This is a genomic window from Microbacterium wangchenii (assembly GCF_004564355.1).
In the GTDB taxonomy this organism is placed as follows: domain Bacteria; phylum Actinomycetota; class Actinomycetes; order Actinomycetales; family Microbacteriaceae; genus Microbacterium; species Microbacterium wangchenii.
In genome coordinates this window covers 3,203,163-3,259,960 of the sequence record NZ_CP038266.1, presented here as the reverse complement: position 1 = coordinate 3,259,960, position 56,798 = coordinate 3,203,163, and the positions used below count along the sequence as shown (strand labels likewise).

53 protein-coding genes (1 of these 53 only partly in view) are annotated in these 56,798 nt (G+C 70.7%); 32 read left to right on the top strand and 21 right to left on the bottom strand.

Annotation, left to right across the window (positions count from 1 at the left end):
* Positions 1-321: 321 nt before the first annotated feature.
* Positions 322-936 (bottom strand): TetR/AcrR family transcriptional regulator C-terminal domain-containing protein, encoded by a 615-nt coding sequence (locus tag E4K62_RS15845; protein WP_167747819.1) that lies wholly within the window; start codon positions 934-936, stop codon positions 322-324.
* A gap of 231 nt (positions 937-1,167) precedes the next feature.
* Between E4K62_RS15845 and E4K62_RS15840 the strand changes: the two genes are divergently transcribed.
* The 3 genes from E4K62_RS15840 to E4K62_RS15830 all read left to right on the top strand — a co-directional run bounded on the left by E4K62_RS15840 (position 1,168) and on the right by E4K62_RS15830 (position 3,869).
* Complete coding sequence (locus E4K62_RS15840; RefSeq protein WP_240742723.1) at positions 1,168-2,262, top strand: fatty acid desaturase family protein; 1,095 nt, start codon at positions 1,168-1,170, stop codon at positions 2,260-2,262.
* Between the two features lie 141 nt (positions 2,263-2,403).
* Positions 2,404-2,925, top strand: a complete 522-nt coding sequence (locus tag E4K62_RS15835; RefSeq protein ID WP_167747818.1) for a DUF1877 family protein — start codon at positions 2,404-2,406, stop codon at positions 2,923-2,925.
* A gap of 35 nt (positions 2,926-2,960) precedes the next feature.
* A complete protein-coding gene (locus E4K62_RS15830) occupies positions 2,961-3,869 on the top strand; it encodes an alpha/beta fold hydrolase (protein ID WP_135071474.1) in 909 nt (302 codons plus the stop codon).
* Between the two features lie 36 nt (positions 3,870-3,905).
* Here the strand turns inward: E4K62_RS15830 and E4K62_RS15825 are convergent, their stop codons facing one another.
* Both E4K62_RS15825 and E4K62_RS15820 read right to left on the bottom strand, forming a co-directional pair.
* Entirely contained in the window at positions 3,906-4,709 is an 804-nt protein-coding gene (locus tag E4K62_RS15825) for an alpha/beta hydrolase (protein WP_240742722.1), read from the bottom strand.
* A gap of 27 nt (positions 4,710-4,736) precedes the next feature.
* Entirely contained in the window at positions 4,737-4,916 is a 180-nt protein-coding gene (locus E4K62_RS15820; RefSeq protein ID WP_135069178.1) for a hypothetical protein, read from the bottom strand.
* Between E4K62_RS15820 and E4K62_RS15815 the strand changes: the two genes are divergently transcribed.
* Positions 4,915-6,006 carry a hypothetical protein gene (locus E4K62_RS15815; RefSeq protein ID WP_205805798.1) on the top strand — a complete coding sequence of 364 codons (1,092 nt, stop codon included), beginning with the start codon at positions 4,915-4,917 and terminating at the stop codon, positions 6,004-6,006. The two genes, E4K62_RS15820 and E4K62_RS15815, sit on opposite strands and share 2 nt — an antisense overlap.
* Here the strand turns inward: E4K62_RS15815 and E4K62_RS15810 are convergent.
* Positions 5,957-6,322 (bottom strand): DUF2255 family protein, encoded by a 366-nt coding sequence (locus tag E4K62_RS15810; RefSeq protein WP_135069175.1) that lies wholly within the window; start codon positions 6,320-6,322, stop codon positions 5,957-5,959. The genes E4K62_RS15815 and E4K62_RS15810 overlap by 50 nt on opposite strands.
* 142 nt (positions 6,323-6,464) lie before the next feature.
* Here E4K62_RS15810 and E4K62_RS15805 point away from each other — a divergent pair, with 142 nt between their 5' ends.
* The 3 genes from E4K62_RS15805 (at position 6,465) to E4K62_RS18755 (ending at position 8,622) form a co-directional block, all read left to right on the top strand.
* Positions 6,465-6,896 (top strand): hypothetical protein, encoded by a 432-nt coding sequence (locus E4K62_RS15805; RefSeq protein WP_240742721.1) that lies wholly within the window; start codon positions 6,465-6,467, stop codon positions 6,894-6,896.
* A 544-nt stretch (positions 6,897-7,440) separates the two neighbouring features.
* Complete coding sequence (locus E4K62_RS15800; protein WP_135069172.1) at positions 7,441-8,400, top strand: capsular polysaccharide synthesis protein; 960 nt, start codon at positions 7,441-7,443, stop codon at positions 8,398-8,400.
* 51 nt (positions 8,401-8,451) lie between these two features.
* On the top strand, positions 8,452-8,622 hold the full coding sequence (locus tag E4K62_RS18755) for a hypothetical protein (RefSeq protein WP_167747817.1): 171 nt from the start codon (positions 8,452-8,454) through the stop codon (positions 8,620-8,622).
* 12 nt (positions 8,623-8,634) lie between these two features.
* Here E4K62_RS18755 and E4K62_RS15795 read toward each other — a convergent pair whose 3' ends face one another.
* Positions 8,635-9,252: a TetR family transcriptional regulator gene (locus tag E4K62_RS15795; RefSeq protein WP_135069169.1), complete on the bottom strand. Its 618-nt coding sequence runs from the start codon at positions 9,250-9,252 to the stop codon at positions 8,635-8,637.
* Between the two features lie 86 nt (positions 9,253-9,338).
* Here E4K62_RS15795 and E4K62_RS15790 point away from each other — a divergent pair, with 86 nt between their 5' ends.
* Entirely contained in the window at positions 9,339-10,739 is a 1,401-nt protein-coding gene (locus E4K62_RS15790) for a serine hydrolase domain-containing protein (protein ID WP_167747816.1), read from the top strand.
* A 58-nt stretch (positions 10,740-10,797) separates the two neighbouring features.
* Here E4K62_RS15790 and E4K62_RS15785 read toward each other — a convergent pair whose 3' ends face one another.
* Positions 10,798-11,520, bottom strand: coding sequence for an alpha/beta fold hydrolase (locus tag E4K62_RS15785; RefSeq protein WP_135069163.1), 723 nt, complete (start codon positions 11,518-11,520; stop codon positions 10,798-10,800).
* Between the two features lie 93 nt (positions 11,521-11,613).
* On the opposite strand from E4K62_RS15785, the gene E4K62_RS15780 reads away from it, so the two are divergent.
* The 5 genes from E4K62_RS15780 (at position 11,614) to E4K62_RS15760 (ending at position 15,474) form a co-directional block, all read left to right on the top strand.
* Positions 11,614-12,582, top strand: coding sequence for a LysR family transcriptional regulator (locus E4K62_RS15780; protein WP_205805796.1), 969 nt, complete (start codon positions 11,614-11,616; stop codon positions 12,580-12,582).
* 106 nt (positions 12,583-12,688) lie between these two features.
* Positions 12,689-13,387: an NADPH-dependent F420 reductase gene (locus E4K62_RS15775; protein ID WP_135069159.1), complete on the top strand. Its 699-nt coding sequence runs from the start codon at positions 12,689-12,691 to the stop codon at positions 13,385-13,387.
* 95 nt (positions 13,388-13,482) lie between these two features.
* Positions 13,483-13,896 (top strand): hypothetical protein, encoded by a 414-nt coding sequence (locus E4K62_RS15770; RefSeq protein ID WP_135069155.1) that lies wholly within the window; start codon positions 13,483-13,485, stop codon positions 13,894-13,896.
* Positions 13,893-14,864: a hypothetical protein gene (locus tag E4K62_RS15765; protein ID WP_135069152.1), complete on the top strand. Its 972-nt coding sequence runs from the start codon at positions 13,893-13,895 to the stop codon at positions 14,862-14,864. Before E4K62_RS15770 ends, E4K62_RS15765 begins: the two co-directional genes overlap by 4 nt.
* A gap of 52 nt (positions 14,865-14,916) precedes the next feature.
* Positions 14,917-15,474 (top strand): TetR/AcrR family transcriptional regulator, encoded by a 558-nt coding sequence (locus tag E4K62_RS15760; RefSeq protein ID WP_240742720.1) that lies wholly within the window; start codon positions 14,917-14,919, stop codon positions 15,472-15,474.
* Between the two features lie 19 nt (positions 15,475-15,493).
* Here E4K62_RS15760 and E4K62_RS15755 read toward each other — a convergent pair whose 3' ends face one another.
* The 5 genes from E4K62_RS15755 to E4K62_RS15735 are packed head-to-tail and all read right to left on the bottom strand — an operon-like array spanning position 15,494 to position 20,981.
* On the bottom strand, positions 15,494-16,864 hold the full coding sequence (locus E4K62_RS15755) for an FAD-dependent oxidoreductase (protein WP_135069147.1): 1,371 nt from the start codon (positions 16,862-16,864) through the stop codon (positions 15,494-15,496).
* Positions 16,864-17,553 carry an isochorismatase family protein gene (locus E4K62_RS15750; protein WP_135069144.1) on the bottom strand — a complete coding sequence of 230 codons (690 nt, stop codon included), beginning with the start codon at positions 17,551-17,553 and terminating at the stop codon, positions 16,864-16,866. Before E4K62_RS15750 ends, E4K62_RS15755 begins: the two co-directional genes overlap by 1 nt.
* 4 nt (positions 17,554-17,557) lie before the next feature.
* Positions 17,558-18,946 carry a dihydroorotase gene (locus E4K62_RS15745; protein ID WP_135069141.1) on the bottom strand — a complete coding sequence of 463 codons (1,389 nt, stop codon included), beginning with the start codon at positions 18,944-18,946 and terminating at the stop codon, positions 17,558-17,560.
* Positions 18,943-19,662, bottom strand: a complete 720-nt coding sequence (locus E4K62_RS15740; RefSeq protein ID WP_135069138.1) for a GntR family transcriptional regulator — start codon at positions 19,660-19,662, stop codon at positions 18,943-18,945. The genes E4K62_RS15745 and E4K62_RS15740 overlap by 4 nt, the downstream gene beginning before the upstream one ends.
* 2 nt (positions 19,663-19,664) lie before the next feature.
* The gene (locus E4K62_RS15735) at positions 19,665-20,981 is read right to left on the bottom strand and encodes an MFS transporter (protein ID WP_205805794.1); all 1,317 of its coding nucleotides are present in this window, start codon (positions 20,979-20,981) and stop codon (positions 19,665-19,667) included.
* A 294-nt stretch (positions 20,982-21,275) separates the two neighbouring features.
* Between E4K62_RS15735 and E4K62_RS15730 the strand changes: the two genes are divergently transcribed.
* The 8 genes from E4K62_RS15730 (at position 21,276) to E4K62_RS15695 (ending at position 33,149) form a co-directional block, all read left to right on the top strand.
* Positions 21,276-22,589: an ABC transporter substrate-binding protein gene (locus E4K62_RS15730; RefSeq protein ID WP_135069135.1), complete on the top strand. Its 1,314-nt coding sequence runs from the start codon at positions 21,276-21,278 to the stop codon at positions 22,587-22,589.
* A 69-nt stretch (positions 22,590-22,658) separates the two neighbouring features.
* On the top strand, positions 22,659-23,570 hold the full coding sequence (locus tag E4K62_RS15725) for a carbohydrate ABC transporter permease (RefSeq protein ID WP_167747815.1): 912 nt from the start codon (positions 22,659-22,661) through the stop codon (positions 23,568-23,570).
* Positions 23,567-24,427: a carbohydrate ABC transporter permease gene (locus tag E4K62_RS15720; protein WP_135069129.1), complete on the top strand. Its 861-nt coding sequence runs from the start codon at positions 23,567-23,569 to the stop codon at positions 24,425-24,427. The genes E4K62_RS15725 and E4K62_RS15720 overlap by 4 nt, the downstream gene beginning before the upstream one ends.
* Positions 24,424-27,273: a hypothetical protein gene (locus E4K62_RS18910; RefSeq protein ID WP_135069126.1), complete on the top strand. Its 2,850-nt coding sequence runs from the start codon at positions 24,424-24,426 to the stop codon at positions 27,271-27,273. Before E4K62_RS15720 ends, E4K62_RS18910 begins: the two co-directional genes overlap by 4 nt.
* 35 nt (positions 27,274-27,308) lie before the next feature.
* Positions 27,309-28,610 carry an aspartate aminotransferase family protein gene (locus E4K62_RS15710; RefSeq protein WP_222707571.1) on the top strand — a complete coding sequence of 434 codons (1,302 nt, stop codon included), beginning with the start codon at positions 27,309-27,311 and terminating at the stop codon, positions 28,608-28,610.
* Positions 28,607-30,118: a M81 family metallopeptidase gene (locus E4K62_RS15705; protein ID WP_135069120.1), complete on the top strand. Its 1,512-nt coding sequence runs from the start codon at positions 28,607-28,609 to the stop codon at positions 30,116-30,118. The genes E4K62_RS15710 and E4K62_RS15705 overlap by 4 nt, the downstream gene beginning before the upstream one ends.
* Positions 30,115-31,323 carry a mandelate racemase/muconate lactonizing enzyme family protein gene (locus tag E4K62_RS15700; protein WP_135069117.1) on the top strand — a complete coding sequence of 403 codons (1,209 nt, stop codon included), beginning with the start codon at positions 30,115-30,117 and terminating at the stop codon, positions 31,321-31,323. Before E4K62_RS15705 ends, E4K62_RS15700 begins: the two co-directional genes overlap by 4 nt.
* 11 nt (positions 31,324-31,334) lie before the next feature.
* Positions 31,335-33,149 carry a bifunctional metallophosphatase/5'-nucleotidase gene (locus E4K62_RS15695; protein ID WP_135069114.1) on the top strand — a complete coding sequence of 605 codons (1,815 nt, stop codon included), beginning with the start codon at positions 31,335-31,337 and terminating at the stop codon, positions 33,147-33,149.
* Positions 33,150-33,153: 4 nt separating this feature from the next.
* On the opposite strand, the gene E4K62_RS15690 is transcribed toward E4K62_RS15695, so the two are convergent.
* The gene (locus E4K62_RS15690) at positions 33,154-33,903 is read right to left on the bottom strand and encodes an IclR family transcriptional regulator (protein WP_167747814.1); all 750 of its coding nucleotides are present in this window, start codon (positions 33,901-33,903) and stop codon (positions 33,154-33,156) included.
* A 92-nt stretch (positions 33,904-33,995) separates the two neighbouring features.
* Here E4K62_RS15690 and E4K62_RS15685 point away from each other — a divergent pair, with 92 nt between their 5' ends.
* The 7 genes from E4K62_RS15685 (at position 33,996) to E4K62_RS15655 (ending at position 41,978) form a co-directional block, all read left to right on the top strand.
* Positions 33,996-34,856 (top strand): fumarylacetoacetate hydrolase family protein, encoded by an 861-nt coding sequence (locus E4K62_RS15685; protein ID WP_135069108.1) that lies wholly within the window; start codon positions 33,996-33,998, stop codon positions 34,854-34,856.
* A complete protein-coding gene (locus E4K62_RS15680; RefSeq protein WP_135069106.1) occupies positions 34,849-35,835 on the top strand; it encodes a glycerophosphodiester phosphodiesterase family protein in 987 nt (328 codons plus the stop codon). Before E4K62_RS15685 ends, E4K62_RS15680 begins: the two co-directional genes overlap by 8 nt.
* Before the next feature lie 18 nt (positions 35,836-35,853).
* Positions 35,854-36,711, top strand: coding sequence for an SMP-30/gluconolactonase/LRE family protein (locus E4K62_RS15675; protein WP_135069103.1), 858 nt, complete (start codon positions 35,854-35,856; stop codon positions 36,709-36,711).
* Positions 36,704-37,447, top strand: coding sequence for an SDR family NAD(P)-dependent oxidoreductase (locus E4K62_RS15670; RefSeq protein WP_167747813.1), 744 nt, complete (start codon positions 36,704-36,706; stop codon positions 37,445-37,447). Before E4K62_RS15675 ends, E4K62_RS15670 begins: the two co-directional genes overlap by 8 nt.
* Before the next feature lie 53 nt (positions 37,448-37,500).
* Complete coding sequence (locus tag E4K62_RS15665) at positions 37,501-40,332, top strand: FAD-binding and (Fe-S)-binding domain-containing protein (protein WP_135071459.1); 2,832 nt, start codon at positions 37,501-37,503, stop codon at positions 40,330-40,332.
* A 207-nt stretch (positions 40,333-40,539) separates the two neighbouring features.
* A complete protein-coding gene (gene deoD / locus E4K62_RS15660; RefSeq protein ID WP_135069097.1) occupies positions 40,540-41,253 on the top strand; it encodes a purine-nucleoside phosphorylase in 714 nt (237 codons plus the stop codon).
* Positions 41,254-41,315: 62 nt separating this feature from the next.
* Positions 41,316-41,978, top strand: a complete 663-nt coding sequence (locus E4K62_RS15655; RefSeq protein WP_167747812.1) for a pentapeptide repeat-containing protein — start codon at positions 41,316-41,318, stop codon at positions 41,976-41,978.
* Between the two features lie 12 nt (positions 41,979-41,990).
* On the opposite strand, the gene E4K62_RS15650 is transcribed toward E4K62_RS15655, so the two are convergent.
* Positions 41,991-43,004 carry an NADPH:quinone reductase gene (locus tag E4K62_RS15650; RefSeq protein WP_135069091.1) on the bottom strand — a complete coding sequence of 338 codons (1,014 nt, stop codon included), beginning with the start codon at positions 43,002-43,004 and terminating at the stop codon, positions 41,991-41,993.
* A 170-nt stretch (positions 43,005-43,174) separates the two neighbouring features.
* Here E4K62_RS15650 and E4K62_RS15645 point away from each other — a divergent pair, with 170 nt between their 5' ends.
* From E4K62_RS15645 to E4K62_RS15635, 3 genes are all read left to right on the top strand, one after another.
* Entirely contained in the window at positions 43,175-43,687 is a 513-nt protein-coding gene (locus E4K62_RS15645; RefSeq protein WP_135069088.1) for a hypothetical protein, read from the top strand.
* A 99-nt stretch (positions 43,688-43,786) separates the two neighbouring features.
* Positions 43,787-44,524 carry an ABC transporter ATP-binding protein gene (locus E4K62_RS15640; RefSeq protein ID WP_135069085.1) on the top strand — a complete coding sequence of 246 codons (738 nt, stop codon included), beginning with the start codon at positions 43,787-43,789 and terminating at the stop codon, positions 44,522-44,524.
* The gene (locus tag E4K62_RS15635; RefSeq protein ID WP_135069082.1) at positions 44,524-45,345 is read left to right on the top strand and encodes a hypothetical protein; all 822 of its coding nucleotides are present in this window, start codon (positions 44,524-44,526) and stop codon (positions 45,343-45,345) included. The genes E4K62_RS15640 and E4K62_RS15635 overlap by 1 nt, the downstream gene beginning before the upstream one ends.
* Positions 45,346-45,473: 128 nt before the next feature.
* Here E4K62_RS15635 and E4K62_RS15630 read toward each other — a convergent pair whose 3' ends face one another.
* From E4K62_RS15630 to E4K62_RS15615, 4 genes are all read right to left on the bottom strand, one after another.
* Positions 45,474-46,268 carry an SDR family NAD(P)-dependent oxidoreductase gene (locus tag E4K62_RS15630; RefSeq protein WP_135069079.1) on the bottom strand — a complete coding sequence of 265 codons (795 nt, stop codon included), beginning with the start codon at positions 46,266-46,268 and terminating at the stop codon, positions 45,474-45,476.
* A 178-nt stretch (positions 46,269-46,446) separates the two neighbouring features.
* Complete coding sequence (locus E4K62_RS15625) at positions 46,447-47,415, bottom strand: NAD-dependent epimerase/dehydratase family protein (RefSeq protein WP_135069076.1); 969 nt, start codon at positions 47,413-47,415, stop codon at positions 46,447-46,449.
* Entirely contained in the window at positions 47,412-50,090 is a 2,679-nt protein-coding gene (locus tag E4K62_RS15620) for an alpha/beta fold hydrolase (protein ID WP_282445002.1), read from the bottom strand. The genes E4K62_RS15625 and E4K62_RS15620 overlap by 4 nt, the downstream gene beginning before the upstream one ends.
* Complete coding sequence (locus E4K62_RS15615; protein ID WP_135069070.1) at positions 50,084-51,130, bottom strand: 3-oxoacyl-ACP synthase III; 1,047 nt, start codon at positions 51,128-51,130, stop codon at positions 50,084-50,086. Before E4K62_RS15615 ends, E4K62_RS15620 begins: the two co-directional genes overlap by 7 nt.
* 186 nt (positions 51,131-51,316) lie before the next feature.
* On the opposite strand from E4K62_RS15615, the gene E4K62_RS15610 reads away from it, so the two are divergent.
* Entirely contained in the window at positions 51,317-52,969 is a 1,653-nt protein-coding gene (locus E4K62_RS15610) for an ABC1 kinase family protein (RefSeq protein WP_135069067.1), read from the top strand.
* A 46-nt stretch (positions 52,970-53,015) separates the two neighbouring features.
* On the opposite strand, the gene E4K62_RS15605 is transcribed toward E4K62_RS15610, so the two are convergent.
* From E4K62_RS15605 to E4K62_RS15590, 4 genes are all read right to left on the bottom strand, one after another.
* Positions 53,016-54,332 carry an FtsX-like permease family protein gene (locus tag E4K62_RS15605; RefSeq protein WP_135069063.1) on the bottom strand — a complete coding sequence of 439 codons (1,317 nt, stop codon included), beginning with the start codon at positions 54,330-54,332 and terminating at the stop codon, positions 53,016-53,018.
* Positions 54,329-55,024, bottom strand: coding sequence for an ABC transporter ATP-binding protein (locus E4K62_RS15600; protein WP_135069060.1), 696 nt, complete (start codon positions 55,022-55,024; stop codon positions 54,329-54,331). Before E4K62_RS15600 ends, E4K62_RS15605 begins: the two co-directional genes overlap by 4 nt.
* Before the next feature lie 114 nt (positions 55,025-55,138).
* Positions 55,139-56,374 (bottom strand): FAD-dependent monooxygenase, encoded by a 1,236-nt coding sequence (locus tag E4K62_RS15595; RefSeq protein WP_167747811.1) that lies wholly within the window; start codon positions 56,372-56,374, stop codon positions 55,139-55,141.
* Positions 56,375-56,416: 42 nt separating this feature from the next.
* Positions 56,417-56,798: the 3' portion of an FAD-dependent oxidoreductase gene (locus tag E4K62_RS15590; RefSeq protein WP_135069054.1), read on the bottom strand. Its footprint extends 1,136 nt past the window's final position; 382 of the gene's 1,518 nt are visible here — the last part of the coding sequence; its start codon lies beyond the right edge, outside the window; the stop codon is at positions 56,417-56,419.

The window sequence follows — 56,798 nt, the reverse complement described above, 5'->3', positions numbered from 1 at the left end:
GACGGTGCAAGCGCGGATGCCTGTGAACCGAAACCGTTTCGCCGGTCCCGGGGGAGGGGCATGGATCGTCACACCTGACGCGCGCTCGTCATCCTCGGCGAGCGCGCCCCTGATCTCATCGCACTCTCCGGGGCGGTTGACATCGCAGGAGCCTGTGCCGGTCTCCCGGACGGTTCTTGTGCGTCGATTGTGGCGCGATGTCGGCTGCAGGGTGAGGGCTTGTTGCGCGCCGGTCTATGTGCACGGCAAGTGCCCGGTATCCGCTGGCTCGTCTTCAGTTGACCCACGGCGGCAGGCGCGGCCCGTTCGTGATCGGGCCGGTTACGCCGCGAGCCCGAGCAGGATCCGCTCGAGTCCGTAGTCGAACTCTCGCTCGTGCGTTTCGGCGGTGGGCTGCTGGTACCGACCAGAACGGAACATCGTCGCGACGCGGCCATATCCGCGCGCGTCCAATAAGGGTGCCACTCGCTCGACGAGGTCTTCTTCCGAGAGCGGGTGCGCCGCCCATGCGGCGACATCCCGCTGTGAGATGAAGTGAGCCCGAACGAATCCGTCGAGGAGTGCCGCCGCCCGGAGGATGTCGTGTCGGGGTAGCGGGCTCGACTCGAGGGCGGCGAGAAGTGCCTCCAGCCAGCCCAGCGCGTTCGGGGTGACGGGGACGGTCAAGCGCAGATCCGCCAGCCATGGGTGCGCGAGGTAGCGGCTGCGCAAACGGTGCGCCCAGTCACGCGCGTCGACTTGCCAGTCCGTGCCTGACGCCGGGGTAGGGGGAAGCGCGAGCGCATGCTCACGAAGAAGCACGTCGAGTTCGTCGCGCGAATCGAGATAGCGGTACAGGGCGTTCGCGGACACGTGGAGCAGCTCAGCCAGTCGAACCAGGGACAGAGAAGCGATCCCGTCGGAGTCGGCGAACTCGGCCGCCGTGGTGACGATCATCTCCAGGTCGAGCGAGGGACGCCTTCCGCGTTTCGTCCCGTGCTCGCCGGTACCCCACACGCGTCCTAGCTGCGGAGGAAGCAGCGGTGGAGCATCCCCGTCAACGGGCCCGGTCATCTCCCGATGTAAGCACACCCGGCGGCCAACGCGCCCGAAGATGTCACCGCCCCGTCAGCCGCATCAGTCGCTATTGTGTGTGGGTCACGCAATTCAAGGAAGGTTGAACGGCCCGTGAGGAAACACGAGAGCGCTGACGAGCACGCCCCGCCGCCCGCCCCCGCGCGCACCGGACACCGCAACAGCGACTTCACCGAGCTCGCGAGAACGATCCAGGCCAGCGGCCTGATGCGCCGTCGCTACGCCTACTACTGGGCGAAGCTGATCGGGCTTCCACTGCTGGTGATCGCCGCGCTCGCCGTGTTCGTCCTGATCGGCGACACCTGGTGGCAGCTGATCACGGCCGTCGTGCTGGGCGTGCTGTTCACGCAGGTCGCCTTCCTCGGTCACGACGCCGCCCACCGGCAGATCTTCGCCTCCGGCAAGTGGAACGACTGGACGAGCCTCGTCATCGGGGATCTCTTCGTCGGCATGAGCTACGGCTGGTGGCGACACAGGCACAGCCGGCACCACGCCAACCCGAACAAGCTGGGGACGGATCCCGACACCGAGCTCCCGGTCATCCCTTTGACACCGGAGCGGGTGCAGCGCCGGAACCGAGTGCTGCGCTGGCTGGCCGCGCATCAGGGGCTGTTCTTCTTCCCCATCCTTCCGCTGCAGGGCGTGGCGCTGCACGCGGCGAGTGTGCAGCGGGTCCTGTCGCGTGATCCCGTGGACCGCCGCTGGGTCGAGATCCTTCTGATCGGCTTTCGCCTCATCGGGTACGGCGTGCTCGTCTTCCTCGTGCTCTCTCCCGCTCTCGCCCTAGCATTCCTCGCGGTGCAGCTCGGGGTGTTCGGGTTCTACATGGGCGCGTCGTTCGCCCCGAACCACAAGGGCATGATGATGGCCCCGGCGGACGGGAAGATCGGCTTCCTGCAGCGCCAGGTGCTCACCAGCCGCAACATCCGCGGCAACCGTCTCCTCGACATCGCCATGGGCGGACTGAACTATCAGATCGAACACCACCTGTTCCCCTCGATGCCGCGACCGCACCTGCGAAAGGCTGCGCCGATCGTGGCGGAGTACTGCCGCGCGCGCGGGATCCCGTACACGGAGACCACGCTGCTCCAGTCGTACGCCATCGTCATCCGATACATCAACCGGGTCGGGCTCGGCGAACGCGACCCGTTCGACTGCCCCTTGGTGGCGCAGCGCCGCGCCGTGTGACGGTGCATCCACGTGCAGCGGCCGGCCTAACAGCAGCGGGCACCGCACTGCCGTTCCACCACAGCGCGGGATACGAGCGCGTTCTCCCCAGAGTGTCAGATGCCAGGATCGGGGCGGCACCTCGGTCGGGATGATGACCGCATGGGAATCCGCTACTACGCATACGCCTTTGACACCGCCCTCGCTCAGCAGGCGGTCGATGATCCACACAGCATCCTCTCCAGCGATCCGCTCGCCGACGCGTGGGGCTTGGAGCCTCACGCGTCCCTGAGCGTCGCAACGTTCGAGCAGGTCCCGCCGAAGCGCGACATGCTCTACCTCGACAAGGCCTGGTCTGCTCTGCAGTCACTCACGCGCCCAGCTCCCGGTGACCCCGCCGGGGGCTCGTGCCACCGCATGTTCGAGGGACATGTCACGATGCACGACCTGGGGCGGGACCCGTGGGTCCGGACGATCCTCCCGGAGGAGGTGCCCTCGATCCGTGACCAGCTCAGTGCCATCGACGAGTCTCGGGTGCGAGCGTGGGCCGGTACATGGAGCAGCCACGACGGAGCGGACGATGAGGACGAGCTTCGCTACGTCCTCGACTATCTCCGACGGGCGCAGGAGTTCGTCGAGTCGCTCGCGGCGGACGGTCGCGGAATGGTCTATCTCATCGGGTGACCCCCGAGGCGCCCGGCGTGCGGCAGGCTGGAGCGGTGTTCGATGGATTCACGATCGGCGATGTGCCTGTGGGCGACACCACCCTCCGCGTACGTCGTGCGGGGGAGGGCCCTGCCGTGCTGCTTCTGCACGGGCATCCGCGTACGGGGGCCACGTGGCACAGGGTGGCACCACTCCTCGTTCGGGCCGGGTACAGCGTGATCGTCCCGGATCTGCGCGGCTACGGCCGCTCCATCGGCCCGCGACCCCGCGCGGACCATTCCGCTCACTCCAAACGCGCGGTCGCGAACGACATGGCGCGGCTGATGAGCCGGCTGGGTCACGAGAAGTTCATCGCGATCGGGCATGACCGAGGGAGCTACGTCGCCCTTCGCCTGGCGCTGGACCACGAGGCGCGCGTGCAGGGGCTGGTCGTGCTGGACGGACTGCCGATCAGCGAGCATCTGCGCAGAGCGGACGCGCGGTTCGCAACCGAATGGTGGCACTGGTTCTTCTTCGCCCAGCCGGAGATCCCGGAGCGCGTCATCAACGCCGACCCCGACGCCTGGTATGTCGGCGATGAGGAGACGATGGGCGCTGCAAACCATGCCGAGTGGAAGGAAGCGATCCGGGATCCCGAGGTCGTCCGCGCCATGCTCGAGGACTATCGCGCCGGCCTCACCGTCGATCGTGCGGACGAGGAAGCCGACCGAGCGGCCGGCAGGCGCCTCGCGATGCCCGTTCACGTGCTGTGGTCGCTGCGAGACGACCTGGAGCAGCTTTACGGCGATCCGCGGGTCATCTGGCGCGCGTGGGCCGACGAGGTCACCGGTCACGGCATCGACTCCGGCCACCACATGGCCGAGGAAGCACCGGATGACCTCGCTGACGCGCTCATCCGATTCCTGGTGCCCTTCCGGACGGCCGTCGCCGCGGACAACCTCGGCTCGTCCGCGGAGAGGTAGTTCTGCGTCCGGGGGCGACTTCGACGTCGCCACGCTCTATCGTCGTCGGGTCGTACTCCGCAGCCACTCCTGCGCGCGGCCGAGAAGGGCGCGGGCTGTGGGCGTGTCCTTCGCCCAGTTCTCGAAGCCGTGCGGTGCACCCTTGACGACGTCGGTCGTCACCGGCACGCCTGCCAGGCGGAGGGCCTCGGCGTAGGCCCGGTCTTCATCGGCGAACAGCTCGATGTCCCCCCACGTGATGAAGGTCGGCGGCAGCCCCCCAAGGTCGGTGCGACGGGCAGGAACCGCGTGCGGTGGCACCGTCTCTTCACCTGGCGCAGTGCCGAGGTACCCCGCCCAGCCCTCGCGGTTGGCTTCGTCGTCGTGGATGCGGTGCGCCAGGGCCGCCGCGAGCCCTGCCCCGGCGCTCTCGCCCCCGACGACGATGCGGTCAGGATCGACGCCGAGCTCTTCCGCGTGCTCGAGGAACCAGTCCCATGCCGCCAGGACGTCCTCGTGCGCGGCGGGGAAAGGGTGCTCGGGAGCGAACCGGTAGTTCGCTGACACGATCACGATCCCCAGCCGCTCCGCCGTGGACAGGCACAGAGACTCGTCCTGCTTCGCGTCGCCGAAGAGCAGGCCGCCGCCGTGCACCCATAGCAACCCCACGCCGCTCCGCTCGCCCCCAGGAATGTACACACGGAGCCGGACGCGTCCGGTGCGGGCTTTCGTCACGCGCACGGCATCCGACTTCGGCACCGGCATCAGTCTCACGGCCGTCCGCACCAGCCAGCGCGGCGCTGAGACCTGCGCGCGCTTCATCGGCTGTCGCAGCTCGGGGAGAACCCGGTGCAGGTCCACTCGGCCTTCTTCCCTGGCAGTCAGCGATCAGCTCAGGATAACGACGCCATCATCGAGCACGCCGTCGGCTGGGAGGATCACGTCGCTGAACGCGAGGTCGGTGGTTCGCTGCTCCAGGATGAACAGCACCCCGTCCGGAATGCCTCCGCCGCGAAAGCCCGGCGGGCTCGCGCGTGCGTGCGCAGTGGACCAAGCTGGCTTCGACATGGACATCTCCGAGGAACTGTTGCGCGGGCCACGGGGGCGCCGACTGTGCCTCGGCTACCTGTGCCGGACCAATGAGGCGGTGGGCACCGCGGTGTTCCGGCTCGGGCATGAACTGGACCCCCATCCCGGGACACTCCTCCTCCGTGCCGGGGGCGCCGAGGATGTCGAAGTCCGCCCTTCCGCGGATGCCGAAGTCGCTGACCTCATCCGGCATGCAGATATGGACTCCGTGTCGGAAGCCACTGTCCGAGAGGCGATGTGCGAAACGGTGGACTTCGCTCTCTACTGGCAGGAGCCCGATGGTGCGGACAGGGTCGCCTCCCTGCCGGTCGTGCGGCAGTCGCTGTCACGGGTCGCCGCCCGCCTGGTCGCGGTGATGCCAGACATGACGGCGCCGTCCGCGAGGGCGCAGTGGGCGGTGGACTGGCGCGTCGCCTCGGACAGAATGCCGATCGAAGGCGATCCGTCCGCAGTTCTCTCCCGGTGGACGAGAGAGCAGGGCGAGGAGGAGGAGAGGTCGGCACGAGAGCGCCCGTCAGACCCGCACGCCAACTGGTCCGGGACGTGGTGGTCGATCCCGCAGCAGCTTCTGCAAACTCGCGCACAGGTACGGGATGCACTCGAACTGGTGGAGGACTCCCTCGGGTGGGAGGTCGCGACCGTCATCCCGGTACGCGGAGCAGGACGGGTGCTCGAAATCGGCTCCGCCGACGACTGGGCGGATCTGTGCCGCGACTATCCGATGGAGGTGACCGCGTCCCGTCGCCACGACTGGTTCCGCGTCACCGGGCGTGACGGCAGGTGGCTCATCCCTGACTGGGAGCGGGTGGCGCAGCAATGGGACGCCGCCCACCTCACGACCCTGGGGTACCTTTCCTCGGCGACGAAGCTCATTGAAATCGACAGTGAATACGCCACGGTCATCGCCGGGTGGGGTCCTGACTCCACCATCTGGCTCACCGACGTCGCACGCGAATGGAGCCAGCCCCGTCAGCAGTGGATCCGACTCGACGGTGGTGGTGGATGGGGGCCGGCCCGCGTCAACGGGGGTTCACGCGCAGGGTGGTCTGCTTCGCAAGTGCCGTGGTGATCGCCCGGGTCGCAGACCCGTTGCCGTACTTGGCGGCGTACGCGGCATCGATCGCGACGTCGTGCGAGGAGTCGAGTGTGAAGGCCACCGGCCGTGTGTGACCATCCCAGCTGAGGAATCCGTCGAAGTACTTCGTGGCGCCCTGGAACCACTGGCCCCGCGGACCTTTCACCGAGCGCAGATACAGCTGGCCGTCCACCACCACGTGCCAGACGATCACGGGAGTCCGCGACGTGCCATCGGCGTGGCGGCCGGCGACGCGCACTTCGCCGATCCTGTCGAGCCGGCGAAGCTCCTCGGCGGTCCACTCGTTCATCGGATCTTCTCTCCTCGCCGCCGCCGCCGCCGCCGGCGGCGTCGCCGCTCTGATCCATGTCCTTGACGGTAGGCGGCGTTCCACGATCGCGGCAGGGTCCGTTCCCACCTCACGTTTCCCGGCGCTGCGTCGTCTGGTGGATGTGAACACACCTTTCCGCCGCGTTCTGCTGGCCTTCACCGTGGTCCTCGGGCTGTACGCCGGAATCTGGGCGCAGTTCTTCCCGACCGAGTTCTATGCGTCGTTCCCCGGCTTCGGCCTGCACTGGATCGACGTCGACGGCCCCTACAACGAGCACCTCATCCGCGACGTGGGGAGCTTCTACCTCGCCCTGACAGCAGTGAGCGTGCTCGCGATCGTCCATCGCAGTGCCCTTCCGGGCCGGGTTGCCGGCGTCGCGTGGGCGGTGTTCGGGATCCTGCACTTCGGCTATCACCTGGTGCACCTGGAGGGCTCCGCGCTGGACGTCATCGGGAACATCATCAGCCTCGGACTCAGCGCCGTCCTCGGGCTCCTCCTGGTCCTGCCGCCGCGGCGCCCCGAGGCTCGCATCACCCCGGATCAGCTCCTTTGAATCACCCGACTCAGCACGGTGCTGTGTGCCGGTGGTGGGGAGTCGGTGCCGGCTTCGCGCGGGCAGGCAGCGCCGGCAGGAACAGCGCCGGAAGGTTCGCGGCGTCTGCTGCCTGGTCCGGGCGCGGCCCCGCCCGAACTCCGCAAAACCGCCCCCGCGAACCTGTTGTACACGGCGTTCGGGCGATTCTGCGGCCGACTTGAGGAGTTCGGGTCAGGCGGAGGCGGCAACCCGACCCTCGGGCGGCACCGGCGGGCCCGGGCGGGATGCCCGCGTCCGCCAGCTCTGCGGAACCGCGACCGGGCGCGCCCCCGCCCGAACTCCGCAAAACCAGCCCCGGGAACCGGTTGCAGCCGGTGTTGACGCCATTTCCGTGCCCGTCTTGAGGAGTTCGGGCGCGGGCGAACGCGGAAGCGGCGGCGGACAAGCGGTCGGCGGGCCGGTGCGCCTGGGATGGGAGATCCACTGCACCGTCAGGGCGATCGGCAGAGCGACGCACCTGCCGTCGCCGTCGCGCGGCACCGATCACGTGGAACACTGAACCATGGCCCACCTCGTCCGCCCCGGTGCGGCGGAGGACGGCGCCCCGTCCTTCCTCGCAGGCCTCGCGGCACAGCTCGCACGCGTCGAGAAGTTCAAGGACGCCGTGGACCCCGCCGCGGCCCGGCGGGGGAGCCGCGCCGTCACCGAGTTCTTCCGCGAGCGCACGGATGAACTCCGCCGTACCGCGCGCCTGCCGGCCGGACGCGGAAGCTCGGCCCTCGGGAGACGACTGGCCGCCGAAGAAGGCGCCCGTGCCCGCGACGTGCCGCTTCCGGTGTACTCGTACTGGAACACCGGCGTGGACGACGCTCCCGACCTCGTCCGCGCATGCGTCGCCCAACTCCAGCGTGTGCATGCCGACGTTCGCCTGCTGGATGCGGGGAGTGTGCGCGAGCTGATCGATATTCCGCCGCGCGTCCAGTCGGTGCTCGAGCACGACCGCCCCGCCCACTTCGCCGATTACGTCAGGGCTGCCCTCCTCGAGCGTCACGGCGGGATCTGGGTGGATGCGACGTGCTGGGTGCCCCGCCCGCTGGGCGAGGTCATCCGGCCGTTCCTGGACGCGGGCGTGCTGTATCCGCGCTGGACCACAGGACAGATCGGCAACTGGTTCATCGCGGCCACTCCCGGTTCCCTCGTCATCCGGCTGCAGCGCGCGGCGCTGGAGATGTGGTGGGCGGAGCGGGACGATCTGCCCGACTACTTCCTCTACCACCGGATCTTCGAAGCCCTGCGGGCGCTGATCCCCGAGTTCCGCGGGCAGTGGTCCGAAGCCGGCCATCTCTCGAGCGCCGCCAGTCACGTGCTGCAGCTGAGCATGATGCAGCCCTGGTCGCCGGAGGTGGCAGGCGTGATCGACGAGATCTCGATCGTGCAGAAGCTGAGCTACAAGTACGATCCGGCATCCGTTCCGACCGAGTCCATCCTCCAGCACCTCCTCACGACGCGCCGCCTGACGTGAGGAGGCGGGGTCGGGCATACGCTGTGGAGGTCGTCGACCGAAGGGCCCGCCATGTCTTCCCACCCCGAGCACTCGTCCCAGGAGCATGTTCCGGGCCCTGATGAGCCGACGATCCCCGAGCTCGAGGCGGATGAGACGGAGGCGCCGCGGCCGGAGGAGGAGATCGCCGATCTTCTCCGCGCCGAACCGGATACCGAGGACCACGGCCCGCACGCCGGCTGAGCCGGGACCGTCCTATCGGGCGGTGCTCGCGCGATCCGAGATCTGCGCTCGCAGCCCCGCCACCAGGGTTTCGAGGCTGAACGCCCACGCCAGGGTGGGGTCGTAATCCTCGAGTGCGTGGAACTGAGGGAAGCTCTCGGGCGGGAGGTCTTCCATGACCGTCTCGGGGAGCTCGCCCCGGGCGCTCATGCTGCGCTCGGCCCCCACCACGAGCGCGGGGAAGACGGCGGCTTTCACGGCGCTGTAGGCCTCGCCCGCGGACAGTCCCGCCCGCGCGAAGGCCGCCATCGCGATCTCGAACGACGCGGCGGCCCGCGCCCCCTGCACGGGTCGGCGGGAAAGCGCGGCGAACGCACCCGGATGCTGGATGGCCAGAGCACTCATCGCGGCGAAGAACGTGCGGACCCACTCCTCCCAGTCCACCGGGGTGACGGGGAGGTGGGCTTGGTCGAGGAGGAGCTCGACGATCCCGTCGGTGATGGCGTCGCGCGTCTCCACGTGGTTGTACAGCGACGTGACGTGCACCCCCAGCTCGCCGGCGATCCGGCGCAGGGTCACGGCATCCAGCCCGTCGCGGTCGGCGATGGCGACCGCGCACTCGAGGATGCGTCTTCGCGTCAGGGCCGCCACCGGACGAGCATAACGCTCTTGACAGCGATACCTACAGTGTAGGTATTCTTACCTACACTGTAGGTCGAGCAATGAAGGAGGACGGGATGTTCGCGTCGGAGGAACTGGAGCAGAAGCTCGCCGAATTGATCACGAAGCACGACGTCCCCGGCGCGCAGCTGGCCGTCCTGGATGGCGATTCGGTCACCGAAGTCGCCACCGGCGTGCTCAGCCTGCGGACGGGGCAGGCGACCACCCCGGATGCGCTCTTCCTCCCCGGCTCCATCGGCAAGCTCTACACCGCGACGCTGGTCATGATGCTGGTGGAGGAGGGGACCCTCGACCTCGACGCCCCCATCCGCACCTACCTGCCCGACTTCGAAGTCGCCGACCCCCGAGCCCGCGACACCGTGACCGCGCGCGACCTGCTGACCCACACGAGTGGTTTCGACGGCGACCACTTCACCGATACCGGACGCGGCGACGACGCGCTCGCCGCGTATGTCGCCGGATGCGCCGAGCTGCCGCAGATCGCGCCGCCCGGGGCGATCTGGAGCTACAGCAACAGCGGGTACTCGATCCTGGGCCGGATCGTCGAGGTCCAGATGGGGATGAGCTTCGAGCAGGCGCTGCGCGAGCGCATCTTCACGCCGCTCGGGCTCCAGCACACCGTGTCGTTCGCCGAGGACGCGATCGTCCATCCCGCCGCCGTGGGCCACATCCCCGACCCCGAGGATCCCGCGACCCAGATCGTGAGCCCGACGTGGGGCCTGTGGCGTGCCTTCGGCCCTATGGGGTCCGCCGTCGTCGCCTCCGCCGGTGACGTCCTCGAGTTCGTGCGACTGCACCTCGACGGCGGGGTGGCGCCGGATGGCACGCGGCTGCTGGACGCCGGGCTTGCCGCGAGCATGCTCGAGCAGCAGGTGGAACTGGTCGACGACTCGGTGCTCGGAAAAGGCTGGGGCCTGGGCTGGATCCTGGACCGGTGGGGCGATGTTCCCGTCATCGGCCACGACGGCAATTCGATCGGGCAGAACGCGTTCATGCGCGTCGCCCCGGAGCAGCGGTTCGGGTTCTGCCTGCAGACCAACGTGGAAAGCGCGCTGAACATGTATCGCGAGCTCGCAGACTGGCTGTTCGGGCGACGGCTCGGGGTCGGCCCGCGCCCCGACCCCGCGGCGCTGGAGGATGCGGGAGTGGCGGAGGTCGGCCGCTACGTCGGCACGTACGAGCGCGAAGGGCTGAGCCTGCAGATCTCCGCGGGTCAGGAGGGCCGCCTGCTGGCCACCGTGACGCCCTCTCACGGCGTCGCGCAGGATCAGGGCTGGCCTCCGATGGTCGACCTGCCCCTGCAGCCGGTCGCCCGGGAGGACTCGTTCCTGCTCGACCTGCCCATCTCCGACGCAGCACTGCTGACGGTCTTCTTCAACCCGGCCGATGCCGACGGCCTCCCGACGTACCTTCACTTCGGCGGCCGGGCACACCGACGGGTGACCGCGGACGCGTGACCGGCGCACGGAGGGCCGCCGCGAGCCGGTGGCCCTCCGTGCTGCCCGTCGTGCCGCCTCATGCGGCGGCAGCGACCGTGGCGCTCACCGCCGTCTCGATGAGGGCGACGACGTCGCGCGGATGGGTCTGCATGGCCAGATGCGGACCGTCGATCTCGACGATGTGCGTGCCGGCGCGCTCGTACCCGTGTCGCTGGACGTCGGGCTGAACGGTCCGATCCGCCGTCGCCACCATGCCCCAACTCGGCTTGACCCTCCATGCGGCGGTGGAAGCGGCTTCGGTGTAGGCCGCATCGGCGAACGAACGCTGAGACACCGCGAGCACTTCGGCGATGCGCGGGTCGAGGCCGGCCGCGAAGACGGGAAGGAATGCATTTGGCGCCACGGAGAGGTCGACGCCGTCTTCCCGCCCGGGGGTCGGGTTCGGCAGCGCGACGAGGTGATCGCGCAGGTCCGTCGCGGGATAGCGCGCATCCATGTCTGCCGGGCTCTCGCCCTCGTCCGGCGCGTACGCGGCCACGTACACCAGCCCGACGACGTTCTCAGCGGCCCCCGCCACCGTGATCACCGCGCCGCCGTAGGAATGACCGGCGAGGAGGACGGGCCCGTCGACGGCCTCCACGACCCGGCGCACCGTTTCGGCATCGCCCGAGAGCGTGCGCAGCGGGTTCGGGGGGACGATGACGGGGTGCCCCGCGTCCAGAAGCGCCCGGGTGACGGGCGTCCAGCTCGCGGCATCGGCGAACGCTCCGTGCACCAGCACGATGGTGGGTCTGCTCATCGGGATCCTCCTGATCCTGTGTGGCCGATCGACCGGGCGCCGACGGCTTGACCGACTGTAGGACTGCGGTAGCCTGCGCGGATACAAGCGGAAGTGCACACCAGCTGTGCAGACGTGCGCCTGCTCGGGGGAGAGGTCGCTGTGGTCGACGAAGCCGACATCAGGAACATTCGCGCAGACGACCTGCGGTACTTGGCCGCGGTGTCGGAGACGGGGCGTCTGGTCGCTGCAGCCCGCAGCCTCGGTGTGGACCACAGCACCGTCTCCCGTCGCCTGCGCCGGCTCGAGGCGGCGCTGGGGACGCGGCTCATCGGACGGGGCCACGACACCTGGGTGCTCACCGCGGAGGGGCGCATCGTGGCCGAGCACGGCCGCGCCATCGGGGAAGCCGTCGAGTCCGCGGCGCGATCCGTCGCGACGGCCGCGACCGACGGCATGACGGGCACGATCCGGGTCACGGCCGCGGACGGCTTCGGATCGCGTTTCGTCGTTCCCGCCCTCACGAGGCTGCGGACCCGGCACCCCGGACTCGCAGTCGAACTGCTCACGGGCGCCCACCGGCTGACCCTCGGCCAGGCCGACTTCGACGTCGCGCTTGTCATCGGCACGCCGCCCCGGAGCCGGCTGCTCATCGAGAGACTGTGCAGTTACGACTCGGCCTTCTACGCAAGCGGGCCGTACCTGACGGAGCACGGCGACCCCGCCTCGGCGGAGGAGTTGCAGCGTCACGCGCTGATCTACCTGGTCGACTCGCTCGAGCGGGTGCGGGAGCACGAACTGAACGCCTACGTGCCGGGCGCCGAGATCCGCTTCGCCTCGACCAACATCTTCGCCCTGGTCGAAGCGGCTCGACATGGCGGGGGAGTGGCATTCCTCCCGAAGTTCATGGCCGTGACAGCCCCCGAGCTCCGTCGCGTCGCGGCCCCGCTGCGCCCCGCCAGGGTGGAGGTCTCCCTCGCCATCCGCCGCGAGACCGTCGATCGGGGCGACGTCCAGGCGGTGCGTCTGTCTCTGCACCAGGAAGTCCTCAGCCGGCAAGACGAGCTGGTGTGGCCCGCGTAGCACCGCGGTTCCGGGGCCGGTGGAACAGCGCGCCCCCGAAGGGCGTTGTGTGCTGGCGCGTGGGCCATTCCCCGCCGCATCCGCCTCTCAGCAGGGAGAACCCGTCATGACCACCATCGCTGTCCTCGGTGCCGGACAGGCGGGAAGCACCTTCGCGCGCGTCGCCATCGCGGCCGGTTACGACATCGTCATCGCGAACTCCCGCGGACCGCAGACGCTGCAGGCCCTGGTCGCGCAGCTCGGACCGAAGGCGCGGGCGGCGACGGTGGCGGATGCGGCGGCGCAGGGTGACTTCGCGTTCGTCGCGTTCCCGTACGCGCCCCACTCCACCCTGCCGGTCGCCGAGCTGGCGGGGAAGATCGTCCTCGACAACAACAACTACATGATCTGGCGCGATGGCAACTATCCGGAGGTGGACTCGGGCCGCAAGACGGTCCACGAACTGCGGCAGGAGCAGTTGCCCGCCGCCAAGGTCGTGAAGGCGTTCTCGCACGTCCAGTTCCACCCGCGCGTCGAGATCCGCGTTCCCAGTGACGCGCTGCCCGCGCTCATCCGGCTCGCCCGCCCGGCCTGCGCCCCCGACCGCAAGGCGATGGTCGTCTCGAGCGATCACCCGGATGCGGTGGAGCTGGTCACCCGCCTCTATGACGAGTTCGGCTTCGACGCGGTCGACAACAGCCCGCTGCGCGAATCGTGGCGCAGCGCGCCCGGCACGCCGATGTGGCGCCACAGCGTCGACGGGCAGGGCCGGGAGGAGCTCATCAGCAATCTCCAGCGCGCGCAGCGGCCCGGACGGGCGGGCTGAGGCGGGCTCCGGCGCACTCTTGCGCAGGTGGTGGTGGAATTTTGTTCCGGTCGGTACGGTTCTATTCCCGCACCCACCTCTGCCAAGGAGCCATCATGATCGACAGCGTCCACCAGATCATCGCCGGAGTCGTCCTCCTCACCGTCATCGGAGTCGCCTACGGTGGCCGCTTCGTGTTCACCACTGTGGCGGGCAGGTTCCCCGCCAATGACCTTCAGAAGTCGTTCTTCCGCGCCGGCCACGCTCACGCCGGCGTGCTCGTGATCCTGGGCCTCTTGACCATGCTGCTCGTGGAGACAAGCGACGTGCCGGAGCCCTTCGCGACGTTGTCGCTGGCCGTCTTCGTGGCGGCGATCCTGATGCCGACGGGGTTCTTCGTCTCGGTGATCGGCAAGGACCCCGCGCGGCCGAACCGGGCGGTGGCTCTGCTCTGGGTCGGAGCCGGCGTGCTCGTGCTCGGGCTCCTGTCCGCCGGGATCGGCCTCATCGTCGCGGGATCGACGCCATGACCGAAACGCTGGTCGCCGGCCCCATCCCGAAACCGGACCACTGGCATCGCCCTCTCCTCGTCTTCGCCGCGGCGATGGTCGTGCTCGCCGTCGGAGCGGCGCTGATGGCCGTCCTGGACCAGCGCCAGGTGACCGGTGCGGGGGTGTGGCTGAAGCCCCTGAAGTTCGCGATCTCGGGCGCCGTCTACACGCTCACGCTCGCGTGGCTCGTCGGCCAGATCCGGCGCGGGCGCCGCGTCGCGGATCGGGCCGGTACGTGGGTGGCGATCGCGCTGTCCGTGGAGATCGTGCTGATCTTCGCGCTGGCCGGCGCGGCGCAGTCGAGCCATTTCAACATCTCCACGCCGTTCCACACCGCGGTCTGGGCCGTCATGGCAGCATCCATCGCCCTCGTCTGGGTCATGACCCTGCTGGTCGCGATCGCCGTCGTCCGCAACCCCGGCCCCGATGCCGCCCGCACCCTCGCGGCCAGGGCCGGAATCATCCTGTCCCTGGCCGGAATGGGGCTGGGGTTCTTGATGACGCTGCCCACCCCAGGGCAGGTCGGCGACTTCCAGGGCATCGTCGGCGCCCACGCCGTCGGTGTGCCCGATGGCGGTCCCGGCCTTCCGCTGCTGGGCTGGAGCACGGTGGGCGGGGATCTGCGCATCCCGCACTTCCTCGGGATGCATGCCCTGCAGGCCATCCCGCTGACGCTCCTGGCCCTCGAACTGCTCGGCCGGTGGGTGCCCGTGCTGTCACTTCCGCGCGCTCGGTACCGCGTGCTGATGATCGTGGTGCTCGGGTTCGCCGCATCGCTCGTCAACGTGACGGTGCAGGCCCTCCTCGGGCAGTCCATCGTCCACCCGCGGGGCGTCGTCCTGGTGGCAGGAGTCCTGATCGCCGCAGCCGTCGTGGCGTCCACCGTCGTGGTGCTGCACCGCGCGGCCCGTGCCCGTCCGCAACGCGCCCGGGCAAAAGTACAGTGAGGGGATGTCGAGGTCACCAGGAGCCGCGGTCGGCCGCCCGAGAGAATTCGACATGGATGACGCGCTCGACAGCGCCATGAGGACGTTCTGGCAGCGGGGTTACGAGGGATCCAGTCTCACGGATCTCACCGGCGCCATGGGCATCACCAAGACGAGCATGTACGCGGCGTTCGGCAACAAGGAGCAGCTCTTCCGGAAGGCGTTGGATCGCTACCTGCGAGGGCCATCCGCCTACGAGATGGACGCGCTCGAGAACCCGACCGCGCGGGCCGTCGCCGAGGCGTTCCTGCGCGGGGTGCTCGATACGACCACGCGGCCGGACAGCCCGCAGGGATGCCTGACGGTCCAGGGGGCTCTGGCAGCCAGCGACGGCGCCCGGCCCGCGCATGAGCTGCTCGTGCGGGTGCGAAGCGAAGCGGGGGATCGTCTCGCCGAGCGCTTCCGGCGTGCCGTGGACGAGGGGGATCTGCCCGCGGATGCGGACGCCGCAGGGCTCGCCCGGTACATCATGACCGTGGTGTTCGGCCTCGCCGTCCAGGCCGCGAACGGAGTCGCTCGTGAGGATCTCTACCGCGTCGTGGAGACGACCCTTCGCGCCTGGCCGGCGTAGCGCGCCGGCCAGGCGCTGGTTACTCCTCGCCCGCGGTGCGGGCTGCGCTGAGCCCCGCGATCCGTCCGAGCCCGATGGCGGTGAGGAGCCCGTTGCCCGAGGAGTACCCGTCGGCGCCGTCCCGGCCGGACACGCCCGCGGCCACACCGCCCCCGGCGAACAGGCCGGGAATCGTCGTGCCATCGGCGTGGACGACCGCGGCGGTGTCGGTGACGGTGACCCCGCCCTGCGTGTGGAAGAGCGCGGGGACGGAGCGGACCACGTAGTACGGCCGGCCCAACGGCCCGAAGCCGAAGTCCGTGCGCCCGAACGGGTCGGGCCGGTTCCCCTGCGCAGCCTGGGCGAATTCCTCCAGGGATGCTGCGACGGTGGCCTCATCGGCCCCGATGATGCGGGCGACGGCGGCTTCGTCGGCGGCCTCGGCGAGACCGCCCATCTCCACGAGGTCGCGGAACTCCTCCTCGTTGCCGAGGACGTAATCGCGGATGCGCTGGTCCAGCACGACCCACGACTCCTCCGTCACGGCCGAGACGACGGGTGCGAACGCCGAGTATCCGACGCTCTCGTCGCCCATGCGCTCGCCGGAGGGGGAGAGGAGGCAGGCGCCCATCTCCACGGTGGTCCAGGAGACGATCGAGCCGTGCAGATAGGCGACGGCCGCGTACCCCTGGTAGGCGCCCATGTTCCCCACCTGCGAGCCGAGTTCCTCCGACCAGGCGATGGCCTCACCGGTGGAGCCGTGGGCGCCGAAGTACTGAGCCTCGGCGATCTCGGGGATCCACTGCCGCAGCATCTCCCGGTTGCCGCCGAAGCCGTTGGCGGCGAGGACGACGGCACCTGCGCGCAGCTCGTACTCGCCGCTGCGCTCCCCGGCCACGCGCACGCCCACGACCGCGCCGTCTTCGATCAGCAGACCCGCGACGGGGTTGCCGGTGACGACCTCCACCCCGAGCCGCTCGGCGGCGGCGACGAGGTCCTTCACGAGGAACTCGCCCTTGCGCGCAGCGGGGGCGTGCAGGCGCGTGATGCTGTGGCCGACGTGCTTGTAGTCGGTGATGAGCCGCAGGTCGACCTGGTGATCGTCGACCAGCCACTCCACGAGGGAGGCGGATTCGCGGGCGAGCAGCTCGACGGTGGATTCGGCGTCGTGCGGGCCGCTCTTGCGCAGGAGGTCGGCGGCCATGATCTCGGGGCTGTCCTGCACGCCGGCTTCCTTCTGGAAGCGGGAGCCGGCAGCCGGCACCGATCCCGTGCTCAGCCACGTGTTGCCGCCGGCGCGCTCCTCCTTCTCCAGGAGGGCGACGGATGCGCCGGCCTCGGCGGCGGCGATCGCGGCGGTCAGGCCGCAGCCGCCGGCGCCCACGACGATGACGTCGACGTCGCGTTCCATCAGCGGTTCTCTCCGATCTCGTTGAGCGTGCGGACGAGGTCCTCGGTCGTGCTCACGTCTGCGTACTTCTGGTCCATGTCGAACAGGTTCACGTCATGGATGATGCGGCTGCGGTCGTAGACCGCGTCGCTCGGGACGCTCACCCGGTAGTTGTAGGAGAAGGCGTCCACGACCGTGGAGCGGACGCATCCCGACGTCGAGCACCCCGTCACGACGAGGGAGTCGGCCCCGGTCTGGATCAGGTACGAGGCCAGCGGAGTCCCGAAGAAGGCGCTCGGGTGCTTCTTGGGCAGGAGGACGTCGCCGTCCACGGGCGCGATCTCCTCGACGAAGTCGTAACCGCGCTCGGCGATGTTCATGATGCCGGGCACCTTCGCCCCCAGCGCTCCCTGATCGAACCCCTTCTTGGGCGCGACGTGCGGGTACAGCACCGGCCAGCCGTTGCTGCGGAACACCTCCAGGAGTCGGCTGATGTTGCCGACGGCATCCCACGCCACGTCGCCGACGCTCGTGGGGAACTCCTCGATGGCCTTGTCGAACGGCATCGGCGTGGTCCCGGTCGTGCGGTACTGCACGTCGATGATCAGCAGGGCGGGCTTCCGTCCCATGCCGACCGGTCGGCCGAACCCCGCGGCGGCGTAGCGCTCGGTGGTGGTGGGATCGATCAGGTCAGATGTGAACCGGGACATGCGCTCATCCTCCTAGTGCGGCCGCGCCGCTGTGGGCGCGGGGGATGTAGCTCCCCGCGCGCTGGTCTGTCAGGACTCCGTCCCGGAGGGCGAACCGCCCGCCGACGATGGTGTGCACCACCGACAGGGGCAGCTCCGTGCCCTCCCAGGGCGTGTACTCGGCTGCCGAGTGCTGGGTCTTCGCGGTGATCGTGGACGGGGCATCCATGTCGAGAACGACGAGATCCGCATCCGATCCGACGGCGATGGTCCCCTTGCGGGGGTACATGCCGAAGAGCTTGGCGGCTCGCGTGCTCACCGCCTCGACGATCGTGTCCAGGCTCACACCGCGGCGGAGCCCCTCGGCGAGCGTGAGGGGCAGCAGGCCCCCGAGGCCGGGGAATCCCGCCGACGCGCTCCAGATGTCCTTCTCCTTGTTGGAGCGGTGCCGGGCGTTGTGGTCGGAGCCCACCGCGTCGATGAGGCCGTCTTCGAACGCCTTCCACAGGAACTCGACGTCCTCCCGCGGACGCACGGGAGGGTTCACCTTGGCGTACACGCCGGCGTCGGAGGTCGTGTCGAGCGTCAGGTACTGCGTGCAGGTCTCGATGAAGATGTTCGGGTACGACGCCTGCTGGCGCGCGATGGCCTCGACGGCCTCGCGGCTGCTGGTGTGCACGCAGTAGACGGATGCCCCGGTGACGCTGGCGAGGTAGGCGACGCGTTGCGCCGCCTCCGCCTCGACGAACGCCGGGCGGGCAGCGTTCCACACCGCGAGGGGACCGGCCGACTCGTCGCCGCGCTCGTCGCGGAACATCCTCACCAGCTCGATGTTCTCGGGGTGCGGGTTGATCATCGCGCCGTGCTCGGCGCTCTTGCGCAGGATGTCGTACATGAACGAGTCGTCGTTGCCCGGCATCCCGAGGTACTTGCCCTCGTCGCCGCGGAAGTTCATGAAGAACTTGAACGAGGAGACCCCGAGCCCCATGTAGTCGGCGAACTCCTCCAGGTGCTCGGGCGTGCCCAGGACGAAGTGGAAGCCGTAGTCGATGTGGGAGTTGGAGTCCATGGCGGCGCGCGCCGAGGCGAACTCGCCCGTGTAGGAGCTCGAGCTCATCAGGTACACGAGCATCGTCGTCACGCCGCCGGCGGCCGCGGATGCCGACTCCCGTTCGGCGTCGTCGGGATCGCGGGGCACGCGGATGTCCTTGCCGAGGTGCACGTGCGGGTCGATCGCGCCGGGCAGGACGAGCTTGCCGGTCACATCGACGGTCTCCGCCGCATCCGCCTGCTGCTCCCGTCCGACGATGCCGGAGATGCGACCGTCCCGGATGAGCAGGTCGACATCGCTCGGGCCGAGGCCTTCGAGGAAGACCTTCCCGCCGGTGATCCTGAGATCGTAGGGACTGCTCATGTGTCGACGCTCCTTTGAATCGGATCTGACGAGTCGGAAAGACCCAGGACGCTCAGGCTGTTGCTCATCGAGTCCGCGAGGTGGGCGGCGAGGAGTTCGACCGCTCCGTCCGCATCCCGCGCGAGCACGCGATCGAGGATCTGCCGGTGCGCGGAGACCGCGTGCTCCTCGCGGGTGGAGGTGCGTGCCGTGGGCCGCAGGGCGAGATACAGCTTGTGGTTGGCGTGGGACAGCTGATCGCGGATCTCGCGGTTGCCGCTGAGCGCGACGAGCTGCTCGTGGAAGTCCAGCTCCGACACGTACGGCTCGCGCTGCTCCGCGGCATCCGCCGCGTGCCGTGTGAGGCGGGCGTACTCGTCCGAGAGCCGCCTCGCGAGCGCCTCGAGATCCGCGTCGGCAGCGCGCTGGACTGCGAGGCGCAGTGCGTGCAGCTCGAGGGCGCTGCGCAGCTCGTAGAGGTCGACGATCTCCTGCGGGGTGTACTGCTTGACGAAGGCCCCGCGGTGGGTCTCGCTCGTGAGGTATCCCTGCCCCGACAGCCTCTTGATCGCTTCGCGCAGCGGTCCCCGGCTGATCCCGATCGACTCGGCGATCGCGACCTCGTTGAGGCGCTCACCGGCACCGAGGGTTCCGTCCAGGATCATCTCGCGGATGAGGTCCTCCGCCTGTGAGGGCAGCGACGTCCGCGAGACGGCCCGGGCGCGATCGGGCGACATGGCTACGCCACGTCCTGCAGTTCGATGCCTCGCGTCTCCTTCAGCATGAATGCGGCGATGAGCGTGATGACACCGGTGCCCATGAGGAAGAAGGCGGGGGCCAGCAGGTTGCCGGTCGCGTCCACGAGCCACGTCGCGATGTACGGCGAGGTGCCGCCGGCCAGGGCCGCGCCGACGCTGAATCCGAACGCGATGCCGGTGTAGCGGACGGGCGTGGGGAACATCTCGGCGTAGGTGGAGAGCGCGACGCCCATGAGCGCCGAGTCGACCAGGCCCAGGATGATGTGGCTGATCACGGCGACGGGGCCGCCGAACTCGAACAGCATGAAGGCGGGGACGGCCAGGACGATCCCGGCGATCGAGGCGACGACGAACACCGGCTTGCGCCCGATCTTGTCGGAGAGGTACCCGAAGTAGGGCATCAGGATGACCGACACGAGGAGGGTGAGGGTCGTGGAGAGGTAGGCGAAGTCGGCCGAGAACTCCAGCGCCGTCTGCATGTGGATGTTCACGTACACGTAGGCGATGTAGTACGCCGAGAACAGCAGCACCGACAGGGCGACGACCTGCAGCAGCTTGACGGGGTACCGGGTGAAGAGCGTGCGGATGGGCTGCTGCTTCTTCTTGAGCTCGGCTGCGGCGGCGCGGGCCTTCTCGAACTCCTCGGACTCCTCCAGGCCGCTGCGGATCCACAGGCCGAACAGGCCGATCGGGATCGCCATCAGGAACGGGATCCGCCAGCCCCAGTCCTGCATCGTCTCGGCGCCGAGCGTGAGGTTGAGGATCAGGACGGTCAGCGACGCGATCAGCGAGCCGCCGAGCGCACCCATCTGCGTCGTCGAGGTGAACAGGCCGCGGCGGTGGTTGGGGGACTGCTCGGCGACGAAGGATGCGGCGCCGCCCAGCTCACCGCCGGCGGCGAGGCCCTGCAGGCAGCGGGCGAGGACCAGCAGCACCGTCGCACCCAGGCCGATCGCGGCGTAGGAGGGGAGGATGCCGATCAGACCGCTGGCGGCGGCCATCAGGATGACGGTGGCGGCCAGGGCGTTCTTACGGCCGAACCGGTCGCCGTAGTGTCCGAACAGGAGCGCGCCGACCGGCCGCAGGACGAAGGCGACCGCGAAGGTGGCGAGGGTCGACAGCAGCGCGGCGATCGGATCGCCGGCGGCGAAGAAGTGCACGGCGAGGATGGTGGCGACGTAGCCGTAGACGCCGAAATCGAAATACTCGATCACGGATCCCACTGCTCCGGCGATGACCACGCGGGGTGCGATCTTACGGGGGGCGGTCGAATCCGCCGGGCGTGTGTCAGCAGCCATTGCTGTCCCTCTCTTCGTCGGCGTCCCTGCGGACGTGGACCCCTTTCTATCGGGCTGAAGTGACAACTGTCAACAGTTGGCATCGAGCGCAGCCGCTCGCCGGAGCGGCAGGCAACCTACGGTCTCTGCGACGACGTTTGCCATGCAACCCGCAGGAGCAAATGCGCGCGCCATCTGAAAGGGACGGAGTCCCGGAATTCGATAGGCAAATGCAGTTGCCATTTGAGCTTGTATGGTGAATATTTATCTCGGGATGCGAACGCGCACCTTCACAGCTCTCCCGATTGGAATTCCATGTCCACACAGCGAAAGCTCACGCGCCTGCTCGGCATCGGCGTCGTTGCCATGACCGCGGCGGCCCTGGCCGGTTGTGCCTCCGGGGGAGGTGGAGACGAGGGTGCCGACGGTGAAGCGTCGGGCGAGATCACCGTGTGGTCGTGGTCGACCAATGCGAAGGACATCGCCGAGCTGTTCGAGGAGGAGCACCCCGACATCAAGGTCAACCTGGTGAACCCGGGCGACGCCGCGACGGGAAGCGAGCGCCTGCAGACCGCCTTCCAGGCCGGCAGCGGTGCGCCGGATGTGGCGATGATCGAGTACCCGGGCATTCTGCAGAACGCCATGTCGGGCTACATCGTGCCGCTCACCGACTTCGGCATCGACGAGATCAAGGACGACTTCGCCGACAGCATCATGTCGCAGCTGACCGTGGACGGCGAGGTCTACGGGACCCCGATCGATGCGTCCCCGATGGCGCTGTACTACCGCACCGACCTCTACGCCCAGGCCGGCATCGAGCCCGCCGCGACGTGGGAGGAGTTCGCGCAGGACGCCGGCACGCTGCAGGCCGCGCTCCCGGGCAGCCACATCGCCAACAGTGCCTTCGCCGACGGCAGCATGAACCGCATGTACTGGCAGGCGGGCATCGCGCCGGTCTCGGTCGAGGGCGAGACGATCGCCATCGACTACGACCAGCCTGAGATCCAGAACGTCCTCGACTACTGGGCCGGTCTGCACAACGACGGCCTGACCGCAGACCTGCCCATCTACAGCCCGGAGTGGAACGCGGCGTTCGCGGACGGCACCATCGCCTCCTGGGTCGGCCCCGGGTGGGGCCCGGTCATCCTGGGCTCGAACGCGGAGAGCTCCGCGGGCAAGTGGGCGGTGGCGCCGCTGCCGTCGTGGGACGGGGAGCCGGCGTCGGCGGAGTGGGGCGGCAGCGCCTACACCGTCACCGAGCAGAGCAAGAACAAGGCCGCGGCCGCCGAGTACGTGAAGTGGGTCAACCACGACCCGCAGGCCTACGAACTCCTGTTCGAGCTGACCGGCTCCTTCCCGGTGCTGAAGACCTACATCGCCGATGAGGAGTTCCTGGCGTCACCCTTCCCGTTCTTCGGTGACCAGCCGGTGAACCAGGTGCTGGCTTCCGCCCTGGAGAGCGTGTCGGACTGGCAGTGGACCCCGTTCAACAGCGAGGTCACCAACGTCTCCGACGCCGAGTACAACGCGATCCTCGAGGACGGACAGGACACCTCGAAGACCCTGGCCACCATCGAGACCAGCCTGCGCGACTACGCGGCCAAACAGGGCTTCACGGTCGCCGATTAGCACGCCACCGCGGGTCCCCCGGCCGAGATGCGCCGGGGGACCCGCCTCGTCCAGGAGAACCGATCCCGCATGACGATCACACACGCACCGCCTACCGCAGCGCGGCGGCAGAAGGGGCGATGGATTCCCTACGTCCTCGTCGCGCCTTTCCTGCTCGCGCTGGCGGTGTTCATCCTCGGCCCCCTCCTCATCTCGCTGGTCAATTCGCTGTTCGTCGAACGGCTCATCGGCGGGATCACCTTCGTGGGCCTGGAGAACTACGCGCGAGCCCTGACCGACGCGAACTTCTGGGAGGGCTTCGGCCGCCTGCTGCTCTACGGCGTGATCTTCACGCCGCTGACCATCGGGCTCTCCCTCCTCATCGCGGTCGTCGTCGACAGCGGTGCGGTGCGGGGGAGCGGCTTCTACCGCGCCCTCTACTTCATCCCGTACGCGATCCCGGGCGTGGTCGCGACGCTCATGTGGGGGTTCCTGTACGGCCCCACCATCAGTCCCTTCACCGACATGGCCGAGGCTGTGGGATTGGAGGGCCTGAACCTGCTGTCTCCGCAGTTCGTCCTCTTCGCCATCGGCAACATCGGGATCTGGGCGTTCGTCGGCTACAACGTCATGATCTTCTACGCTGCGCTGCGCGCGATCCCCGAGGAGATCTACGAGGCCGCGATCCTGGATGGCGCCGGGCGGTGGCGCATCGGATTCAGCATCAAGCTGCCCATGATCAAGCCGGTCATCACGATGGTCGTCATCTTCTCCATCATCGGCACCGTTCAGCTGCTCACCGAGCCGCTCGTACTGCAGCCGCTGCAGCCGAGGTCGATCGAGGACAACTTCACCCCCAACATGTACGCCTACTCGCTCGCCGCCGGTGGGCAGCAGCTCAACTATGTCGCCGCGATCTCGTTCTTCATGGGACTCGTCGTCGTCGCACTGTCGGTCGTGTACAGCAAGTTCATGAACCGGCCGGAGAAGGGTGCATCGTGAACAACCCCGCCCTCAAGCGCCCCTCGGTGATCGCCGCGATCCTGTTCGCGGGCTTCGGCATCTACATCCTGGTGCCGATCTACTGGCTGGTCGTCAACGCGACCAAGTCCACCTCCGACCTCTATTCCACCTTCGGGTTCTGGTTCTCCGACCAGCCGCAGCTGTGGCAGAACATCGTGGAGGTCTTCACGCACGACGACGGCATCTTCGGGCGGTGGATGCTCAACACGGTCGGGTACTCCCTGGCCGCAGCCGTCGGCGCCACACTGCTGGCCGTGCTGGCCGGTTACGCCTTCGCGAAGTGGCGATTCCGCGGCCGCGACGCCCTCTTCTGGCTCGTGCTGGTGGCCATCATGGTGCCCGGCGCCGCTCTGGCGGTCCCGACCTATCAGCTGGTCTCCGCGATGGGGCTCGTCGACTCCCCGCTCGCGGTCATCCTGCCCTCGATGGTCAGCCCCTTCGCGATGTACATGCTGACGGTCTACATCTCTTCGGCGGTGCCCGACGAGATCATCGACGCCGCCCGCGTCGACGGCGCGCGTGAGCCCCGCATCATCCGCAGCGTCGTGCTGCCGATCATCGGGCCCGGGGTGGCGACGGTGTTCCTGCTGACGTTCGTCGGCACGTGGAACAACTACCTGCTGCCGCTGCTGGTGCTCCAGTCTCCTGAGCTCATGCCGATCACGCTGGGCCTGACGAGCTGGAACCGGGTCTCGCTGTTCCCCTCGACGGGCGCCGAGGTCCTCTACAGCCTCGTCGTGACCGGATCGCTGCTGTCGATCATCCCCCTGATCATCGTGTTCATCTTCCTGCAGCGGTACCTCCGCAGCGGACTCACCCTGGGAGCCGTCAAGTGAGCGCCACCCCCACCCGCCACCGCTTCGCTCACGAAGTGGTCGACTTCGACGCTCCTGCCGCGATCACCACGCGCGCGGAGCTGGACGCCGAGGTCGAGCGGCTGCGGTCGGATGTCCCGGCCGCTGTCATTGAGAACGAACGACCCCTGCGCACCGTCCACGCCCTCACACAGTGGAACGTGCGGGCGTGTGCGGAGCGCCCCGCCGATCCCGCCGCGGCGGACGCTTCCGAGTTCGCGCCGGTGACGCTCCCGCACAGCACCGAAGACGCGTACCTGCACTTCCGTGCCGTGACGGTCCCCAGTGACGCCGCGTGGGCGGAGCGGGCCGTGCTGCGGGTGGTCCGCCCCGACTACGAAGCCGTCGTGTACGTCGACGGCCGGGCCGCCGGCCGACGCCGGGGCTACCTCGGAACGCTGGAGGTGGAGATCGACGCCCGCCGGGCGCGGCAGATCGACATCGTCATCCGGCGCGCCCGCGACAGGTACCGGTGGTCCGGCGAGAGCGAAGGCGAGAACTTCGGCGACGCCCACGGCAAGGGGCTCGGCTCGGTCGTGGCGGATGCCGTCACCGCGGGTGCTGCGCTGGACGCCGTCGAGCTCGAGCTGCGCCCGCCCGTGCATTTGGCGTACGTCGCCGCGGATGCCCGCGCCGACGGCACGGCCGACGTCGCAGTCGAGGTCGGGGGCGCCGACGAGGCGACCGAGGGCCTCTCGCTCGTGGTGACGGTGTCCACTGCGGACGGCGATGTGGTCGCGCGCCAACGGCATGTCGTGGCGGGAACGCGCACGTCCGTGCCGCTGTCGGCCGCCGGCATCACGCCGTGGTCGCCCGTCGCCCCGGTGCTCTACCGCCTCACCGTTCAGGTGTGGTCGGGGGATGAGCTGGTCGACGAGATCCGCCGCCCGATGGGATTCCGCACGTTCGAGCGCGCTGCCGACGGCTCGCTGTCGCTCAACGGCGCCCCCGTTCTCCTGCGCGGCACGACGACCATCGGGTGCGTGTGGGACGCGTCGCGCGAGGGGCGCGACGAGGACGTCATCCGCCAGCTGCTCATCGTCAAGGCGCTGTTCGGCAACGTCCTGCGCGTGCACGTCGCCGTCCCGCCGGCGCGCGTGTTCGAGCTGGCCGACCGCGTGGGCGTGATGATCTACCAGGACGGGCCGTTCCAGTGGCACTGCTTCGCCTCGCGCGAGGCGGAGCTCGACGACGAGCTGCTCCAGGTGGAGGAGCTCGCCCGCACGGTCGCCGGTCACCCCAGTGTGGTCGTGGTTTCGGTTCCGAACGAGATGCACATGAAGGTGCCGTTCCACGACGCCGACGTCGCCTTCGTCGAGCGGGCCGCGGAGGTGCTCCGCGAGCAGGCCCCGGGCGCGGTGCACCTGCAGGACTGGTCCGGGGGCACGCGCCCCCGCGCGCTGCCGCAGGCCGTGCACGACTACCCCGGCTACTTCTACGCCACGACCGGGGCGCTCACGGGGGTTTTCGACGACCCGGCCAACGAGCAGGTGGATCCCGGCGTGCGCGCGATCGTCTCGGAATACGGCGGCGGCGTCGTGCCGAGCTGGGAGGCCATGAGGCGCACCCAGGATGCACACGCCCGCCGCGGAGAGACCATCACCCTCCCGCCGACGGAGGACGGCCGGTGGACGGCGGAGGCCAGCCTGTACGAGATGACGGGGGAGATGGTGCGCACGCACCAGCGCGTCATCGGGTGGCGCGACTCGTTCGCCGAGTACCACCGCGTCAGCGGCGAGGCGCAGTCACGCGTGCTCACGCGGCAGACCGGCCGCATGCGCCGGGACCGCCGGCATGTCTCAGGTGTCATCCATCACTACCTGCAGAACCCCGGCGACGTCATGTACAACCCGTGGGTCGACCTGCACGTCATCGACAACGCCGGCGAGCTGACCGGCGGGTTCTCCGCGCTGCGGGACGCGCTGCGCCCGGTGTCGCTCGAGGTGACGGGCCTGCCGAATCGCGCGTACGGCGGCTCCTCCCTGAACCCGGAGATCTGGGTGTGCAACGACCTGCCCGCCGAGATCGCGGTCGACCTCGAGTGGACCGCGCGTACGGAGGCCGGCGAGGTCGTCGCCGCCGAGACCGTGGCCGCCCGCCTCGGCGCGGGTTCGGCCGTCGCGGTGGCCACGCCCGAGATCGTCCTCCCGGCGGTGGACGAGGCCGGCGCGATCGTCCTCACCGCGCGCCTCCGCATCGAGGGACGTGCGTGGGTGGAGGCCGCCGAGTCGGTCCAGGTGCACCCCGCCGCACCGGTGTGGGAGGGCGACGTGGACGTCCTGGGCGATCTGGACGGGTTCGTCGAGCGCGCCGGCGCATGGATGCCGCGGCTTCGGCCCTACGCCGCTGACAACGCGCACCCGGTGGTGGTGACGCCGGACGTGGCGCTCACCGCCGAGGTCATCCACGAGCTGCGCTCCGCGACCGAGCATGGGCGGATCGTCGTACTGCTGGAACGGCGCCCGGGCGATGACCTGGGGTGGATCGGCAAGCACATCGAACTCGCCGTCACCGGCGACCAGCCGGTCGAGGTCGCCAACGTGGAGCTTTCGATGCGCGACTCCGGCCTCACCACCGACGACCTCAGCCGCTGGGCGACGCCCGACGGCCGGGTCCTGACCAATCCGCTCATGGGCATCGACCGCCGTGGGACGCCGGCGTGGGCCCGATGCGGACACGGCTTGCAGATGTCGGCGATTCAGGAGGCGAGCCGCCTGGGCGGACTCGTCCTGGTGTGCCAGCTGCTGGTGTGGTCGACCCTGTCCGACGAGCCGATGGCCGCCCGCGTCCTCCAGGCGCTGCTGGCCGCGCCCTACCGACCCATCTGATCGCCCCCACGACGACGAACAAGCAAGGAATCACCGTGAACCGCTCCTCGAGCACGGCCGCCGACGGCGTCCGCGTTTCCGCCACCTCCGCCGACCTGGATGCCCGTGCCCACCGCACGCTGCCCGGCGGCGTGAACTCCAACGTGCGCCTCGCGGCGCCGAAGATCTACTTCGAGCGCGGCGAAGGGGCGCGGCTGTACGACGTCGACGGCAACGAGTACATCGACTACCTGCTCGGCCAGGGGCCGAACATCCTCGGACACGCGCCGGCGAAGCTGCAGGCCGACGTCGCCGCCGCGGTGAGCGCGGGCATGCTGTTCGGTGCTCAGCACGAGGCCGAGGTCCGCGCGGCGGAGCGGGTCGTGGAGATCCTGGGCTGGCCGGACATGGTCCGATTCGGGGTATCCGGCACCGAGAGCGTGCAGGCGGCGCTCCGCCTCGCGCGCGCGGCGACCGGCAAGCGCCGGTTCATCCGGTTCGAGGGGCAGTACCACGGGTGGCTCGACAACACGCTGGCGAACTGGGACGCCGAGGGTCACGCGATCGTCGCCGGCGCCGGTCAGATCGCCGACTATCTGGGGGATTTCGTGCCCACGCCCTGGAACGACCTCGCCGCCGTGCGGGAGCGACTCGAGGCGCACGATGACATCGCCGCGATCATCACCGAGCCCATCATGCTCAACGCCGGCTCCATCCCGCCGGAGGACGGATACCTCCAGGGACTGCGCGCGCTGGCGGACGAGTTCGGCGTCGTGCTCATCTTCGACGAGGTCATCACCGGCTTCCGCGTGGGCCTGGGCGGCGCGGCGGAGCGCTACGGCGTGACGCCCGACCTCGCCGTGTACGGTAAGGCGATCGCTGCGGGCTGGCCGGTCAGCGCCCTGGCCGGCCGCCGCGACCTGATGGAGCGGTTCGGTACGGGCGAGGTGAACCACTCGGGGACCTTCAACGCCTCCGTGATGGCGACCGCCGCGGTGCTGTCGGCCACCGGGATCCTGCAGGAGACGTCGCCGTATCAGCGCATGGAGGACTACGGCCGGGCACTGCAGGAGATCATCCGCGCCGCCGCGGCCACGCACGACCTTCCGCTGCACGTGCAGGGAGTGCCGATGGCCTTCCACGTCTCCTTCAGCGGCGGCCGCACCCTCAAGGACAACCGCGACATCCTGGCGTGCGACGCGCCCCGCTATGCGGCGTTGTCGCGCGAGCTCATCCGTCACGGCGTGTGGGTGGCCGCCCGCGGCGTCTGGTACGTCAGCGCGGCGCACGCGGACGCCGAATTGGCTGACACCGAGGAGCGTGTGGATCGGGCGTTCGCCGCTCACGCCGGCTCATGACGGCCAGGCGCGTGCGGGTCGGGGTCCTGGGCTTCTTCCACGAGTCCAACACGTTCGCCCCCGGCGCGATCCGGCTCGAGGACGTCGAGCCGCGCGCGCTGACGGGCGCACGGATCCTCGACGAGCACGCGGATGCCGACACCGCCGTGTCGGGGCTGCTCGCCGGCGCCGCACGCCACGGGTGGGAGGCCGTCCCGCTGACCTACATCGAGTTCGTGCCGTCTGCGCCTCTGGATGCCGCCGCAGCCGCCGAGGTGATCGCGCGACTGCGCGAAGCGGTGACCGAGCACGGCCCCTTCGATGCGCTCCTGGTCGCGCTGCACGGTGCGGCGGTGTCCACCGCCGAACCCGACCTCGACGGCGCGGTGCTGGACGCACTGCGCGCCGCGGCGGGATCGGAGACCCTCATCGCCGCCGTCCTCGACCTGCACGCCAACGTCTCGCCGCGGATGGCGGCAGCGGCGGACGTGCTGGTCGGCTACCGCACGAACCCCCATGTGGACGCGAAGGATCGCGGCCAGGAGGCCGCCGATATCGTGGCGCGTGCCCTGGCGGAGGGCATGCGCCCCCGCTGCGAGCTGGTGACGGTGCCGGCGGTGATGGGGATCCTCGCGCAGGCCACCGCAGCCGAGCCCTGGGCGCGGTTCGCCCGCGCCGCGGACGAGGCCCGGGGGCTGCCCGGCATCCTGTCGGTATCGCTGTTCCAGGGATTCCCGTGGGCGGACGTCCCGGAGATGGGCATGTCGGTGCTCGTCGTGGCACCGCTCGGTGACCCCACCGCGCGCGACAGTGCCGAGCGGCTGGCAGAGGTGATGTGGGCGGGCCGGGACGGATTCCGCTCCGACCCGGCGGCTCCCGCTGCCGCCCTCGCGGATGCGCCCGCGGACGCGACGACACTCCTGCTCGATGTGGGCGACAACATCGGCGCCGGCGGCACCGGGGCCCGCACGCATCTCCTCCGGCATGCCATCGCCACGGGACGCCGCAGCGTCGTCGGCATCGTGTGCGACCGGGGCGCCGCCGCGCGAGCGCACCAGGCCGGTGTCGGCGCAGCGGTGGAACTCGCGGTCGGCGACCCCGCCCTGTCCGTCCGCGGCACGGTCACGGCGATCTCCGACGGCCGCTATGAGGACCCCGGTCCCACGCACGTGGGGCACCGCTACTTCGATGCCGGACCCTCCGCGGCGCTGGCCCTGGACGGCGGTCAGACGCTCGTGCTGTGCAGCCGCGCCATCCTGCCCTCCTCGGCTCAGCAGCTGCTGAGCCTGGGCGTCGATCCGCGCGCGCACGAGATCGTCATCGCCAAGGGCGTGCACTCCCCGGTGGCCGGCTACCGGGCCTACGTCGACCGGATCGCGTACGCGGACACGCCCGGCGCGACGGCCAACGACTTCTCCGCCCTGGACTACCGGCACCGCCGGCGTCCCCTCTTCCCCCTCGAGACCGAGCACGACCGCGCGGGATCGCCGCGCCCTGCCATCGACAACGAACGGAGCCTCCGCCCATGAAGATCACCGCCGTCGAGACCATCTACCCCGGCGCCCGCAGCGCCATGCCGGCCCTGGTGTTCGTCCGCATCCACACGGATGAGGGCATCCAGGGCATCGGCGACACGTTCTACCTGCCGCAGACCTGCATCTCGCTCATCCACGAGCACATCGCACCCGTCCTGCTCGGCCAGGACGCGCTCGCGATCGAGCGGCACTGGCGCGACCTGTACCGCGCCTACGCGCGCTTCGGCGGGCGGGGAGCGGAGATCCGCGCGCTGTCGGCGGTCGACGTGGCCCTGTGGGACATCCTCGGCAAGGCCTCCGGCCAGCCCGTGCACCGCCTCCTCGGCACGGCACAGGAGAGCATCCCCACCTACAACACGTGCGGCGGCCCCCTGTACGCCTCCGTGGAGGGCGGATCGCAGGCCGGTTACGGCAGCTCGCGCGTGGCCGGCATGTGGGATGACTTCGATGCGTTCCTGAACCGTCCGGGGGAGCTCGCGCAGGATCTCGTCTCCGAGGGTGCGAAGGGCATGAAGATCTGGCCCTTCGACCGCTTCGCCCAGGCCAAGGGCTCGCGCGCGATCGAGGCGGGAGACCTCGAAGCCGGTCTGTCCACGGTCGCTGCGATCCGCGACGCCGTCGGGGACGCCATCGAGATCATGGTGGACGGCCACGGGCTGTGGGATCTCACGCCCGCCATGCGCATCGCCAAGGGCCTGGAGCAGTACGACCTCGCGTGGGCCGAAGACCTCACGCTCGCCGACAACCCGCGCACGCTCGCGCGTCTGCGCGCATCGTCGCGAACGCCCATCTCCGTCTCCGAGTACCTCGTGACGCGGCAGGAGTACATGCCGATCCTCGAGCAGGATGCCGCGGATCTCATCATGATCGATCCAACGTGGGCCGGCGGCATCACGGAGAGCCGCAAGATCGCGGTGCTGGCGGACACGTTCGGGCTGCCGGTCACGTACCACGACTGCACGGGTCCGCTGACGCTCCTGGCGGGCATCCACCTCTCGGCTGCGACCCCCAACCTCCGGTACCAGGAGTCGGTGCGCGCATACCTGCGCTCGGTCTACCCGACGATGGTCACCTACGTGCCCGAAGTGACCGACGGCACGTTCGCGCTGCCCACGGCGCCGGGCCTCGGCACGGAACTGAGCCCGGAGTTCCTCGCCGGCGAAGATGTCGTGGTGCGTACCACGCGACTCGAGAGCTGACGGGGGCGATCATGGCATCCACCCGCCGCCGCGCGCTGATGGCGACCGTCGTCGCCGCCGTCCTCACCGGGTCTGCGCTCGCCGCACCCGCCGTCGCATCCGAGGCCGCACCCATCGACGTGCAGGTCCTGGCGATCACGGATCTGCACGGGTACCTCAGTCCGCCGGCCGACCAGGCCAACGGCACCATCGGCACCTCGGACGGGCGCGTGCTCAGCGTCGGCGGCGCGGCGTACCTCGCCACGCACCTCGACGCCGCCGCGGAGGGCGTGGACAACTCCCTCCGGGTCAGCAACGGCGACAGCTTCACGGGCTGGCAGTGGCAGGTCACGATGACCCGCGACGAGCCGACGATCGAGGTTCTGAACGCGCTGGACATCGAGGCGTCGACCGTCGGCAACCACGAGCTCGACATCTCCGAGTGGTTCCTCGCCGACCATATGGCCGCCGGCGATTGCGACGGCGATCCGGGGATGTGCTTCCCGCAGTCCGACGGCACCGCCTTCGCCGGGGCCGACTTCCCGTTCCTCGCCGGCAACCTCACACGCACGCCCGATGGGAGCGAGCCCTTCGCGGCCTCCTACGTGCGCGAGGTCCGCGGTGAGGGCGGGGTGACGCGCAAGGTCGGCGTCATCGGCGTCACCACGCCGGCCGTGGAGCGGATCTTCGCGTCGTATCAGGTGGGTGCGCTGCAGGCGGGGGAGATGCTGGACGCCGTGGACGCCGAGGCAGAGCGCCTCGCAGCCCAGGGCGTGAACGCGATCGTCGTGCTCGCGCACGAGGGTGCCTCGACCACGGGCACGTTCGATCAGTGCGCCGATGTGCAGGGTCCCATCGTCGACCTGGCGGCGCACGCGAGCCCCCTCGTCGACGTCATCGTGGGTGGCCACTGGCACACCGCCTTCTCGTGCATGCTGCCCGGCCCCGACGGCACGGAGCGGCCGGTGATCTCGCCCGGGCACCACGGGCGGCTGTTCGCCGACATCCGATTCGACGTCGATGCGGTCACCGGCGACGTCGTGCCCGGCACGGCAGCGGCGACGAACGTCCCGGTCACGCGGGACATCCCCGCCGACGCGGGGATCGCCGCGACCGTGGACTACTGGAACGGCGTGGGCGGGCAGCTGTGGGCCGATCCGCTCGGCACCGTCACCGCCGACGTGCCTATGACCCTCGATGACACCGGTGAATCCCCGATGAAGAACCTCGTCGCCGACGCCTACCGCGACATCGGCGGCGAGAACCTCGGCACGCGTCCCGATCTGGCGATGGTCGAGCCCTATCAGGTGCGCGGCGGCATCTCCCACGCCGTCGGCACGAACGCCGCCGATGCTCCGGCCCGCGTGCTGTTCGGCGAGGCATGGGCGGCTCAGGGCCGCGGATCGTCGATCGTCACCGGGCGGCTGACCGGGGCGCAGATCCGTGACGCCCTCGAGCAGCAGTGGCGGACGGATGCGGCCGGCGCCGAGCAGTACGTGCCCCTCGGCCTCTCCGGCGTCACGGTTGTGGCCAACCCGACGCAGCCGGAGGGTCAGCGCATAAAGAGCGTGCGCGTCGACGGCCGGCCTCTACTGGCCCATCACTCTTACGTGGTGTCGATGTCGTCGCGCCTGGCCCTCGGAATGGACGGCTTTCCGGCGCTGGCGGACCCGCGTGACCCGGTCCGCTCCGACATGGACTACTTCGCGTTCACGTCCTGGTGGGGCGGACAGGATGTCGTGACGCCGCCGGCGACGGACCGCGTGGACTTCCGCTGCGGGCCGGCGTGGAGCCGGCCGGGCTGGCCGGTGCTGCCGCCGAACGTCCCGGGCGGGTCGTGCGGGTGAGCGCTCAGCGGCTGCGGGCGCTCAGCTCCCGCAGCCGCGCGCCGAGGCGTTCGATGACCGGCGGGGTCATGCGGGTGATCGGTCCGGAGACGCTCAGCGCGTGCTGCCTGCCGTGGCCGGCGCCGCCGACGATGGCGGCGACGCAGATGGCGCCGCGCTCGTTCTCTTCGAAGTCGATCGCATACCCACGATCACGGGTCTGCTGCAGATCGTCCTGGAGGATGCGTGCCTCGTCGCCGTCGGGCATGTCCGCACCCAGTGCGAAGCGCAGCTGGTCGTCGTCGAGCGAGGCGAGGATCGCCTTGCCGAGTGCCGTGGACCGCGCGCTGTGCAGACTGCCGACCTCAGCGGTCATCCGCAGGCTCAGGGGACTCTCCACGATCGCGAGGTACTGGATGTGATCGCCGACCAGCACGCCCAGGTTGACCGTCTCGTGGAATTCGTCGCGAAGGTCGTTCATGACCGGCAGGAGGTCGGCGACGACGTCCTGCCCCTTCATGAGGGCCGACGACATGGCCAGCAGCTGCGGACCGGGCACGTAGCGCTTGTGCGCATCCCGGATCGCGAGCCCGCGTTCCTCGAGCGTGTTCAGGATGCGGTAGACGGCAGCCTTCTCGATCCCGCTCGCCTCGGCGATCTCGCGCAACGTCTGCGCCTCGCCGAAGACCAGCGCTTCGAGAACGTCCACCGCCTTCGAGAGCACACCGACCGTGTGGGATCTGGGTCGCGTGACCGTCTCATCGGATGCGGCCATGTTGTTCCCCCTCTGCACACCGCGATTCGCGATGCGCATTGAAAGTTTGATAAGTAAACTGTAACACCCGCATGCCGAAACAGGAGGAACGGATGAGATTCGCGCGAGTAGGCCGACCCGGGGCCGAGCAACCGGTCGTGGCGCGCGGCGACGCCCTGTTCGACCTCACGCCGATCACGGCCGATATCGACGGTGCTTTCCTCGCCGACCCCACCGCCCGCGCGCGCGTGGCCGTCGCGCTGGAGGACGGGAGCCTCCCGCAGCTGCCCGCCGACGAAGCTCGCCGCTTCGGACCGCCGATCGCGCGGCCCCACGCTCTGCTGTGCATCGGGCTGAATTATGCAGCCCACGCCGCCGAGTCCGGCGCTGCCGCTCCGACCGAGCCCATCCTGTTCCTCAAGACCCCCAACACCCTGTGCGGTCCCGACGATGACCTGGTGCTCCCTCCGGGAAGCCGCAAGACCGACTGGGAGGTCGAGCTCGGCGTTGTCATCGGCACGCCGGCGTACCGGCTGAAGGACCCGTCGGACGCGTGGGCGCACATCGCGGGATACGTCCTCGCCGACGACGTCTCGGAGCGCGAGTACCAGCTCGAACGTCCCGGCGGACAGTGGTCCAAGGGCAAGATCTCGCCCGGATTCACGCCCGCCGGCCCCTTCCTGGTCACCGCCGACGAGATCGACCCGGGCAACCTCGGTATCCGCAGCCGCGTCAACGGAGAGGTCCGGCAGGACTCCACGACCGCCGATCTCATCTTCCCCGTCGAGTTCCTGGTGTGGCACCTCAGCCAGTACGTGCGGCTGGAGGCTGGCGATCTGGTGCTGACGGGCACGCCCGAGGGTGTCGCGCTGTCCGGACGGTTCCCGTACCTCGCCGACGGCGACCGTGTCGAGGTGGAGATCGACGGGCTCGGCGCGCAGTCGCGGCGCGTCGTGGCCGGCGCGGATGACTGAACGAGGAAGCCGTCTCCGCACACCGTGGGTGATCGGCCACCGCGGGGCACCGGGACATCGCCCCGAGCACTCCCGCGCATCGTATGAGACGGCGATCCGGCTCGGCGTGGATGCCGTCGAACCCGACGTCGTGCTTTCGGCCGACGGCGTGCCGATGGTGCTGCACGAGACGGAGCTGTCGGCCACGACCGATGTCGCCCGCAGGCCGGAGTTCGCCGAGCGCCGCACCGTCAAGGTCGTCGACGGATCCTCGCGCGACGGGTGGTTCGCGGAGGACTTCACGAGCGTCGAATTGCAGGGGCTGCGCCGGCACGAGCGCTGGCCGCACCTGCGCCCCGGCAGCGCGGCGAGCGAGGGCGGCGCCGTCCTGACGCTCGCCGAGCTCATCGGTCTCGTGGACGACACCGCCGGGGGCGAGTGCGCGCTGGTCATCGAGCTGAAGCACTCGGACCACCTGCGCGCGCACGGGCTGGATCTCGAGCGTGCGGTGATCGACGTGCTCGCCGCCTCCCCGCGGCCGGACGGCCGCACGCGCACCGTTCTGGTGGAGAGCTTCGAGCCGGAGGCGCTCCGGCGCATGCGCGCAGCCGGATTTCGCGGCGACAGCGCCCTCCTGCGGGAGGGCGGCTCACTCGCCCAGGTGCTCGAGCAGGCCGAGGCCGCATTCGGTCCCGCAGGGCGCGACGGGGATGGCCCCGCCTACCTCAGCATCGACAAGGACCTCGTCCTGCAGCATCCGGAGGGCGCCGCGGCGGCGGTCCGCGCGATCCGGGGCGAGGGATGGCGGCCTCTCGTGTGGACGCTGCGCCCCGAGAACACGTTCCTCGCACCCCGCTACCGGCGGGGGGACGACCCGGCCGCCCACGGGGACTACGTCGGTGAGTGGCGCGAGCTCCTCGAGGCGGGGGTGGACGGCGTGTTCGTCGACCACCCGGATCTCTTCATCCGTGCACTCACTCCCACGGCCACCGCGGGCTGAACCGGAAGGCGCAAGGACATGGACGTAGACGCAGAACTCTGGTGGGCCACGGGGCACGGACTCGGGGAGTCCGCGCGCTGGTTCGGCGGTGCCTACCACTGGGTGGACATCGAGACCGGATCGGTGCTGCGCGCCCGATCCGACGGACCTCTCGAGCGCACCGAACTCGGGGGAACGGTCTCGGCCGTTTTCGACGCGGGCGACGGATGTGAGGGCGTCGTCGCCGGCGACCGCATCCTCGTGCTGCGGGAAGGGCGGATCGAGCGGGAGCACCCTCTCCCCGACCTCGCCGACCGGCACGGGCGCACCAACGACGCGCGGGTCGATCCGCGGGGGCGGCTGTGGGTCGGCACGGTGGGACGAGGAGCAGACGCCCGCGCCGCGGTGCTGTGGCGCCTCGACGCGGCCGCGCCCACCGTCGTGCGCTCCGGACTCACGCTGTCGAACGGGCTGGACTTCGACGCCGACGGCACCGCATACCACGCCGACACGTTCGATCGCGTGGTGTACCGCTACCGCCTCGATCCGGACGGCGGTATCGCGCAGGTCGAGGAGGCCGTGCGCGTCGACGGGCTCCCCGACGGGCTGTGCCTCGACGCCGGCGGCGGGTTGTGGATCGCCCTGTGGGGCGGGGGCCGCGCGGAGAGGTATGACAGTGACGGCCGGCGCACGCACGTCATCCGCACCCCCGGCGCGTCGCAGGTGACGTCGCTGTGCTTCGGCGGCCCGCAGCTGGACGAAGTGCTCCTCACCACGGCCGCCGAGGATGTCGACGAGCCGCACGCCGGTGCGGTGTTCCGTGCGCGTGTCGATGTCGCGGGAAAAGCCGAATCCAGATGGACACCGGAACAGGAGGCGGGTGCGAGCCATGACTGAGGGCGCAACAGGACGGGTGGCCGTCGTCACCGGAGGAAGCCGCGGCATCGGCCGTGCGATCGCCGAGCGCTTGGCCGCGGACGGGCATCGCGTGGTCGTGATCGACGTCGATGCCGCCGTCGAGGAGGTCGCCCGGTCGGCCGGGTGGCGCGGCATCGTGGCCGACGTCTCCGATGAGGCCGCCGTCGACGGGGCCTTCGCGTCGATCCTCGAGCAGGAGGGGCGGGTGGACGTGCTCGTGAACAACGCCGCGCTCACCGGCGTGCACCGGCCGTGGGAGAGCGTCTCGGTCGCCGACTGGGACGAGCTCATGGCCGTGAACCTCCGCTCGGTGTTCCTGTGCTCGCGGGCCGCTGCGCGCGACATGCGCGAACGCCGATGGGGGCGGATCGTGAACATCTCGTCGGTGACGTTCGCGCTCGGGATGCGGAACCTCGTCGACTACGTCGCCTCGAAGGGAGGCGTCGTCGGTTTCACGCGCGCCTTCGCGCGGGAGGTGGGGCAGGACTTCATCACCGTCAACGCCGTCTCGCCGGGATCCATCCAGACCGAGGCCGACATCGCCAACTTCCCCGATCAGGACGCCATCGCCGCCGCGCAGGCGGAGGTTCAGGCTCTCCCGCGCCGCGGCATGCCGGCCGACATCGCTGCGGCGGTATCGTTCCTGGCGGGAGACGACGCGTCATTCATCACCGGACAGACCCTCGGCGTCGACGGCGGATGGATCATGGCCTGACGCGTTCCCGACGTTCCCCGGTCGATCACTGCGAAGGGTGATGCACGATGGCAATGGACCCCACGGGTACGGCGACGCTGCCCGCGCCCGCCGCAGAGCTGCTGCGCAACCTCGGCACGGCCGGTGTCGACGTGCGCACCCGCGCGACCGACCGGCTCGCGGCCGCCCATGACGGATCCCATTACCTCCTGACCCCCCAGGCCGTCGTGAAGGCGAAGGACGCCTCCGACGTGGCGGCGACCATGCGCGCCGCGCACGAGTCCGGCGTCCCCGTCACCTTCCGCTCGGGCGGGACGAGCCTGTCCGGTCAGGCCGGAACCGGCGGTGTGCTCATCGACACGCGCACGCACTTCCGCGGCATCACGGTGCTCGACGACGGCGCCCGCGTGCAGACCGGCCCGGGCGCCACGGTGCGGGCGGTCAACCTCCGCCTCGCGCGGCACGGGCGCAAGATCGGGCCCGACCCGGCGAGCGAGATCGCCTGCACGATCGGGGGCGTGGTCGCCAACAACTCCAGCGGCATGTGCTGCGGCACCCACGCCAACACGTACCGCACGCTGGACTCCGCGGTCCTCGTCCTGCCCTCCGGCACCGTCATCGATACGTCGTCGCCGGATGCGGACGAGATCCTCCGGGCCCGGGAGCCGCGCATCCACACGGGACTCCTCGCCCTGCGCGACCGCGTTCGGGCCGACCCCGCCTCGCTGCGCACGATCGAGAAGCTCTACGCCATCAAGAACACGATGGGCTACGGCCTCAACTCGTTCGTCGACCACGATCGCGCGATCGACATCCTCGAGCACCTGGTCATCGGCAGCGAGGGCACCTTGGCGTTCGTGGCCGAGGCCACCTTCCGCACCGTGCCGATGCCCACCCACGTCGCGACGGGGCTCCTGGTGTTCCCGACGCTGGATGCGGCCACCGCGGCCCTTCCGGCCCTCGTGGCAGCGGGATTCGCCGCGATCGAGCTGATGGATGCCACGAGCCTGCGCGTCGCGCAACGCGACCCCGACGCCACGGCCGAGCTGCGGGGGCTCGAGGTCGCCGGACACGCGGCGCTGCTCGTCGAGCACCAGGCCGAGACGGCCGGCGGGCTGGACGAGCTCGTGTCGGCGTCTGGTCCGCTGCTGTCGGCGCTGGAGCTGGCCGTGCCGGCCGTGCTCACGACCGACCCGGCGATCCGCGCGCAGCTGTGGCATATCCGCAAGGGACTGTTCACCGCGGTGGCGGGGGCACGTCCCTCCGGGACGACCGCGCTCCTGGAAGACATCGCGGTCCCCGTGGAGCGACTGCTCGACACGTGCACGAGCCTCATCGAGCTGTTCGACCGGCACGGCTACGAGGACAGCGTGATCTTCGGGCACGCCAAGGACGGCAACATCCACTTCCTTCTCAACGAACGCTTCGACGACCCCCGGTCGCTGCTGCGCTACGAGGCCTTCACGGAGGAGATGGTCGAACTCGTCCTCTCCCAGGGCGGCACGCTCAAGGCCGAGCACGGCACCGGCCGCATCATGGCGCCGTTCGTGCGCCGCCAGTATGGCGACGAGCTGTACGACGTGATGCGCGAGCTGAAGGCGCTCGTCGACCCGGAGGGGCTCCTGAACCCGGGGGTGCTCCTCGCCGAGGACCCGAGCGCCCACGTGCGCGACCTGAAGATCGTCCACACCGTGGAGGAGGAGGTCGACCGGTGCGTGGAGTGCGGTTACTGCGAGCCGGTGTGCCCCAGCAAGGACCTGACCCTCACGCCCCGTGAGCGCATCGTCCTGCGGCGGGAGATGGCGCGGGCCGAAGCTGCCGGCGACACCGCGCTCGCCGAGCAGCTGCGGTCGGAGTACGACTACGACGGCGTGCAGACGTGCGCCGTGGACGGCATGTGCCAGACCGCGTGCCCCGTGCTCATCAACACCGGTGACCTCGTGCGGCGTCTGCGCGCGGAGAACCAGAACGCGCTCGCACAGGCCGGGTGGACGCTCGCAGCGAAGCAGTGGGGCACGGTCAGTCGCGTCGGCGGGATGGCGCTGTCGGTGGCGGATGCCGTTCCGGGGGCACTGCCGGCGGCGGCCACGACGGTCGCGCGGGCCGTGCTCGGGGATGACGTGGTTCCGAAGTACAGCGGAGACCTGCCCGCGGGGGGTGCGAAGCGCCGGCCGTTCACCGAACCGGGCGCCGTCGCGGTGTACTTCCCCAGCTGCACCACGACGATGTTCGGCCCCGCCGAACCCGGTGCGCGCGGCGCATCCGAATCGTTCCGCGAGCTGTGCGCGCGAGCGGACGTGCCGCTGGCGACGCCGGCCGACATCCCGTCGCTGTGCTGCGGGACGCCGTGGAAGTCGAAGGGACTGACCGACGGGTACGCGGCGATGAAGGACCGTGTCGCCGCATCCCTGCGGGCGGCCACGCGCGAAGGCCGGCTGCCCGTCGTGTGCGACGCCTCGTCCTGCACGGAGGGCCTGGAAGTGCTGCTGGAGGCGGCGGGCGACGCGGGCATCCGCGTTCTCGACGCCGTCCAGTTCGTCGACGAGGTGGTGCTCGAGCGTCTTCCGGCCGGGGATCGCGTCGCCTCGCTCACGATCCACCCGACGTGCTCGTCGACCCGCATGGGCATCAACCCCGCCCTCGCCCGAGTGGCTGCCGCCGCCGCGGACGAGGTGCACGTCCCCGACGACTGGGGATGCTGCGCCTTCGCCGGAGATCGCGGGATGCTGCATCCCGAACTCACCGCTTCGGCCACCGCGCCGGAGGCCGCCGAGGTCGCAGCCGGCGGGTCGGTGGCGCACGCCTCGCTCAACCGCACGTGCGAGCTCGGCATGACGCGGGCGACCGGGCACGCCTACCGGCACGTGCTCGAGGTCCTCGCCGACACCCTCCCCGGCCTGCCCTGAGCCCGCGCAGTTCCGAACTCCTCAAAACCGTGAGTGAGTGCGGTCGAAACCGTCCCAACCAGCGCCTACGGCGGCGGAATTGAGGAGTTCGAGCAGCGCGGAGGCTGCACAGAGAGCGCCCGCGGGCGAGCCGATGGGTGCCATTGCTGTCACCCTGGTCTTCGAGCCGTCGCCTTGACGAGCCCCGTCCCCACCCGAAAGGTCGCCATGACCACTGCTCACATCGCCGCCGCCCCCGGCGACTTCGCTTCCGACGTCCTCCTGCCCGGCGACCCCCGCCGCGCGCGCCGCATCGCGGAGACGTTCTTCGACGAGCCGCGGCTGGTCACCGACGTGCGCGGCATCCTGGGGTTCACCGGATCCATCGGCGGCCGCCCGATCTCGGTACTGGCATCGGGGATGGGTATGCCGTCGGTGTCGATCTACGCCACCGAGCTCGCGCGGGCCTTCGGCGTCACCCGCATCGTGCGCACCGGGACGCTCGGTGCCATGCAGGAGGACGTCGCGATCGGCGATGTCGTCATCGCCTCCGCGGCGCACACGGATTCGGCCATGAGTGAGCTGCGCATCCCCGGTGTGCACTTCAGTCATGCCCCCTCGTTCGCGCTGTTGCGCGACGCCGTCGCCGTCGCCACGGACAGGGGCCTGCGCACTCACGTGGGCGCCGTGTTCACGAGCGACAGCTTCTACGGCGTCCGCCCGGAGACCACGGCCGGCCTCACCGCGCACGGCGTCCTGGCCGTGGAGATGGAGGCCGCCGGCCTCTACGCCGTCGGTGCGGCGGAGGGCATCGAGACGCTCATGGTCGGCACCATCAGCGACCATCTGCTGCGCGAGGAGGAGATGACCGCGCAGCAGCGCGAGACGACCTTCGTCGACATGGTCACGGTGGCCCTCGGCTCCTTGGGCTTCGCCGTCTGATCGTCGGCGGTGTGTGCCGGGGAGGGACGAGCGGCGTGGTGGCGGGGCGCAGACTGGATGATGTGACCCGACCCACCCCGCTGCAGCAGCCCCGCATCCAATCCCCGAACCTTCCGGCTCTGGCCGATGCCGACGCACGCGATCTGCGCGCGGGCGGCTCCTACGAGGCATCCCGGTTCACCGGCGCGGATGTGGCCGGAAGGGACCTCTCCGGCGCGCGGTTCCTGGAATGCGAGCTCTCCGAGTGGTCGGCTCACGACGCGGTGCTGCAGGCCGCGGAGTTCTCGCAGGTGCGCATCGACCGCCTCAACGCGCCCACCCTGCGCGCCGGGCGGACGCGCCTGCGCGAGGTCGAGATCCTCGCGTCGCGATTGGGCTCCGTCGAGCTGTACGACGCAGCGCTCTCGGACGTCGTCGTCGCCGATTCGAAGATCGGCTGGATCAACCTGCGCGCCGGCGAGCTTCGCGACGTGGTCTTCCGCAACTGCCGGTTCGACGAGATCGACCTGAGCGGTGCGCGGCTGAACCGCGTGGCGTTCGAGGGCTGCACGGCGGGCCGTCTCGACCTGGCGGCCAGCCGGCTCCAACACGTGGACCTGCGGGGGCTGCGGTTCGACGCCGTGGACGGGCCGGCGGGCCTGGCCGGAGCCACGATCGACCACGACCAGCTCGCCATGATGGCGGAGATGTTCGCCGCGCACCTGGGCGTCCACGTGCGCGGCTGAGCGCTGCGGGGCTCACACCCGGATGAGGACCTTGCCCACCGTCCCCTGTTCGACGGCGTCATGCGCCGCCGCCGTCTCGGCCAGCGAGAACCACGTGAGGGGCAGACCCGCCTCTTCTCCCACGGGGAGCGCGCCGTCCTCCAGCGCCGCCGTGATGTCGGCTGCCGCGGCCTCCCACGCCTCGGCACCCACGGTGTACAGGAGGACCCCCTGTATGCGGAGGTTCTTCGCGAAGCTCGGGCGGATGGGCATCGCGAACGTCTCGCCGCCGTCGTCGGCGTAGTACGCGATCGACCCGTGATCGGCGGCGATGGCGGCATCCACCTCCGCGTTGGCGGCGATCGAGACCTCCACGATGTGATCGACGCCGTCCGGCGCGAGTTCGCGCACGCGGGCGGCGACATCCTCGGAGGTGTAGTCGACCGTGTGGTCGGCGCCGGCGGCACGGGCCAGCGTCGCCTTGGCGGGCGACGAGATCGTCGCGATCACGGTGGCCCCGGCCCATCGGGCGAGCTGGATGGCGGCGTGCCCCACCGCACCCGCGCCGCCGGCCACCAGGACCGTGCGACCCTCCAGGGCGCCGGGATGCAGTCGTGCCGGGCCGTGCTCGTGCACGGTGAGCGCGCGGTGCGCGGTCATGGCGGGCACGCCGAGAGAAGCCCCGACCGCCATGTCGACGCCCTCGGGCAGCCTGACCGCGCGCGCGGCGGGCACCACCACCTGCTCCTGCGCGGTGCCGGTGGGGCGCCCGTGCTGCGCGAGGTGCAGCCACACCCGGTCGCCGACCCGGAGATCCGTGACACCGTCGCCGACCGCATCCACCACCCCCGCGCCATCCTGATTCGGGACGATCTCGGCGAAGTCGTCGCGGCGGGTGGTTCCCACCCGCGCCTTCCAATCGGTGGGGTTCACGCCGGACACCTCGACGCGCACGCGTACTTCGCCCTGGCCCGGTTCCGCCGGATCGCGGTCGACGAGGGAGAGGACGGAGGAGTCGCCGGGGGAGGAGTACACGATGGCCTTCATGCCAGCACGGTACCGGCACTCCGCCCCCATCGCGGTGGGCTTGACCCGCGGCCGGTATCCGCATGACCGCGGTCGCCGTGACACGGCAGTATCGCGACGCACCGTGGCGGTCGCGGGAGGGCGCCGGCGGGCTCCGCGGCGGAGGCTGGCGGAGACGAGGAGGGATTCACATGAGCCATTCGCGGTGGTCTGTTCGGTCCGTGGTGGGGGTCGGCCGCGTGCCGCCGCGTTTCGCGCAGCTGGTGACCCTGCCCCGCTACGACTACCTCGATGCCTTCACGCTGGAGTTCCCGGAAGCCGACCGCTGGTCGGCCGAGCAGTGGGCGCGAGCCATGTTCATCGACGACCGTCCGCTGCTCCTCCGGGCGGTCACGCGCGGGCTGCTCGGCGTCATGCTGAGTCGGCCGGGATCGCCGGACCGGATCGGCGACTACACCATCGCCGTGTCGGAGCTCGGCGTCCTGCGGGGCAGGGTGGAGTCTCCGCGCTCCGCGGATCAGGTCGTCGTCGTGGTGGCGGGGGACTCCGTGTCGCTGGTGACGGCGGTGCACCGGGCCACCCCGTCCGGCAGGCGCATGTGGGCGGTCATCTCGCATCTCCATCGCTTCTTCGCCCCGCGGGTGCTGAGGTATGCCGCGGCGCGTCTGCCGGTCACTCGGCTGACCGTCCGCGCCGGCGCGTGACGGCGGAGCCCTCGCCGGCCGAGCGTTCTGTTCGGGCGGCCAGGGCCGACTGTCCTCGCGGACGGGGTGCTCGTCCGCCGCCAGGGCGACGCTGGCGGTATGGAAGAAAACAACCACACACCAGCCCTCGCCGCGCGCGGGCTGACCAAGCGCTTCGGTGCGCACACCGCCGTGGACGACGTCGGATTCGACGCCCGCGGCGGGCGCGTCACGGCCCTGCTCGGACCCAACGGGGCCGGCAAGACCACCACCATCCGCATGCTCCTGGGCCTGGCGTCCCCCGACGCCGGCGTCGCCGACATCCACGGTCGCCCGTACGCGGAGCTTCCCCATCCGGCCCGGACCGTCGGCGCCGTCCTCGACGGCGGGGGACTGCACCCCGGCCGGAGCGGCCGCGATCACCTTCGCATCGTCGCCGCCCAGATCGGCGCCGCATCCGAACGGGTCGACGCCGTGCTCGAGGAAGTGGGGCTGACGGCCGCCGCCCGCCGTCGCGTGGCGGGGTACTCCCTCGGCATGCGCCAGCGCACCGCGATCGCCGCCGCACTCCTGGGCGAGCCCACGGTGCTGGTGCTCGACGAACCCGCCAACGGCCTCGACCCCGAGGGCATGCACTGGCTGCGCGAGCGCATCCGGGCCTTCGCGGATGCGGGCGGCGCGGTGCTGCTCTCGTCCCATGTGCTCTCCGAGGTGGCCCTCGTCGCCGACGATGTGGTGGTGATCGCGCACGGGCGCGTCGTCGCCGCGGGTGACATGGCCTCCCTCGTCTCCGCCCACGGCGGGGATCTGGAGCGGTTCTATCTCGACGTCACCGCGAGCCGGGCGGGGGTGCGCTGATGTTCCGCGGAGAACTCCTGAAGCTGACCACCACGGCTGCGACGAAGGTCGCCCTCGCCGTCGGCGTGCTCGGCCTGGTCGCCACCCAGCTCGTGCTCGTCGTCCTGCTGCCCGCCCTCGCCAGCGGCACCATCGGCCCCGGCGCCGACGCCCTCGGCGACGACCTGCCCGCATCCGGTGTGGCGACAGCATCCGCCCAGCTGGCGTCGTTGAGCCCCCTCGGCGCGAGTGGCGGCGGCGGATCGCTCAGCATCGCGGCGCTCGCCGTCCTCGTGCTCGGTGTGCTCGCCGGCACCACGGACTACCGGTTCGGGGGCATCGTGCCCACCGCGCTGGCAGAACCGCGGCGCGGACGGATCCTGGCGGCGAAGGTCGGCGCCACGGCGGTGACCGGGCTCGTCCTGGGTGCTGCGTATGCGATCGTGAGCCTCGTCGCACTGCTGGTGTCGCTGCCCGCGACCGGCACGACGCTGGAGATCGGGATCCCCGACATCGCCGCCGTGATGGCGCGCGGAACGGGTGTGGTGGCGCTGCTCGCGCTCCTGGGCCTCGGCATCGGCGTCCTGGCGCGCAGCCAGCTCGCCGGCGTGCTGATCATGCTCGGCGCCGTCGTGCTGGAGCTCATGACGCAGGGCGTCGCCGTGCTCGCCACCGGTGCGTGGCCGCTGTGGGGGCAGGCGCTGCCGCTCACGCTCAGCCAGGCCGCCATCGGGAGCACGCCGTCGGAGATCCCCTCACTGGTCGCGCTGGCCGGGCTGGCCGGATGGGTCGCCCTCATCCTCGCCGCCGCGACCGTGGCGATCCGCCGACGCGACCTCTGAGCGGCTCGCGCCCGGGGCCTGGGTGAGCACCCGGGCACGCTGAAACACGCGAAAACGACTGAGACACCGCGCGACGCGCGGTGTCTCAGTCGTTTTCTGGTGTCTCGGCTGGGACGGGCGGCCTAGGGTCAGTCGAGGATGGCTCCGGCGGTGAGATTGCCCACGACGCCCGTCATCGCCGCGGCACGATCGGATGCGGCGAAGGCGAGATACTCCGCGACATCCCGCGCCCCGGGCAGGCGGCCGAGCGCCGATCCAGCCGCGGCGCCCGAGAGCCACTCGTCCGTCGACATCCCCGCGCGCGCGGCGATGCGGCCGAACATCCGGCGCGTGTACGAACCGGATGCTCCGGTGGCCAGCGCGTGCGGCCGCACGCACAGGACCCGCACCCCGGCCGGTCCGAGCTCGGCGGCGAGCGCGCGCGAGAACCCCTCGAGCCCGGCGCTCTGGGCGGCGTTGCCGATGATCCCGACGCCGCCCAGCCGGGCACCGGGTGTCGAGATGTTCTGGATGACGCCGGATCCTTGCACGGTCATGACTGCGGCAGCCGCTTTCGCGGTGACGAACGCCGCGCTGAGGTAGGTCACGACGGGGTCGAGGAACTGCTCCAGCGACGTCTCGCCGATCGGATGGCCCTGCACGTGGTCGGCGCCGATGGCGTTGAGCACGACGTCCACGCGCCCCTGGGTCCGCGCGACGTCGGCGAGGTGGCGGGCCACCGCGTCTTCGTCGAGCGCATCGACCACGTCCGCATCCGCCCGGCCGCCCTGTGCGCGGATCGTGTCCCGGGTGCGCTCGAGGGAATCGAGGGTGCGTCCCGCCAGGACGACGTGCGCCCCTTCCCGGGCGAACACCTCGCCGGCGGCCGAGCCGATGGAGCCGCCTCCGCCATAGATCACGGCCGTCTTTCCTGCCAGCAGCATGGCGCCTCCTCGTGGTGGATTATCCGCCCCTGCGTTGCGGCCCGACACTAGCGGCCGCCAGGCGAGCGCACCACGAAACACGCGAAAACGGCTGAGACACCGCGCAACGCACGGTGTCTCAGCCGGAATGTGGTGTCTCGGCTGGGGGCGGGAGGGGGAGGGGGAGGGGGAGGGGGCGTCAGGGTGCGTAGGCGAGGGCGAGGCGGCGCAGGCCCTCGTCGATCGACACCGCCGGCGACCACTCCAGTGCCCGGCGGGTGTCGCGCTGATCGAACCAGTGCGCGGTCGAGAGCTGCTCGGCGAGGAACCGGGTCATCGGAGGCTCGTCGACACCGGGCTTGATCGCCCATGCCCGCTCGATGACCGAGCCCGCGGTGCGCCCGACCCACGCCGGGATGCTCACCCGCGGGGGCCGCACACCGACCGCACGGCAGATGCCCGCGAGCAGGTCGCCCACGGGCCGGGGCTCGCCGTTGGTGAGGACGTAGGCGCGGCCGCCGGCCTGTTCGGCCCGCTCCACCGCGGCGCAGATGCCGGTGGCGGCGTTGTCGATGTAGGTCGTGTCGATGAGAGCCGTTCCGCCGTTGAGGAGGGGCAGCCGCCCCGCTCGCGCCCGCGCCACGATCCGTTCGATCAGCTGCGTGTCGCCCGGACCCCACACGAGGTGCGGACGTACCGCCACGACGTGCATCGACGGCGAATGGCGTCCCAGTGCGATGAGCTCCGCCTCCGCCTTCGTACGCGCATAGTCCCCGCGCGCCCTGGCGGGATCGGCCGGTTCTGCCCCGACGCCCGCCAGCGCCGCGCCGGCATACGCGACCGAGGGGGAGGAGACCTGCACGAAGCGGGATGCTCCGGCCCGTTCGGCCGCGTCGAGAAGGGCTCGCGTCCCACCCACGTTGACATCGCGGAATTCGGATGCGGCGCCCGCCAGCGACACCTTCGCGGCGAGATGCACGACCGCTTCGGTTCCCTCGACGGCGCGCTCGACGTCGGCGGGCGACGTGATCGAGCCGAGGACGTCGGCGGCTCCCGCCACACCGGAGGGACGTCGTTGCAGGGTGCGCACGCGATGGCCGTCGGCGATGAGCTGCGCGGCGACCGCGCGTCCGAGGAAGCCCGAGGCTCCGGTGACGAGGACGATCACGGCGCTGTCGGCCTTCCGCCGGCGAGGATCCCCTCGGCCCACCGGGAGAGCCGGGACCGGTCGATCTTGGAGTTGTGCCGGATGTCGGTGGGCAGGTGCGGCACGGCCAGGACGGCGACGAGCGGGGTGCGGGTGCTTTCCCGCACGGCGGCGGCGAGGCCCGGCTCGGCTAGGGCCGGCCGCTTGGTCGGCGGGATGGTCTCGACGACCGCGACCGCTTGGCGCAGCCCGTGGGGTCCGACCCCCACGACGGCCGCCCGGCGCACCGCCTCGACGCGTTCGACCTCCTGCTCCGGCCCGACGGGGGCGAGGGGGCCGTCCGCGGTCACCAGGACGTGCGGCATGCGCCCCTCCACCCACAGGCGGCCGTGCTCGTCCAGGTGCCCCACGTCGCCGGTCCGGTGCCAGCGCGCGCCGGGCTCGAAGGGATCGAGCCCCTCGGTGCCCCGGGCGGATTCCCGGTCGGTGAGCCACAGGCGGTCGTAGTGGTCTTTGAGGTGGGGGGCGGAGACGACGATCTCGCCGAGGACCCCCGGCTCCGCCGTCGGCGTGCCCGTCGCGCGGCCGTCCGCGTCCAGCGCGCTCACCAGCACGCGGTTGGCCCCGATCGGCATGCCCACGCACACGCCCGCATCCGGAGCCTGCGCGGCGTCGTGCACCCCGTCGAGGGTCACATCGGTGACCAGAAGGCACTCCGTCATCCCGTAGGGCGTGTGCGGGGTCGCGTTCGGCATGATCTCGGCGGCCGACTCGAGCAGGCGAGCGCTGATGGGGGCGCCGGTGGAGAGGAACGTGTGGACGCCGGCGAGCGCGGCGCGGTCTTCGGCCGTGAGGGCATCCACCGTCGCCACCACGTTGAGGACGGCGGCGGGGGAGAGGAACACGATGCCCGCACCCGACTCGCGCACGGCGGCGGCCACCGCCGTCGCGGTGAGCGTCCGCGGCGACGACACGTCCATCCGGGGCGTGACCGAGCGCGTTCCCAGGGCGGGGCCCAGCAGCGCGAACGGCGCGAACCCCGTCACCAGGCCCGTCTCCTGCGTCACCCCGAAATGATCGGCGAGCACGTCGCGGAGCGCCGCGAGCTGGCCGTGCGTGTAGGCGACCCCCTTCGCCGGGCCGGTGGACCCCGACGTGAAGAGGATGGCGGCGTCGTCGCCGGGCCCGGGCGGCTCGGGGAGCGGCTGGCCGGTGCCGGTGGCGAGGATGTCGCTGAGGCTGCAGGAGACGCCGAGCGCCACGGATGCCGCCTTCGGCAGCCGCGCGGCCGAGATCCGCACCCCCGGCCAGCCCAGGGCGCGCGCGGCGGTGAGTCCGAGGGTCTCGCCGATGATGAAGTCGGGCCACGACCCGCGGACGGCGCGCGTCAGGCCCCGGATGCCGAGGCCGGCGTCGGCGACGACGATGACCGCCCCGATCCGCAGGCACGCGTAGACGACGGCGGAGAGCGTCGGGCCGGGGGGCACGAGGAGCGACACCCGGTCGCCCTTGCGGACGCCGATGCGGGAGAGGCCCGCGGCCAGGCGCCGGACGCGATCGTCCAGCTGCCGCCAGCTCACTCGGCGGATGGCGCCGGTGCGCGTGGGGGACATGTCCACGATGGCGGTCTCGTCGTCGGCGCGACGTTCCTCCAGCCCGTGCCAGATGGGGGTGAACACCGAGTCGTCGGCATCCGGTCCCGGATGCGCCGGCGAGGTCGTGCCGGGGGCGGCCAGCCGATCACAGTGCTCGCGGAGCCAGGCCAGCACCGCCTCCGCGTACGGGCGGTCTTCGGCGACGAGGTGGCTCGCGCCTTCGAACCGGTGCACGTCGGCGTGCGGCAGGCGGTCCAGGAGATCGTCGAGGTAGCGGTCGCTGAAGATGGGGTCTTCCGGGCCCCACAGCAGGAGCGCCGGCACCTCGAGCTCGGCGACGCCCGCGGCGATGCGCTCCAGCTCGGAGTGGCTGGGGTGCCGGCGGTCGGCGGGGATGTCGGCCACGAAGCCGCCGATCGCGCGACGCCGGGCGGCCGAGCCGTAGGGAGTCCGGTAGGCCCGGCGGGTCGCCGCATCCACTCCGGGGGTGGCGAGGGCGAGCGTGGTGTCCAGGAACGCGGTGGTGGCCACCGTCGAGGCGGCGAGGACTCCGCGGGCACCGGCGAGCCGCAGGGGTGCGGGGATGGGGACGCCCTCCGGGTGGTGGACCGCCGTGTTCAGCAGCATGACGCCCCTGAGGGATTCCGGATGATCGACCGCCCAGCCGGCGGACACCACCCCGCCCCAGTCGTGGCCGAGCGTGACCACCGGCGCGTCCAGACCGAGCGCCGCCGTGAAGGCGCCGAGGTCGGCGACGCGCTGCGCGAGCGGCCGATCCACGTCCGTGCGCTCGGAGAAGCCCATGTCGAGCTGGTCGACCGCCACGACGCGCCATGCCGGGTCGCCGCGCTCGGCCGCGCGCACCGACTGCGTCACGAGCGCACGCCACAGGTAGGACCAGGTCGGGTTGCCGTGCACCGCGAGGATGGTGCCCACCACCGGGACGCCCAGGCGTGCCAGCTCCGGGCCGGTGTCGAGACAGTGCCATTCCCGCACGGCGCCGGAATCCACACCGACGCCGGGGACCGCCACGATCCGGCTGAACCCCGGCTCGAGACCAGGGAGACCCGGCGGCGGCGTCGTCGCGCCGGCGCTCACCAGGCCAGTTCCATCATCGCGGTGTTCAGGCCCGATCCGACGCCCATGAGGAGCACGCGGTCGCCCCGGTTCAGCGTCGCCTGCTCCTCGGCGAGGGTGATGGGGATCGACGCCGGTCCGACGTTCCCGTACTTCGGGAAGGTCACGGGCAGGCGGGCGCGGTCCAGCTTCGCCGCCTTCACGATCGCATTCGTGTGCACGGAGGAGACCTGGTGGGTGATGTACCGGTCCATCGACGACCAGTTCCACGGGCCGGACGCTTCCTTCCAGGCGGAGACCACGAGGTCGAGGCCGCCCTTGAGGAGCGCTTTCGCATCGGTGAACATGCCGTCGACGCTGCCGACGCACAGGTCGTGGAACTGCGTCGCCGCGCGGGTGACCCCGCCCAGGATCCGGTGGCCGTCGGGATGCTCGTCCGTGCGCCCGAGGACCGCGGCGGCTGCCCCGGAGCCGAGGGTGAGTGAGGCGAATTCGCTCATGAAGCTCGATCGGCCGATGTCGGTACCCGACAGGCGGCGGATCGTGTTGGTCTGGATCTCGTCGGCGTCCTCGCCGTTGACGACGATGGCGTAGCGGATCTGACCCGACTGGATCATGTTCGCCGCGAGGCTCATGCCGCTGACGAAACCGAGGCACGCGTTGGCGACGTCGAAGTTGATGGCGGAACTGGGCAGCCCGAGCCCGTGGTGCAGACGCACGGCCACGGACGGCTCCAGGTGCTTGCGCGAGACGGAGGTGTTGATCAGAAGACCGACGTCCGAGGGGTCGACGCCGACCTCTGCCAGGGCTCGCCGTCCCGCCGCGACCGTGGCGTCGTCGGAGGATTCCCCGGGCGCCCAGTTGCGGCGCTCGCGGACCCCGGCGACGCGCTCGAGCAGGCCCCCCGGCAGCTTCAGCCGCCGCAGTGCCGACGAGAGACGATCCTCGATCTCCTCGGATGTCGTCACTCGTCCAGGCAATGTGCTCGCCACCGACAGCAGCGAGACATTGTCAAAGCGAGTGGTCGCATTTCCGGCCACAGAACCTCCGTCGAACGCGCCCATCTGGCTCGGTCCATCAAGAGAGCAACTTTACGCTCCGCACATCTGCGTCCAGCCCAGCCAGCGCGGACGCGGCACACAGGGTATCCTTGCCCGCGCACATGGGCTCGGCGACAATGAGACGATGGCGCAAACGAGGGTGACTCCCCCCTGCATCCCGTCCTCCTCCGGCACCGGGTCAGACCGCCGGTGAGGGCCCACTTCAGCAGGTATCAGGAGATCGCCGACACGCTGACGCGTCACGGCCTCGGTTTCCTCGCCGGTGCGACGGGTCTCGCCAAGTGGGTGCCGGTCCGTCGCGGCGACGCGACCCACGCGCAGACCCGGTCGTACACGGTGCCGCAGCGGGTGCGCGTCGCGCTGGAGGAGCTCGGCCCGACCTTCGTGAAACTCGGCCAGCTGCTCTCCACCCGGCCCGACCTCCTGCCGCCGGCCTACATCATCGAACTGTCGAAGCTGCAGGATGCGGCGCCCCCGGTGCCTGCGGCCGACATCCGCGACGCCATCCAGCGCGAGCTCGGAGCCGAGCCGGAGGAGCTGTTCGCGGAGTTCGAGTGGACGCCGCTCGCGTCCGCGTCGATCGGTCAGGTGCATGCCGCGAAGCTGGAGGACGGCACCTCGGTCGTGGTGAAAGTGCGCCGCCCCGACGCGGTGCGGCAGGTGCAGGAGGATCTGGAGATCCTCAACGGCCTCGCCACGCGCGTGGACCGCGCGTGGGCGCCGGCGCGGGAATACGACGTCCGGGGCATCGTCCGCGAATTCTCCCGGACCCTCCGCGCCGAGTTGGACTACAGCCGCGAGGCTCACAACGCCGAGCGCTTCGCCGCGCAGTTCGCCGACCGGCCCGAGGTCCTCATCCCGCGCGTCTTCTGGGAGCGGACCACCTCGCGCGTGCTCACGCTGGAGCGGATGACGGGCATCAAGATCAACGATCTCGCTGCCCTCGACGCCGCGGGCGTCGACCGGCGTGCGCTTGCGCGCACCGGTGCCGACATCGTGCTGAGCATGGTCTTCGAGCACCGCTTCTTCCACGCCGATCCGCATCCGGGCAATCTCTTCGTGCACCCCGACGGCCGCATCGCCCTCATCGATTTCGGCATGGTCGGCGAGATCGATGAGGAGCTGCGCGATCGGTTCGCGGATTTCCTCATCGCCTTCACCCTCCGCAACCCCGACGCCCTGGCCGACGCGCTGGAGGGCGTCTCGGTGACCCGGGGGAATGTGGATCGCTACGAATTCCGGGAGGCGCTGCGCTCGTTCGTGGCGCTGTACTCCGACCGTTCCCTCGCCGAGGTGGGGTTCGCCCGCCTGGCCGGCGAGATGCTCGCGCTCCTCCGGGAGCAGCGGCTGCAGCTGCCGCGCGAAGTGGCGCTGATCTTCAAGGTCCTCATGATGATCGAGGGCATCGGGGTCCAGCTCGATCCGCAGTTCGATCTGACCGCCGTGCTCACCCCGTATGCCCGGCGCCTCGTGCGCGAACGGTTCGCCCCGGCGGCCATCGCCACCCGGCTGGCGCGTGCCTCCGCCGACGCCGGCACCCTCGCCCTGGAGCTGCCCACGCGCCTGCGGCGCGCGATCGCCGCGGTGGACCGCAACGGGCTCGAGGTGCACCTGCGGGCGGCGGAGCTGGAGCCGCTGGTCGGCCGGGCCGAGCGGATCGGGAACCGGCTGGTCGCCGGCGTCATCACGGCAGCTCTGATCAACGCCGTGGGTCAGTTCATCGCGCGTGACAGCCGGTGGAAGTCACGGCAGAGTGCGCTCGTGAGCGCGGGCGTGACCGTGGTCACGACGCTGAGCGGGTACCTGCTGTGGACCGCGCGGCGGCGTTCCGGGCCGAACTGACCCGGAACGCCGCACACCGCTGAGCCCGCGCAGCGCGGGCGGCGGTTCAGCCGGCGGCGAAGGCGCGGCGCAGGACCGGCGCCGTTGCCCGCGTGCTCAGCCACACCACGACGATGCCGGCGGTGATGACGGTCGCGATCGTGATGAGCGACGCGGGGGCCGTGATGAGCGCGATGCCCAGCAGCGGGAAGATCAGCACGCCCGCGCACACGGCCGAGCCGATGGCGGTGATGAGGAGGGGACTCATGATCGCCCCGCGGCGGGCGTGCTCGACCGTCTCGACCGGCATGCCCAGGCGGTGGAGGCTGCGGTGCAGCTCCTGCCGGTCCAGGATCTCGGCGGCCTGGTTCACACCGACGGATGCCGCCACCATGAGGAACGAGGCGACCAGGGTGATGATCACGCCCGTGCGGATGTCAGCGGCGAGCTGGATGTCCTCGCGCGATCCGCTGCCCATGACCTCCAGGGCCGCCACGGCGCTGCCGGCGAAGACGGCGATGAAACTCGCCATCGCGATCCCGCTCACCTGCCGCCAGGCCGCCTTGGGCGACTCGAGCACCGTGCGTGCGGACAGCAGCTGATCCGGGCGATCCGCGCGGCGAAGCCGCCGGCGCGCCTGGATTCCGAGCACCCACGGACCGATGACGTTGAGCACGGCGAACGCGATCGCGAAGACGGCGGTGAGCACGATGATGGTCGGCAGCATGCTGGCGGCCGAGGGCACGAGCGAGATCAGCACGAACGCCGCGACGAGGGCGGCCACCGTGATAACCGCGCGCATCCAGTGCGGCTTCGTGACGACCGTGCGCGTGCGCACGCCGAGCGGGGAGATGACGACCTTGCGCAGGCCGATGGCCGCGCTGCCCGCGGCCAGGAGCACGATGCCGACGAGGATCGCGAGGGTCGTGGGCACGGGTACGAAGACCGCTCCCGCGCCCAGGGCGGCGCCTCGGAAGGGGATGAGGCCCACCAGTGGCACGAGGAGGATGTGGAGCACGAGCCCGGCCAGGGCGCCGACGGCGGCGAGGAGGGCGGACTCGACCACCGTCGCCAGGACGACGCCGGCGGGGGTCACTCCCAGGAGACGGAGAGTGGACAGGCGCTCGTCCCGACGACGGGCCGAGAGTCGCGCGGCGGCACCCCCGAGGGTCAGGAGCGGCACGACCAGCAGGACCAGCGCGATGGCGGCGAGGGCGTGGTAGATCGGCGCCTCCGGGTCATCCCACCCCCAGAACGACTGTGCGCCGCCGATGACGGTGAGCACGAGTGCGCTCACGGTGGCGAACGCGATGAGCGGGAGGACCAGCACATCGTTCTGCCCGGGTGTCGGCCGCATCAACAGGGCCAGGACGCGCGGGTTCATGCCGACGCCCCCGCCGTGATGAGGCGGCCGTCGCGCACGGAGATCGTGCGCGCGCACCGGGCGGCCACGTCGGCATCATGCGTCACGACCACGAGCGTGCGCCCCTGCTGCGTCGTCGCCCACAGCAGCGCGTCCATGACCTCACCAGACGTGCGCGAATCCAGCGCCCCCGTGGGCTCGTCGGCGAACACGACCTCTGCGCCGGTCACCTGGGCGCGGGCGATGGCGACCCGCTGCGCCTGTCCGCCGGAGAGCTCGCCGATGCGCCGGTCCTCCATGCCGCCCAGGCCCAGGGCGGCGAGCCAGGATGCGGCGCGCTCGGTCGATTCGGCCCGCCCGACCCCGGTGATCATGAGAGCCAGCGCGACGTTCTCCACCGCGGTGAGTTCGGGCATCAGCAGCCCCTGCTGGAAGACGAAGCCGAAGTTGTCACGGCGCAGCTTCGAGCGTCCGGTCTCGCCGAGGGTGGTGACCTGCACGGCCTCGCCGGTTGCGGGGGTGAACGTCACCTCGCCCTGATCCGGGGTGGTGATGCCGGCGAGGACGTGCAGAAGGGTGGTCTTGCCCGAGCCGGACGCTCCCATCACGGCGACGGATTCTCCGCGGCGGATGGTGAGGTCGACTCCGGCCAGGGCGGTGGTGGATCCGAAGGTCTTGACGAGTCGGGTGGCCTGTAGCACTGAGGAGGTCATGCTTACAGCCTCGTCAGCGGTGGCGCCCGCGTCGTCGCTCGCAGGAATGAGGTCTGCCGCCGGGGGTCATCCTGGAGGCTGACGCCCGCATCCGCCGGCGCCGTGCAATCCCGGTCAGGTCTTCTGCGGCATCTCGTCCGCCAGGGGGAGCGCCGCCATCGCCCGAAGACCCTCGGCCGCGGGCCGGGGAAGCAGGGGGACCGCCTGCCGGAGGCGCCGGGGGAGGCGGGGGAGCAGGCGGGCGACCTGCGTCCCCAGGGCGAGCTCGAGACGCGAGCGGGGGATGAGCGAGGCCACCAGCGCCGGCCCGATGGCGCGCGTCTTCGGGATGACATCGCGCAGTGCCCGGGCGTACCGCTCGTACGCGACGCGGTGGTCGCCGTCGGCCGCCGCGAGCTCCCGGGCGAGGATGTAGGCGGCCGTGGTGGCCAGGGTGGTCCCACCGCCGACGCCGGAGCCGGGCGCATAGCCGGCGTCGCCGACGAGTGCGATGCGGCCCCGCGTGTACGCATCCATCCGGATCTGGCTGATCGAGTCGAAGTAGAGGGTGTCGCTGCGACTGACGTAGTCGAGCAGTCTCGGCACCTCCCACCCGCTCGTGGCGTAGGCCGCGCGCAGCAGGCGCTTCTGCCGGCTCATGTCCCGGTGGTCGTACTCGAACTCCTCCGCGCGGCGGAACATGAAGACGGCGCGCGCGTCGCCGGTCTGTCGCACCGGGTACATCACGACGGTGCGGTCCACATCGCGGTAGTTGAAGATGCGGTCCTCCAGACCGAGGAAATCGGGGACGGAGCAGATGGCGATGTACCCGCCGAGGTAGCGGCGGAACTGCGATTCGTCCCCGAATGCCAGTCGCCGCACGCGCGAGTGCAGGCCGTCGGCGCCGACCACCAGGTCGAACCGGCGTTGCGACCCGGACTCGAAAGTCGCGGTGACGCCGTCGGGGTCTTCCTCGATCGCGGCGATCGAGTCGCCGAGGATGTACTCGGCGTTCCGGCCGGCCGCGTCGTTGAGCAGCCACGTCAGGTCATCGCGCGGGATCTCCACCGATCGCTCCGTGAGGGGCGTGGTGAGGTCTCCGACCTGCATGTGCACGGGCGGCTTGCCCGGGCGGATCAGCGACGCGGCTGTGTTGCCGGTCCGTGCCGCCTCGATGCTGGGCAGGATCCCCATCCGCTCCACGACGTCCACCGCCGAGCCCCACAGGTCGACCGCGTGCCCGCCGGACCGGCGGATCGACGTCGACCGTTCGACCACGGTGGGGGCGAACCCGTGGTGGGCGAGCCAGTAGGCCAGCACCGGTCCGGCCACCCCCGCTCCCGAGATCAGCACGGTCGTGTCACCGGGCATGGGCATGCTCCTTTCGCATCGGTTCCGCCGAGGGGACGTTCTTCACTGCATGCCCCGGCTGCTCGCGTCGACGATCCGGGCGGGCGATGTCGCATACCGGCGGATCTCCTCCGCCCCGCCGCGCGCGGCGATGTATCCGTCGGGGCGCACGAGCACGAGGGTGGGGCCGGTGATGCCGTACGCCGCGGAGGCCGCCGATGCATCCGGCACCCGCACGATCGCCGCGGAGCCGGGGAGGGCGAGGTCGGTCGTGGCTGCCGTGTCGGTCCCGAACTCCAGCAGCGTGAAGCCGACCGGGTCCAGCAGCTCGTGGAGGCGGCGACCGCCCGCTTCCGCATCCGGTGCGCGATCTCCGACGGCCGCGCGGCCGGCCGGTGCGGCGCCCCGGGCGTCGTGGTAGGAGACGTCGAGCTGGGAGACGGCA

Coding starts and splice junctions, on each gene's coding strand:
- E4K62_RS15595 (WP_167747811.1), bottom strand. CDS start 56,374: ATGCCCGGTGACACGACCGTGCTGATCTCGGGAGCGGGGGTGGCCGGA.
- E4K62_RS15695 (WP_135069114.1), top strand. CDS start 31,335: ATGGCATCCACCCGCCGCCGCGCGCTGATGGCGACCGTCGTCGCCGCC.
- deoD (WP_135069097.1), top strand. CDS start 40,540: ATGACCACTGCTCACATCGCCGCCGCCCCCGGCGACTTCGCTTCCGAC.
- E4K62_RS15760 (WP_240742720.1), top strand. CDS start 14,917: ATGGATGACGCGCTCGACAGCGCCATGAGGACGTTCTGGCAGCGGGGT.
- E4K62_RS15670 (WP_167747813.1), top strand. CDS start 36,704: ATGACTGAGGGCGCAACAGGACGGGTGGCCGTCGTCACCGGAGGAAGC.
- E4K62_RS15745 (WP_135069141.1), bottom strand. CDS start 18,946: ATGAGCAGTCCCTACGATCTCAGGATCACCGGCGGGAAGGTCTTCCTC.
- E4K62_RS15725 (WP_167747815.1), top strand. CDS start 22,659: ATGACGATCACACACGCACCGCCTACCGCAGCGCGGCGGCAGAAGGGG.
- E4K62_RS15755 (WP_135069147.1), bottom strand. CDS start 16,864: ATGGAACGCGACGTCGACGTCATCGTCGTGGGCGCCGGCGGCTGCGGC.
- E4K62_RS15690 (WP_167747814.1), bottom strand. CDS start 33,903: ATGGCCGCATCCGATGAGACGGTCACGCGACCCAGATCCCACACGGTC.
- E4K62_RS15770 (WP_135069155.1), top strand. CDS start 13,483: ATGATCGACAGCGTCCACCAGATCATCGCCGGAGTCGTCCTCCTCACC.
- E4K62_RS15750 (WP_135069144.1), bottom strand. CDS start 17,553: ATGTCCCGGTTCACATCTGACCTGATCGATCCCACCACCACCGAGCGC.
- E4K62_RS15775 (WP_135069159.1), top strand. CDS start 12,689: ATGACCACCATCGCTGTCCTCGGTGCCGGACAGGCGGGAAGCACCTTC.
- E4K62_RS15815 (WP_205805798.1), top strand. CDS start 4,915: ATGGACATCTCCGAGGAACTGTTGCGCGGGCCACGGGGGCGCCGACTG.
- E4K62_RS15800 (WP_135069172.1), top strand. CDS start 7,441: ATGGCCCACCTCGTCCGCCCCGGTGCGGCGGAGGACGGCGCCCCGTCC.
- E4K62_RS15790 (WP_167747816.1), top strand. CDS start 9,339: ATGTTCGCGTCGGAGGAACTGGAGCAGAAGCTCGCCGAATTGATCACG.
- E4K62_RS15820 (WP_135069178.1), bottom strand. CDS start 4,916: ATGTCGAAGCCAGCTTGGTCCACTGCGCACGCACGCGCGAGCCCGCCG.
- E4K62_RS15705 (WP_135069120.1), top strand. CDS start 28,607: ATGACGGCCAGGCGCGTGCGGGTCGGGGTCCTGGGCTTCTTCCACGAG.
- E4K62_RS15810 (WP_135069175.1), bottom strand. CDS start 6,322: ATGAACGAGTGGACCGCCGAGGAGCTTCGCCGGCTCGACAGGATCGGC.
- E4K62_RS15615 (WP_135069070.1), bottom strand. CDS start 51,130: ATGGGCGCGTTCGACGGAGGTTCTGTGGCCGGAAATGCGACCACTCGC.
- E4K62_RS15600 (WP_135069060.1), bottom strand. CDS start 55,024: ATGACCTCCTCAGTGCTACAGGCCACCCGACTCGTCAAGACCTTCGGA.
- E4K62_RS15675 (WP_135069103.1), top strand. CDS start 35,854: ATGGACGTAGACGCAGAACTCTGGTGGGCCACGGGGCACGGACTCGGG.
- E4K62_RS15730 (WP_135069135.1), top strand. CDS start 21,276: ATGTCCACACAGCGAAAGCTCACGCGCCTGCTCGGCATCGGCGTCGTT.
- E4K62_RS15680 (WP_135069106.1), top strand. CDS start 34,849: ATGACTGAACGAGGAAGCCGTCTCCGCACACCGTGGGTGATCGGCCAC.
- E4K62_RS15650 (WP_135069091.1), bottom strand. CDS start 43,004: ATGAAGGCCATCGTGTACTCCTCCCCCGGCGACTCCTCCGTCCTCTCC.
- E4K62_RS15785 (WP_135069163.1), bottom strand. CDS start 11,520: ATGAGCAGACCCACCATCGTGCTGGTGCACGGAGCGTTCGCCGATGCC.
- E4K62_RS15630 (WP_135069079.1), bottom strand. CDS start 46,268: ATGCTGCTGGCAGGAAAGACGGCCGTGATCTATGGCGGAGGCGGCTCC.
- E4K62_RS15685 (WP_135069108.1), top strand. CDS start 33,996: ATGAGATTCGCGCGAGTAGGCCGACCCGGGGCCGAGCAACCGGTCGTG.
- E4K62_RS15735 (WP_205805794.1), bottom strand. CDS start 20,981: ATGGCTGCTGACACACGCCCGGCGGATTCGACCGCCCCCCGTAAGATC.
- E4K62_RS18755 (WP_167747817.1), top strand. CDS start 8,452: ATGTCTTCCCACCCCGAGCACTCGTCCCAGGAGCATGTTCCGGGCCCT.
- E4K62_RS15845 (WP_167747819.1), bottom strand. CDS start 936: ATGATCGTCACCACGGCGGCCGAGTTCGCCGACTCCGACGGGATCGCT.
- E4K62_RS15765 (WP_135069152.1), top strand. CDS start 13,893: ATGACCGAAACGCTGGTCGCCGGCCCCATCCCGAAACCGGACCACTGG.
- E4K62_RS15700 (WP_135069117.1), top strand. CDS start 30,115: ATGAAGATCACCGCCGTCGAGACCATCTACCCCGGCGCCCGCAGCGCC.
- E4K62_RS15640 (WP_135069085.1), top strand. CDS start 43,787: ATGGAAGAAAACAACCACACACCAGCCCTCGCCGCGCGCGGGCTGACC.
- E4K62_RS15740 (WP_135069138.1), bottom strand. CDS start 19,662: ATGTCGCCCGATCGCGCCCGGGCCGTCTCGCGGACGTCGCTGCCCTCA.
- E4K62_RS15835 (WP_167747818.1), top strand. CDS start 2,404: ATGGGAATCCGCTACTACGCATACGCCTTTGACACCGCCCTCGCTCAG.
- E4K62_RS15635 (WP_135069082.1), top strand. CDS start 44,524: ATGTTCCGCGGAGAACTCCTGAAGCTGACCACCACGGCTGCGACGAAG.
- E4K62_RS15605 (WP_135069063.1), bottom strand. CDS start 54,332: ATGAACCCGCGCGTCCTGGCCCTGTTGATGCGGCCGACACCCGGGCAG.
- E4K62_RS15665 (WP_135071459.1), top strand. CDS start 37,501: ATGGACCCCACGGGTACGGCGACGCTGCCCGCGCCCGCCGCAGAGCTG.
- E4K62_RS15645 (WP_135069088.1), top strand. CDS start 43,175: ATGAGCCATTCGCGGTGGTCTGTTCGGTCCGTGGTGGGGGTCGGCCGC.